This is a genomic window from Shewanella avicenniae (genome assembly GCF_017354945.1).
Lineage (GTDB): Bacteria > Pseudomonadota > Gammaproteobacteria > Enterobacterales > Shewanellaceae > Shewanella > Shewanella avicenniae.
On record NZ_CP071503.1, the window covers coordinates 3,285,230 to 3,342,900 of the forward strand.

The 57,671-nt window shown below is 49.7% G+C and carries 46 protein-coding genes, 1 tRNA gene and 1 pseudogene (1 of these 48 cut by a window edge); 22 read left to right on the plus strand and 26 right to left on the minus strand.

The features are described 5' to 3' along the window. Positions 1-468 precede the first annotated feature (468 nt). Entirely contained in the window at positions 469-834 is a 366-nt protein-coding gene (locus JYB87_RS14550) for a hypothetical protein (protein WP_207354187.1), read from the plus strand. 775 nt (positions 835-1,609) lie between these two features. Here JYB87_RS14550 and dbpA read toward each other — a convergent pair. The 4 genes from dbpA to JYB87_RS14570 all read right to left on the minus strand — a co-directional run bounded on the left by dbpA (position 1,610) and on the right by JYB87_RS14570 (position 5,809). Then, positions 1,610-2,998 (minus strand): ATP-dependent RNA helicase DbpA, encoded by a 1,389-nt coding sequence (gene dbpA, locus JYB87_RS14555; RefSeq protein ID WP_207354188.1) that lies wholly within the window; start codon positions 2,996-2,998, stop codon positions 1,610-1,612. Positions 2,999-3,226: 228 nt separating this feature from the next. Beyond that, complete coding sequence (locus tag JYB87_RS14560) at positions 3,227-3,511, minus strand: hypothetical protein (RefSeq protein ID WP_207354189.1); 285 nt, start codon at positions 3,509-3,511, stop codon at positions 3,227-3,229. A gap of 307 nt (positions 3,512-3,818) precedes the next feature. Then, the gene (gene groL, locus JYB87_RS14565; protein ID WP_207354190.1) at positions 3,819-5,459 is read right to left on the minus strand and encodes a chaperonin GroEL; all 1,641 of its coding nucleotides are present in this window, start codon (positions 5,457-5,459) and stop codon (positions 3,819-3,821) included. Between the two features lie 59 nt (positions 5,460-5,518). Beyond that, complete coding sequence (locus tag JYB87_RS14570) at positions 5,519-5,809, minus strand: co-chaperone GroES (RefSeq protein WP_207354191.1); 291 nt, start codon at positions 5,807-5,809, stop codon at positions 5,519-5,521. A 277-nt stretch (positions 5,810-6,086) separates the two neighbouring features. On the opposite strand from JYB87_RS14570, the gene JYB87_RS14575 reads away from it, so the two are divergent. Beyond that, on the plus strand, positions 6,087-7,481 hold the full coding sequence (locus JYB87_RS14575; protein WP_207354192.1) for an MATE family efflux transporter: 1,395 nt from the start codon (positions 6,087-6,089) through the stop codon (positions 7,479-7,481). A gap of 135 nt (positions 7,482-7,616) precedes the next feature. On the opposite strand, the gene JYB87_RS14580 is transcribed toward JYB87_RS14575, so the two are convergent. Continuing rightward, the gene (locus tag JYB87_RS14580; RefSeq protein ID WP_207354193.1) at positions 7,617-8,213 is read right to left on the minus strand and encodes an FxsA family protein; all 597 of its coding nucleotides are present in this window, start codon (positions 8,211-8,213) and stop codon (positions 7,617-7,619) included. 186 nt (positions 8,214-8,399) lie between these two features. Between JYB87_RS14580 and cutA the strand changes: the two genes are divergently transcribed. From cutA to JYB87_RS14610, 6 genes are all read left to right on the plus strand, one after another. Next, positions 8,400-8,729 (plus strand): divalent-cation tolerance protein CutA, encoded by a 330-nt coding sequence (gene cutA, locus JYB87_RS14585; protein WP_407695818.1) that lies wholly within the window; start codon positions 8,400-8,402, stop codon positions 8,727-8,729. After that, entirely contained in the window at positions 8,729-10,564 is a 1,836-nt protein-coding gene (locus JYB87_RS14590) for a protein-disulfide reductase DsbD (RefSeq protein WP_207356721.1), read from the plus strand. Before cutA ends, JYB87_RS14590 begins: the two co-directional genes overlap by 1 nt. A 136-nt stretch (positions 10,565-10,700) precedes the next feature. Beyond that, on the plus strand, positions 10,701-12,314 hold the full coding sequence (locus JYB87_RS14595; RefSeq protein WP_207354194.1) for a cation:proton antiporter family protein: 1,614 nt from the start codon (positions 10,701-10,703) through the stop codon (positions 12,312-12,314). Between the two features lie 145 nt (positions 12,315-12,459). Continuing rightward, the gene (gene galK, locus JYB87_RS14600; protein WP_207354195.1) at positions 12,460-13,614 is read left to right on the plus strand and encodes a galactokinase; all 1,155 of its coding nucleotides are present in this window, start codon (positions 12,460-12,462) and stop codon (positions 13,612-13,614) included. A gap of 45 nt (positions 13,615-13,659) precedes the next feature. Further along, positions 13,660-14,676, plus strand: coding sequence for an aldose epimerase family protein (locus JYB87_RS14605; protein WP_207354196.1), 1,017 nt, complete (start codon positions 13,660-13,662; stop codon positions 14,674-14,676). After that, positions 14,676-15,071 carry a DUF2391 family protein gene (locus JYB87_RS14610; protein ID WP_207354197.1) on the plus strand — a complete coding sequence of 132 codons (396 nt, stop codon included), beginning with the start codon at positions 14,676-14,678 and terminating at the stop codon, positions 15,069-15,071. The genes JYB87_RS14605 and JYB87_RS14610 overlap by 1 nt, the downstream gene beginning before the upstream one ends. 7 nt (positions 15,072-15,078) lie before the next feature. Here JYB87_RS14610 and JYB87_RS14615 read toward each other — a convergent pair whose 3' ends face one another. From JYB87_RS14615 to fdhD, 3 genes are all read right to left on the minus strand, one after another. Continuing rightward, on the minus strand, positions 15,079-15,522 hold the full coding sequence (locus tag JYB87_RS14615) for a hypothetical protein (protein WP_207354198.1): 444 nt from the start codon (positions 15,520-15,522) through the stop codon (positions 15,079-15,081). A gap of 327 nt (positions 15,523-15,849) precedes the next feature. Next, positions 15,850-16,836 (minus strand): NAD(P)H-quinone oxidoreductase, encoded by a 987-nt coding sequence (locus JYB87_RS14620; RefSeq protein ID WP_207354199.1) that lies wholly within the window; start codon positions 16,834-16,836, stop codon positions 15,850-15,852. A 191-nt stretch (positions 16,837-17,027) separates the two neighbouring features. Continuing rightward, a complete protein-coding gene (gene fdhD / locus JYB87_RS14625; RefSeq protein WP_207354200.1) occupies positions 17,028-17,870 on the minus strand; it encodes a formate dehydrogenase accessory sulfurtransferase FdhD in 843 nt (280 codons plus the stop codon). Between the two features lie 139 nt (positions 17,871-18,009). Here fdhD and JYB87_RS14630 point away from each other — a divergent pair. Continuing rightward, positions 18,010-18,104, plus strand: a tRNA-Sec gene (locus tag JYB87_RS14630). Between the two features lie 69 nt (positions 18,105-18,173). Here JYB87_RS14630 and selB read toward each other — a convergent pair. Together selB and selA are read right to left on the minus strand one after the other, a co-directional pair. Further along, a pseudogene (gene selB / locus JYB87_RS18920) lies at positions 18,174-19,985 on the minus strand (selenocysteine-specific translation elongation factor); the annotation flags it as partial. Then, positions 19,982-21,397 (minus strand): L-seryl-tRNA(Sec) selenium transferase, encoded by a 1,416-nt coding sequence (gene selA, locus JYB87_RS14640; protein WP_207354201.1) that lies wholly within the window; start codon positions 21,395-21,397, stop codon positions 19,982-19,984. The pseudogene selB and the gene selA, both read right to left, overlap by 4 nt. 266 nt (positions 21,398-21,663) lie before the next feature. Here selA and JYB87_RS14645 point away from each other — a divergent pair, with 266 nt between their 5' ends. From JYB87_RS14645 to JYB87_RS14665, 5 genes are all read left to right on the plus strand, one after another. Continuing rightward, positions 21,664-22,686: a glycoside hydrolase family 43 protein gene (locus JYB87_RS14645; protein WP_207354202.1), complete on the plus strand. Its 1,023-nt coding sequence runs from the start codon at positions 21,664-21,666 to the stop codon at positions 22,684-22,686. A gap of 352 nt (positions 22,687-23,038) precedes the next feature. After that, positions 23,039-24,064 carry a helix-turn-helix domain-containing protein gene (locus JYB87_RS14650; RefSeq protein ID WP_207354203.1) on the plus strand — a complete coding sequence of 342 codons (1,026 nt, stop codon included), beginning with the start codon at positions 23,039-23,041 and terminating at the stop codon, positions 24,062-24,064. Between the two features lie 197 nt (positions 24,065-24,261). Further along, on the plus strand, positions 24,262-26,730 hold the full coding sequence (locus tag JYB87_RS14655) for a glycoside hydrolase family 3 C-terminal domain-containing protein (RefSeq protein ID WP_207354204.1): 2,469 nt from the start codon (positions 24,262-24,264) through the stop codon (positions 26,728-26,730). Positions 26,731-26,759: 29 nt separating this feature from the next. After that, positions 26,760-27,914 (plus strand): porin, encoded by a 1,155-nt coding sequence (locus tag JYB87_RS14660; protein ID WP_207354205.1) that lies wholly within the window; start codon positions 26,760-26,762, stop codon positions 27,912-27,914. A gap of 163 nt (positions 27,915-28,077) precedes the next feature. Further along, entirely contained in the window at positions 28,078-29,337 is a 1,260-nt protein-coding gene (locus JYB87_RS14665; RefSeq protein WP_207354206.1) for a sugar MFS transporter, read from the plus strand. A gap of 95 nt (positions 29,338-29,432) precedes the next feature. Here the strand turns inward: JYB87_RS14665 and JYB87_RS14670 are convergent, their stop codons facing one another. Further along, entirely contained in the window at positions 29,433-30,725 is a 1,293-nt protein-coding gene (locus JYB87_RS14670) for an MFS transporter (RefSeq protein WP_207354207.1), read from the minus strand. Positions 30,726-30,824: 99 nt separating this feature from the next. Beyond that, complete coding sequence (locus JYB87_RS14675) at positions 30,825-31,259, minus strand: DUF3859 domain-containing protein (protein WP_207354208.1); 435 nt, start codon at positions 31,257-31,259, stop codon at positions 30,825-30,827. Between the two features lie 210 nt (positions 31,260-31,469). Here JYB87_RS14675 and JYB87_RS14680 point away from each other — a divergent pair, with 210 nt between their 5' ends. Further along, positions 31,470-34,202 carry a M14 family metallopeptidase gene (locus JYB87_RS14680; protein ID WP_207354209.1) on the plus strand — a complete coding sequence of 911 codons (2,733 nt, stop codon included), beginning with the start codon at positions 31,470-31,472 and terminating at the stop codon, positions 34,200-34,202. A gap of 652 nt (positions 34,203-34,854) precedes the next feature. After that, positions 34,855-35,187 carry a ribonuclease E inhibitor RraB gene (locus tag JYB87_RS14685; RefSeq protein WP_207354210.1) on the plus strand — a complete coding sequence of 111 codons (333 nt, stop codon included), beginning with the start codon at positions 34,855-34,857 and terminating at the stop codon, positions 35,185-35,187. Positions 35,188-35,276: 89 nt separating this feature from the next. On the opposite strand, the gene ltrA is transcribed toward JYB87_RS14685, so the two are convergent. Next, a complete protein-coding gene (gene ltrA / locus JYB87_RS14690) occupies positions 35,277-36,626 on the minus strand; it encodes a group II intron reverse transcriptase/maturase (RefSeq protein WP_207354211.1) in 1,350 nt (449 codons plus the stop codon). Positions 36,627-37,236: 610 nt separating this feature from the next. On the opposite strand from ltrA, the gene JYB87_RS14695 reads away from it, so the two are divergent. Continuing rightward, positions 37,237-37,584 carry a ribonuclease E inhibitor RraB gene (locus tag JYB87_RS14695; protein ID WP_207354212.1) on the plus strand — a complete coding sequence of 116 codons (348 nt, stop codon included), beginning with the start codon at positions 37,237-37,239 and terminating at the stop codon, positions 37,582-37,584. Between the two features lie 909 nt (positions 37,585-38,493). Here JYB87_RS14695 and JYB87_RS14700 read toward each other — a convergent pair. Then, entirely contained in the window at positions 38,494-39,468 is a 975-nt protein-coding gene (locus JYB87_RS14700) for an alpha/beta hydrolase (RefSeq protein ID WP_207354213.1), read from the minus strand. Positions 39,469-39,591: 123 nt separating this feature from the next. Between JYB87_RS14700 and JYB87_RS14705 the strand changes: the two genes are divergently transcribed. Beyond that, positions 39,592-40,065, plus strand: a complete 474-nt coding sequence (locus JYB87_RS14705; protein ID WP_207354214.1) for a MerR family transcriptional regulator — start codon at positions 39,592-39,594, stop codon at positions 40,063-40,065. A 633-nt stretch (positions 40,066-40,698) separates the two neighbouring features. Here the strand turns inward: JYB87_RS14705 and JYB87_RS14710 are convergent. Beyond that, the gene (locus tag JYB87_RS14710; protein WP_207354215.1) at positions 40,699-41,133 is read right to left on the minus strand and encodes a DUF3859 domain-containing protein; all 435 of its coding nucleotides are present in this window, start codon (positions 41,131-41,133) and stop codon (positions 40,699-40,701) included. 297 nt (positions 41,134-41,430) lie between these two features. Here JYB87_RS14710 and JYB87_RS14715 point away from each other — a divergent pair, with 297 nt between their 5' ends. Both JYB87_RS14715 and JYB87_RS14720 read left to right on the plus strand, forming a co-directional pair. Continuing rightward, entirely contained in the window at positions 41,431-41,727 is a 297-nt protein-coding gene (locus tag JYB87_RS14715; protein WP_207354216.1) for a hypothetical protein, read from the plus strand. Positions 41,728-41,765: 38 nt separating this feature from the next. Next, a complete protein-coding gene (locus JYB87_RS14720) occupies positions 41,766-42,110 on the plus strand; it encodes a hypothetical protein (protein ID WP_207354217.1) in 345 nt (114 codons plus the stop codon). A gap of 162 nt (positions 42,111-42,272) precedes the next feature. Here the strand turns inward: JYB87_RS14720 and JYB87_RS14725 are convergent, their stop codons facing one another. After that, positions 42,273-42,524, minus strand: a complete 252-nt coding sequence (locus tag JYB87_RS14725; protein WP_207354218.1) for a hypothetical protein — start codon at positions 42,522-42,524, stop codon at positions 42,273-42,275. Between the two features lie 216 nt (positions 42,525-42,740). Between JYB87_RS14725 and JYB87_RS14730 the strand changes: the two genes are divergently transcribed. Continuing rightward, the gene (locus JYB87_RS14730; RefSeq protein ID WP_207354219.1) at positions 42,741-44,729 is read left to right on the plus strand and encodes a peptidase U32 family protein; all 1,989 of its coding nucleotides are present in this window, start codon (positions 42,741-42,743) and stop codon (positions 44,727-44,729) included. A 157-nt stretch (positions 44,730-44,886) separates the two neighbouring features. Then, positions 44,887-46,494: a mechanosensitive ion channel family protein gene (locus JYB87_RS14735; protein ID WP_207354220.1), complete on the plus strand. Its 1,608-nt coding sequence runs from the start codon at positions 44,887-44,889 to the stop codon at positions 46,492-46,494. 88 nt (positions 46,495-46,582) lie between these two features. On the opposite strand, the gene JYB87_RS14740 is transcribed toward JYB87_RS14735, so the two are convergent. From JYB87_RS14740 to JYB87_RS14785, 10 genes are all read right to left on the minus strand, one after another. Further along, on the minus strand, positions 46,583-47,284 hold the full coding sequence (locus tag JYB87_RS14740; RefSeq protein WP_228729880.1) for a response regulator: 702 nt from the start codon (positions 47,282-47,284) through the stop codon (positions 46,583-46,585). Further along, on the minus strand, positions 47,253-48,881 hold the full coding sequence (locus JYB87_RS14745; protein ID WP_228729881.1) for an ATP-binding protein: 1,629 nt from the start codon (positions 48,879-48,881) through the stop codon (positions 47,253-47,255). The genes JYB87_RS14740 and JYB87_RS14745 overlap by 32 nt, the downstream gene beginning before the upstream one ends. A gap of 207 nt (positions 48,882-49,088) precedes the next feature. Beyond that, positions 49,089-49,454: a fumarate reductase subunit FrdD gene (gene frdD / locus JYB87_RS14750; protein ID WP_207354221.1), complete on the minus strand. Its 366-nt coding sequence runs from the start codon at positions 49,452-49,454 to the stop codon at positions 49,089-49,091. A gap of 12 nt (positions 49,455-49,466) precedes the next feature. Further along, on the minus strand, positions 49,467-49,850 hold the full coding sequence (frdC, locus tag JYB87_RS14755) for a fumarate reductase subunit FrdC (protein ID WP_037442673.1): 384 nt from the start codon (positions 49,848-49,850) through the stop codon (positions 49,467-49,469). 12 nt (positions 49,851-49,862) lie between these two features. Further along, positions 49,863-50,588 carry a succinate dehydrogenase/fumarate reductase iron-sulfur subunit gene (locus JYB87_RS14760; protein WP_037442675.1) on the minus strand — a complete coding sequence of 242 codons (726 nt, stop codon included), beginning with the start codon at positions 50,586-50,588 and terminating at the stop codon, positions 49,863-49,865. Further along, on the minus strand, positions 50,588-52,363 hold the full coding sequence (frdA, locus tag JYB87_RS14765) for a fumarate reductase (quinol) flavoprotein subunit (protein WP_207354222.1): 1,776 nt from the start codon (positions 52,361-52,363) through the stop codon (positions 50,588-50,590). Before frdA ends, JYB87_RS14760 begins: the two co-directional genes overlap by 1 nt. Before the next feature lie 597 nt (positions 52,364-52,960). Continuing rightward, positions 52,961-54,616, minus strand: coding sequence for a sigma-54-dependent Fis family transcriptional regulator (locus JYB87_RS14770; RefSeq protein ID WP_207354223.1), 1,656 nt, complete (start codon positions 54,614-54,616; stop codon positions 52,961-52,963). Between the two features lie 198 nt (positions 54,617-54,814). Further along, positions 54,815-55,144, minus strand: a complete 330-nt coding sequence (locus JYB87_RS14775; RefSeq protein ID WP_207354224.1) for a cytochrome c3 family protein — start codon at positions 55,142-55,144, stop codon at positions 54,815-54,817. A gap of 32 nt (positions 55,145-55,176) precedes the next feature. Further along, positions 55,177-56,379, minus strand: a complete 1,203-nt coding sequence (locus JYB87_RS14780; protein WP_207354225.1) for a DcaP family trimeric outer membrane transporter — start codon at positions 56,377-56,379, stop codon at positions 55,177-55,179. 63 nt (positions 56,380-56,442) lie between these two features. Continuing rightward, a protein-coding gene (locus JYB87_RS14785) for a flavocytochrome c (RefSeq protein WP_207354226.1) crosses the window boundary here: on the minus strand, positions 56,443-57,671 show its 3' portion. Its footprint extends 301 nt past the window's final position; 1,229 of the gene's 1,530 nt are visible here — the last part of the coding sequence; its start codon lies beyond the right edge, outside the window — the gene reads right to left on this strand; its stop codon occupies positions 56,443-56,445.

Genomic DNA, 57,671 nt, shown 5'->3' on the forward strand with positions numbered 1-57,671 from the left:
TGCGCAGTCTGCTGCAAAAGCAAAATGTGACATCTCGTAACAACTTAGCTCAAACCAAACCACTAGGTTACACTCAGCACGCCGCACAAAATCGCCCGTTATTGCGCTAATTGGCAAGCAACAGACCCAGCCTCAGCAGCGTTAAACCATCCAGCTGGCGAAAATTCAAACATATTTTGATGTGCCTCAATGTTTTTATCAGCTCACACTCTAAATTAGGTGGTTGTGATGCACACCAAAATTATCGAAATTTTGATATGGCGATCGCACTAAGACGGGGCAATAAAACCGCAGAGATGGCATGTTTCGCATCAGATAGCGACATAAGCATAGGGCTGCATGGGTTTTAACATCGAGGTTTAGCTGATGTTTGCGAATAGATTGACGATGGAGAAGTGGCTTAACCAGTGGAATTGATGCAACGAAGTATTAGCTGAATTTAATCGTGAACTGATTAATGAGGGTTTAATGATGGAAATAGTCTCAGATAAAATGCTTTGGTGGTTTCTACTCACGGTGGCTTTAATCTCTCTCTATTTTTTCTACCTCATCAGAGAACGCTACGTGCAGTTTAAAATGGCGGAAAAGGAAATTTTTCGGCAATTTGAAACGCTGTCAAAAGACGAACTCAATGATTTTGTCGCGGCATTTTTTAGCATTGGCCGCGGTGTCGAACTGCTTTCTTTGATCACCCGTATCGAAGCAAAATGTAGTGATGGCTGCTTACGAATTGGCCACGTCACTTGGGCAATTCGAGAATTAAGAACCCGCAAAGCTAATGAGATCGCAGACAGTGAGATCCCTACTTTTATTGCACTGAACACGGCGAATTAGCAAACCATCTCGGCGTTGAGTGTGCATGAAGTAGCGTGCGGTTCTCTCGCTTCACTTGGACACTCCACGCTGCCGCGAACAAGCAAGCTCTTGTTAGAGTAAATGATGAGCACACAATCACTTCAAGAAGCGAAAGCCCACCTTTCACAGCTTGATTGCTGCTTATTACTCACATACTTTAACCGAGAGAGTCGCCGGATTAATGAATAAAAACTGACGGTTTTAAGGAACTCGGGCAAACTGATACCTCCTTAAACGGAAGTAAGGTTGTCGTAATATGCACATGTGTCCAAACTGCACAGCGATGTTTGAAGCACCAATACTGCAGCGTCCCAAACATGCCTTATGGTATAAATACCAAGATGTTACGCTAGAATGTCCTTCGTGCGGTCAACGGCTGAAAGACACTTGGCGAGGAAAAATGTCTAAAAGTGAGCTGTTACTAGTACTAATAGTTCTGCTCGCTGCGCTGTTAGTTATCCCAGCCCCCTATGCAAACTACGTGATAACGCTAGTTATTTTGTATGCAATATTTAGAGGCGATATTGCCAAGCGCCAAGGTAGAAAAAGCAACACGCCTCGTTATGTAAAATTCGGTGCCAACGAAAGCGTCAAACACAGTGTTAACCAATGACTCGGCCGCAGACATCTGAATTAGCAGTTAATCAATCCACGACGCCAAAGATAAAAAAACGTACATAGCATTCGACATGTTATGTACGTTTTCGGTGAATTCAGTGAATAACGATTAACGCAGTTACTACTGCAATGAAGATTACCGCCCCATCACCCAAGCGCGGAACGACTTACCTTTCAGTTTACCTTTTGACAGCTTCGCCGCAGCCACTTTAGCCAGCTGACGCTTCACCGCCACGTAAGCCCAAATATCGTTGACTTGGATTTTACCCACATCACTGCCGCTAATATCGGTACCCGCAGTCAGAGCCCCGAGAATATCACCGGGACGCAGCTTGTGTTTTTTACCGCCCTCGATACGAATACAGCTCATATTCGCCAGCAGCGGCGCGGTGTTTGCCACTTCTGGCAGGTCGTCAAATTGCAGCGTGCCATAGCGGTCTTCCAGCAATGCCAAACGCATGTCGTCATTTGGCGCGACTAAACTCAGCGCGATACCTTTAGCACCGGCACGGCCAGTACGGCCAATACGGTGTACGTGCGCTTCTTGCTCAAAGGCCAATTGGTAATTGATCACCAAGTCGAGCGCATCTATGTCCAAGCCGCGCGCAGCCACGTCGGTTGCCACCAGCACCGCAGCGCTTTTCAATGCGAATGCCACCAACGCCCGATCGCGCTCACGTTGGTCAAGATCGCCATGCAGTGCAACTGCATCAAAGCCTTTGTCGGCTAAGAAGTCGGCCACATCTTGGGTTTCTTGCTTGGTGTTACAGAACACCACTGCGCTTTCAGGCCGGTGTTTCAACAGCAGTTGATACACCCCTTGGCGGCGACCTTCGATATTGCTTATGCGATAAAAGGTCTGCTGAATATTGGCGTTCACGGCGCTTTCAGCCACTTTGACTTCGACCGGTTGCTGCAAGGTTTCTTTTGCCAGCGCCAAAATTGATTCGGGGAAAGTCGCGCTAAACAGCAGGTTTTGCCGTTTACGCGGCAAGAATGCGCGGATTTGATCTAACGCATCAGCAAAGCCCATCTCCAACATACGGTCGGCTTCATCCAGTACGAACTGATTTAGGTCGTCCAAGAACAGGCGGCGTTGTTCTAGATGTTCCAGCACCCGACCTGGGGTGCCCACAATGATGTGCGCGCCGTGTTCCAACGAGCCTATTTGCGGGCCAATGGGCGTGCCGCCACACAAGGTCAAAATCTTAATGTTGTGAATACCACGGGCAAACTTACGCAGTTCGCTGGCGACTTGGTCAGCCAGTTCGCGAGTGGGGCAAAGCACCAAAGATTGCACCCGGAACAAGCTCACTTGCAACTGCTGCAAAATGCCTAAACCAAAAGCGCAGGTTTTTCCTGAGCCGGTTTTTGCTTGCGCTAACACATCTCGCCCAGCCAAAATCGCCGGCAAACTTTGCGCTTGAATCGGCGTCATCTGGGCAAAACCTAAGTCAGCCATGGTCGCAATAAGAGAAGGGTTTAGCGGCAAGGCGCCAAAGTCAGTAGCATTAGAAGCAGTCAAAGTAGATCCTGAACAAAAAGGGAGCAAAAAAACGGCGCTATTGTAACAGGTTGTTGAGTTAAAGCTTGTGTTATCTCTGCGGGGTAACGGCTTTGCAGTAAATTAGCTGCGCAACAGCGCCTGATGCAAAGCGCAGTCTAGCTGGTGGACTCCAATAATGCGGGTCATGCTAACGCGATAAGTCACATGTAGAGACCTAGCATGGTATAGCGTTAATGCTCGACACCATCAGCGCCGTTGATGGCGATATTTTTCCAGTAACTGAACAGCTTCGCCAAGCAATTTGTCGGCAGGAGTTCCCCAATAGTTGACTAAAAAGACGCTAAAACTCAACCCAGAAATCAGTGAAAACAAGGTGGGAAGTTCATCCGAGATATGGCTGAGCCAATCATGGCCCATCACGGTCACCGCCAACAGCACGCAGCCAATCACAAACGCCTGCCATTGAGACCGTTGTTGTTTGCAGTAGTAGCGCTCGACTTGCGCAACGAACTCTTTGTCTGTCATGTTCATAAAATCCTCCGTGCCGATAGACGCCAACATTCCGTTGTAACCTCTGGCGCAGTAGGTAAACAGTAGTCCATTCCTATAGAGTTATGGACTAGCAAATTGTCGATTTTTAAAGCTGATCACAAGCCGTAGCGATAATGCGCCGTAGTTAACAGCAGGAAATGCTAAAGCGCTCAAAAAGTCACAAACAACATGCTTGGCCTATTTTGTGGAGCTAAAAACACAAAACCCTCGAACCTAAGTCCGAGGGTTTTGTTGAGTCTGGGTGATGAACTAAAGCTAAGCCTTAGTCATCGGCCAGCAAGATGGATTACATCATGCCGCCCATGCCACCCATACCGCCCATGCCACCCATATCTGGGCCAGCTTCATCTTTTGGCAGTTCAGATACCATCGCTTCGGTGGTGATCATCAGGCCAGCGATAGACGCTGCAAATTGCAGTGCGCTACGAGTCACTTTAGTTGGGTCAAGAATACCCATTTCCAGCATGTCGCCGTAGGTATCGTTACCCGCGTTGTAACCGAAGTTGCCTTCACCGTTTTTCACAGTGTTAGCCACAACTGAGGCTTCTTCACCGGCGTTGGTCGCGATTTGGCGCAATGGTGCTTCCATTGCACGCAGTGCGATAACCACACCGTGTTTTTGGTCTTCGTTAGCCACTTCAACATCTTTGATTTTTGAAGCAACGCGGATCAGGGCAACACCACCACCTGCAACCACGCCTTCTTCAACAGCGGCGCGAGTTGCGTGCAGCGCGTCTTCAACGCGGTCTTTTTTCTCTTTCATTTCAACTTCGGTAGCTGCACCGACTTTGATTACCGCAACACCGCCGGCCAGTTTCGCCATACGTTCTTGCAGTTTTTCTTTGTCGTAGTCTGAAGTTGATTCAGCAATTTGTTGTTTGATTTGCTCAACGCGCGCTTTGATTTGGTCTTCTTCACCAACACCGTCAATGATAGTGGTGTTGTCTTTGGTGATGATCACGCGTTTTGCGCTACCCAGATCTTCCAGCGTGGCTTTTTCCAGTTCCAGACCGATCTCTTCAGCGATAACAGTACCGCCAGTCAGGATAGCGATATCTTGCAGCATCGCTTTACGACGGTCGCCGAAACCAGGGGCTTTAACTGCAGCGACTTTCACGATACCGCGCATGTTGTTCACAACCAGCGTTGCCAGCGCTTCGCCTTCAACGTCTTCAGCAACGATCAGCAGTGGACGGCCAGATTTCGCCAGACCTTCAAGGATTGGCAACAGTTCACGGATGCTGTTGATTTTCTTGTCAACCAGCAGGATGAATGGGTTATCCAGTTCAACTGAGCCAGTTTCTGCTTTGTTGATGAAGTAAGGAGACAGGTAACCGCGGTCGAACTGCATACCTTCTACGACGTCCAGTTCGTTTTCCAGCGCTTGGCCTTCTTCAACGGTGATAACGCCTTCTTTGCCTACTTTTTCCATTGCGTTAGCAATGATTTCGCCGATTGATTCATCAGAGTTAGCAGAGATAGTCCCTACTTGAGCAATCGCTTTTGAATCTGAACAGGCTTGAGACAGCGCTTTCAGTTCAGCAACTGCTGCAATAACGGCTTTGTCGATACCGCGTTTCAGGTCCATTGGGTTCATGCCAGCGGCAACCGCTTTCAGACCTTCGTTAACAATGGCTTGTGCCAGAACGGTCGCGGTAGTGGTACCGTCACCTGCTGCATCGTTTGCTTTTGATGCAACTTCTTTCACCATTTGTGCGCCCATGTTTTCGAACTTGTCTTCCAGTTCGATCTCTTTCGCTACTGAAACACCGTCTTTGGTGATCAATGGTGCGCCGAAGCTTTTATCCAAAACTACGTTACGGCCTTTAGGGCCCAGAGTCACTTTAACTGCGTTAGCTAAAACGTTAACACCCGCCAGCATTTTTACGCGTGCGTCGTTACCAAATTTTACTTCTTTAGCTGCCATGTTGATTATCCTTTAAATACGTTTAATTCGTTGGAATGTCGTGATGGTTCAAAAGTGGCTTAGTCTACGATAGCCATCAGATCTGATTCAGACAGGATCAATACTTCTTGACCGTCGATCTTTTCTTTCTTCACGCCGTAACCTTCGTTGAAGATCACTACATCACCAACTTTCACATCCAGTGGCCGCACTTCGCCATTGTCCAAAATCCGGCCATTGCCTACTGCCAATACTTCTGCACGGCTAGATTTTTCGGCCGCGCTGCCAGTCAATACAATGCCGCCCGCTGAAGTGCTTTCCACTTCCAGACGTTTTACAATTACGCGGTCATGTAATGGACGAATATTCATTTATGGATTCTCCTAATGACGTTTTGCCCAATTTCAGGCGAATTTTTAAGTTAAGAAAGGCGATTACATCAATGTCATCGCCAGATGGTTTCCTATATGGGGCCGCTTTTTACACTTCCAAGTGTTTGGGCAAAAAAATTTTCAAAAATTTTTCGGGTCATATCAGTGTTTCCGCAATCAATTTTGTCGCACTTGGCGGATTGCTGGTAAAATCGCGCCGCGACCACAGTGGCCGCTTTCCTTTTTCATTTTCTCTTCTCACGGGGTCATACTGACGATGAGAGACAGACACGGGCTGCTCAGCCAGCCAATTGGTCGTGTACTGCTCAACATGAGCCTGCCCAATATGCTGGGTATCCTAACGGTACTCGGTTTTAATCTGGTCGATACCTTCTTTGTCAGCCGCCTAGGTACCGACGCATTAGCGGCGATCAGTTTTACCTTCCCCATTACCTTAGTGATTATCAGCATCGCTATCGGTATCGGCGCAGGCGTTTCGACCAACTTAGGTCGCTTGATTGGTGGCGGCCATGCGCCGCTTGCTAAAGTATTCCTGCATGACGCGCTGCTGCTGAGCTTTGTGATCACCGTGATGCTGTCGTTGTTGGGCAGCATTCTGTTTGTGCCTTTGTTCAGTTTATTGGGCGCGTCGGAGTCTCTGCTGCCACTGATCCATCAGTACATGCAGCCGTGGTTTATTGGCGTACCGCTATTAGTATTGCAGATGGTGGGCAATCAAGGATTAAAAGCGACTGGGGATACCACCTCGCCCGCCAAAATTCTTTCGCTGGCGGCGCTGATTAACTTACTGCTCGACCCTTTACTGATCTTTGGCATTGGTCCGTTTCCAAGGTTGGAGCTACAAGGCGCGGCGATTGCCACTGTGCTGTCTTGGGTGGTGGCGTTAATGTTGTCAGGTTATCTGATCATCATTAAACGCAAACTGCTGAGTACCGCGAGGTTCTGTGTTGCTCGCTATCGCGCCAATTGGCGCCGTTTGGCTCATATTGCACAACCTGCAGCGATTATGAATCTAATCAATCCATTAGCGAATGCGGTGATTATGGCCTTGCTAGCGCGGATGGATCACACTGCGGTGGCTGCGTTTGGTGCAGGCACTCGGCTGGAGTCGGTGATGCTGATTGTGGCAATGGCTTTGTCATCCAGCGTTGTGCCGTTTGTGGCACAAAATTTAGGTGCTGGGCAGCCAGAGCGCGCCCGCCGTGCGGTATTGCTATCGATTCGGTTTGTGTTGGTGTTTCAAACTCTGCTTTATCTGCCATTGATGTACTTTGCTACGCCGATCGCTGGGCTATTTAGTGATGATCCGCAAGTGCTAACCTGGCTGACCTTTTATATTCAATACTTGCCGCTGGCCTATGGACCACTGGGGATGGTGATCATCGTGGCAACGGCACTGAACGCTTATCATCGGCCGATGGCATCACTGGGGTTCAATCTGGTCAGGCTATTTGTGTTGATGCTGCCGTTGGCAGCCATTGGCGCCTATTGCTGGGGCATTAAAGGTTTGCTGTTGGCGCTACCGCTGACCAATTTGATTGCCGGTATTAGCTGTTACTTTATCGCCTTAAAAGTAAAAGAACCGAAAGATTTAAAACATACCCCAGAAGAAGATGCCATGCTGCAGTCGGAACAGATCATTGGCAAATAAGACCTTTGAAATTGAGGTATGTACGGCTTAAGCAGTACAGAAAAAAGCGGCACATACCCACATATGCGCCGCTTATTTTATCGGAATTGATTGCTGGCAGCGTTCGCTATTGGATCGCCATTCGCGGCTAAGTGATTAACGTTTAGGTGGCTGATCGTGGTCGTCATCAAGGTCGTTTTCGGTACGGTCTTCAGGGCGCTCTTTAGCGTTATCGATAGGGGTACGCAGCCGCGACTCAGGTTTGACTTCTTCGGCCTTATGTTCATATTCACCATCGATAACATCGTCGTCTTGACGCGGGCGCGAGAAATCACTTGGGTTAAACGGCCCTTGCGAAAACGGATTATTGCCCTGGCCGAATCGACTGGTGACTACCTGCAACTGCAAGCGCTTCAACAGCATTTTCGCAATAGGGGCACGGGTAAACGGCGTGAGCATTAGTAAGCCGATCAGGTCAGTCATAAAGCCGGGAATTAACAGCAATACGCCCGCCAACGCCAGCATCATACCTTCGATAATCTCTTGCCCTGGCACTTCGCCATAAGCGAGTTTACGTTGCACGCTCATCAAGGTCACCACACCTTGGCTACGCACCAAGGACACGCCGACAACCGCCGTGAGGACGACCAAGGCCAAGGTATTCCAGCCGCCTAATACTTCGCTCACACGCATCATCAGCGAGACTTCAACCGCAGGCACCAGAAACAACAACACTAAAAATAGAAAAGGCATGAGAGACACTTCATCATCAGGGACTTTTATAAACTTGGGGGCATTGGTCACAAATTTCAAGTATTGGCGTGGCGCTTAAGCTCACTGTTTCAGCAATCGCTTAATGCACTTTTACTGTAAAACACGTAAAGTAGGCAGCCCATCAAGGGAAAATTGTGATGCTAACTCTCGGTTTTCAGGAGTTTTATGGCGGAGTCAAATACTGAGGCAATGATCGTTTTTTGCAGCTTTCCAGACAGTGAAACTGCCTGTGCGATTGCCGATACGTTAGTCAAAGAACAGTTAGCCGCCTGCGTCCAAATCTCCGCGCCGATGACCTCGGTCTATCGCTGGCAAGGTGAGATTTGTCACGAAAGCGAAGTTGCCATGCAACTCAAATGTTCAGCCGCAGTCTATAGCGCATTGGCGCAACGATTGGTTGCATTACATCCCTATGAAGTACCCGAACTGTTAGCGGTCACTGCAACGGCGGGGTTACCTGCGTATTTAGATTGGATCAAAGACAATACAAAATGATGAAACGACTGCTCCCCCTGCTGCTTGGCGTTCTGGTATTGATGACCAGTGCAGTTCAGGCCGAAAACAGCCTTACTAAAGCGTTTCCGTTCCTCAAAAGCGAACCTCAATTGATGCCGGTCGACCAAGCGTTTGCGTTTGAGGCCAAGCAACAAGGCAACATCGTCACGCTCAGTTGGGTAATTGCCGACGGCTACTACATGTACCGCGACAAACTTACAGTGAAAGTCGCCAATGCCGAGTTAGGTGACATGCTGAAGCCAGCGGGTGAAGATCATGTTGATGATTATTTTGGTAACCAGCAGGTATACCGTAGCTATATCGAAATTCCGGTAGCCCTTAAACAAGCCGCCGCCGATGGCAAGCTCAGCGTCACTTTTATGGGTTGTGCCGAAGGTAAACTGTGTTTTCCACCGACCACGCGCGATGTTGCGCTAAACGAAGTTGCCGCCAATGATGGCATTCTCGCCGGTGCAGCAAGCGACACTGCCGAACCAAACGCTGAGCCAGTGGCAGATGCGAATAATTCTGCCGCCAACCAACCGCTTACCGAGCAAGACTCACTGCTCGCCCAGTTAGTGCACGGTGATAACTGGTTGCTGACGTTAATCTCTTTCTTTGTGCTCGGCATTGGCCTAGCGCTGACACCATGCGTATTCCCTATGTATCCGATTCTGTCGGGCATTATTGTTGGCCAAGGCGGTAAAGTATCGACGGCGCGCGCCTTTACCCTGTCGATGATCTATGTGCAGGGCATGGCGATCACCTACTCGATTCTTGGCTTGATTGTGGCAACCGCGGGGATGAAATACCAAGCGGCGCTGCAAAGCCCACCGGTATTGATTGGCATCTCGATTCTGTTTGTGTTGCTCAGTTTGTCGATGTTCGGCATGTATGAGCTGCAACTGCCATCACGCTGGCAGGAAAAGCTCACTGGTATCTCAAATAAGCAGCAAGGCGGCAAGTTAGGTGGCGTGTTTGTCATGGGCGTGTTGTCTGGTTTGGTGGCCTCTCCTTGCACCACCGCGCCGTTATCTGCAGTGCTCGTGTACGTGGCGCAAAGCGGTGACTTGTTGCAAGGCTTTGTGACCCTGTACGTGCTCAGTATGGGCATGGGCTTACCGCTGCTGTTGATTGGCACCTCGGGCGGTAAACTGCTGCCACGCGCAGGAGCTTGGATGAACATCATTAAGCATATCTTCGGTTTCTTGCTGATCATGGTGGCGATCATTATGCTCGGCCGCATCTGGCCGGGGTTAGTATCGGATCTGCTGTGGACCGTGTGGGCCATCTGCTTTGTGGGTTACCTGTTGCATCAAAACAAACTGACCGCGATCAGCTGGAAGCACTCGGCGCGTGAAGTGATTTTACTGTTGGCACTGCTGGGCAGTTTCTCTTACGGCTTACAAGCCGTGATGGGCTATTTAGGCTATTCAGTGTCAAACCATGTGAGCCGCAGCGGCGCACAACATGGCAATTTCAAAACCATCAAAACCTTGGCAGATTTTAAAACTGAACTGGCGGCGGCCAAAGCGGCAGGTAAGCCAGTAATGCTCGACTTATACGCCGATTGGTGTGTGGCCTGTAAAGAGTTTGCCAATATCACCTTTAAAGATGCCGAAGTGCAGCAACGCATGGCGCAGATGGTACTGCTGCAAGCAGATGTCACCGCTATGGATGCACAAGATGAAGAGTTGCTCAACGGCTATGATGTGTTAGGGCTACCCACCCTGCTGTTTGTCGATGCCGAAGGCAATTTGCGCGATGATTTGCGAGTCACTGGCTTTATGGGCGCTGATGAGTTTGCGCCGCATCTGGATCATCTACTGCAGTAATTAAATCGCCAATATTGCCGCCCAATATGCAGCAAATTTGCCCGATTAACGGCTCCCTTAGCGGAGCCGTTTTTATTTACGCACCATAATCGCTTATGATGAATCTATTCAAGGACATTCAGCACATCGCGCACTTATGGAACCCGCAATTCTTATCATTACCCTCGCCTGTGGTTTGGCGGTCAATACCATCAATCTGCCGCCACTCATTGGTTATCTCGCGGCAGGATTTGTGCTGTATGTCTTTGGCGTACAAGCCGATAGCTTACCGCTGTTGCATTCGTTAGCCGATCTTGGGGTAACCCTGCTGCTGTTTGCCATCGGCTTAAAACTGGATGTGCGCAGCCTGTTTAAGGCTGAGGTTTGGGCGGGTTCGAGCTTGCACCTGATATTTTCCATCATCATCTTTATGCCGTTGCTGATGCTGCTCGGCGCGATTGGGGTTGCTCGGGTCGCCGATTTAGATTGGCAACAACTGGCGTTAATCGCCTTTGCGCTCAGTTTCTCTTCCACCGTATTTGCGGTAAAAGTGCTGGAAGACAAAGGCGATATGCAGTCGCTGTATGGCCGCGTTGCGATTGGCATTCTGATTATGCAGGATATCTTCGCGGTGCTGTTTTTAACCGTATCGAAGGGTAATTTCCCGTCGCCTTGGGCGCTGGCACTGCTTGGCTTGCCACTATTGCGGCCGCTGCTGTATCGCTTATTTGATCGCGTCGGTCACGGTGAACTATTGGTGTTGTTTGGGCTATTAATGGCACTGGTTGGCGGCGCCTGGTTATTTGAATCAGTGGGAATGAAGCCCGACCTTGGCGCCCTGATTGCTGGCATGCTGCTGGCGGGACATAAAAAAGCCTCGGAACTGGCCAAATCGCTGTTCTACTTTAAGGAGCTGTTCTTGGTGGCCTTCTTCCTCACTATAGGTTTGAACGGGTTACCATCGTTGGAAGACATCGGCATGGCCGGCATTTTATTGCTGTTACTGCCGCTTAAAGTGGTGATGTTTATCTGGCTGCTCACCCGCTTTAGATTGCGTTCGCGCACTGCGATTATGGGCGCGTTTAACTTAGGTAACTACAGTGAATTTGGCTTGATTGTCGCCGCTGTGGCCACCCAAAAAGGCTGGCTACCGGCACACTGGCTGTTGATTATTGCTGTCGCCCTCAGTGCCAGCTTTCTGATTGCGGCGCCACTCAACAACATGGTGGCGCATATCTACGGCCGCTTTAGTGGCCATCTGAGCCGCTTGGAAAAATCGCCATTACATCCTGAAGATCGGCAGATTTCGCTGGGTAACCCGCGTTTTCTCATTCTAGGAATGGGGCGCATTGGTAGCGGTGCGTACGACGAGCTAAGAGCCCGCTTTGGCGACGTGATTCTGGGGATTGAGCACAAGCAGGAGTTGGTGGAATATCATCGTGAACATGGCCGCAATGTGGTGCAAGGCGATGCCGCCGATACCGACTTTTGGGACAAACTGGAACGCGCCCCCGCGCTTGAATTGGTACTGCTGGCAATGCCGTATCACGCCGGTAATATCTTTGCGGTAGAGCAACTGCGTAAGCGCGATTATCAAGGCAATATCAGCGCCATTATTCAGTACAGTGAAGATGCTAATTCGTTGAAACAATTAGGGGTCAATGCCGTGTACAACCTCTATGAAGCCGCCGGTGCTGGTTTTGTTGACCATGTGATGAATCAACTCACGCCAGTAGCAAACAACGAGCAAGCAGCGGAGTGCAATTCGTAATAAAATCAACGCGCAGTCTAGGCTGCGCAATCGAATGAATTGCCATTCAAAATCCTGCTAACTCTTCACGCTTTAGTCGTGGTATAACGTCAGCAACCATGTGATTTGCCGTCGCTTGAATTGAGTTAGCAGGATCCGCCCATTTATGTCCAATCCAGCACCTAGTGCCACCAAACTTTTCGTCAAAACCTTTGGAACCAAACCCGATATGCTGTTTAGTGCGCCAGCGCGGGTCAACCTAATCGGCGAACATACCGATTATAACGACGGTTTCGTGCTGCCAGTTGCCATCAACTTCCACACAGTTATCGCGGTGAAAGTCCGCAAAGATAATCAATTCCGCGCCGTTTCGGATGCCTTTAACGATATTCGTCACTGGCAGTTTGGTGAAGAAGGCACCATGAATGCCGAAGATGGTTGGATAAACTACCTCAAAGGTTTTTGTGCGGCGGTACATTCGACCGGTTTACCCGCAAAAGGATTGGATTTAGCAGTGGTGGGCAATGTGCCCGCTAACGCAGGCTTGGCAGCATCAGCCTCCTTAGAAATCGCCTTCGGTACTGCGATCAACGACACCAGCCAGTTGCATCTATCGCCGTTAGCAGTGGCACAGTTAGCCCAGCGGGCGGAAAACCACTATGTCGGTTATGGCTGTGGCATCATGGACCATATGACCTGCGCCATGGCCGAAGAAGATTGCGCACTGCTGATTGATTGTGCCGATCTGGAAACGCAACCGGTCAAAATTCCCGATGAATTTAGCTTGATGCTGATTAACTCTGGGCTGCCATCGGTGCTGCACAGTGATGAGTTTAATCAGCGCCGTCAACAGTGTGAGCAAGTAGCACAGCACTTTGGTGTGGATAGTTTGCGCGATCTCAGCCTCAAGCAATTAATCAGCGCCGAAGCGCAGCTCGATCCGGTTGCCTACCGCCGAGCTCACCATGTGGTGACCGAAAACGAACGTACTCAGCAAGCTGCTCGCGCCTTGGCGCGTGGCAATATCGCCAAGTTGTCACAGCTGATGGCCGAAAGTCATGCCTCGCTGCGGGATGATTTCGAGATCAGCACACCTGAAATTGATATGCTGGTCGAACTGGTGCACAACACCGTCGGCAACCAAGGTGCGGTGCGCCTTGCAGGTAAAGGGTTTGGTGGCTGTGTGGTTGCCCTGGTTGAACATGCGCTAACCGACGACGTGATCGCCACCGTGGAGCAACAATATCAGGCAAAAACCGGACTGGAAGCGAGTATCTATCTCTGTAGTCCATGTGCGGGAGCCAGCAGAATCGAGAAGTAAGCGGTGTAAGGAGTTATCACCGCGCCAATAGCAAAAGGAGGCACGATGGTACGATGTACCGTATTAGATCCGTGGCTAGACCCTCGTGGCGGCCAAGTTGAACGTGTACGAGTTGATAACGGCACACTGGCCATTGAGGTCCTGAGTTTAGGCGCCATTATTCGCTGTCTGTGGGTACCTGATCGCAACGGCGATCGCGCCAACGTGGTACTCGGTTGTGATTCGGTAGCTGACTACTTAACCCAGCAAGCGTGGATCGGCAGCGTGGCGGGACGCTATGCCAACCGTATCAAAAATGGCCAAATCCACTATGACGGCCAAACTTATCAACTCGATACCAATCTTGATGGCCACTGTTTACATGGCGGCAGTGAAGGCTTTCATCGTCGCCATTGGGATATTGGCATACTGCCAGATGGCGTCAGGCTGAGCTTAGTCAGCGCAGATGGCGATATGGGCTTTCCCGGTAACTGTGTGGTGCAACTCGATTATCGCTTGGTGGGTCATAACCTGTTCGTTGAATTCACCGCCTCCAGCGACAAAGCCTGCCCGATCAGCCTCACCCAACACAGCTATTTCAATCTCGATAAAAGCGACACTATTAACCAGCATTGGTTGCAGGTGAGTGCCCCTAACCTACTCAAACCGGACGCAGATAAACTGCCGCTTGAGCTGATTTCGTTAACTGACAGCCCTTTCGACTTACGCGGCCCCAAGAAAATCGAACCGTTATTGCAGCAACATCCAGACGGTATTGATCACTGTTATGTATTGGATTGCGCTGCCAACGGCTTACAAAAAGCCGCGCAATTGATGGCACCAAAATCCGGCAGACGCCTCACCCTGCATACCAACCAACCGGGATTGCAGGTCTACACAGGCAACTATATTGAAGGGATTATTGGTCGTAAACAACAGCCATTACGAGCTCATCAAGCCCTGTGTCTAGAGCCGCAAATGTTGCCTGATGCGCCCAATCAACCGCAGCTTGGCGATCCGTGGATAACACCGGGTAAGTTGTATCACCATATCAGCCGCTACGAATTTGATACCATTAACTGATGAACATTCATTTCAACAGTGAAGATGCAGGCCAGATCGTGATTGGTGCCTTTGCGTTATCGGTACCGATCGCCTTTTCGGAAGAGTCTTGGCATTTGGCGCAAACCCTGCCATTAAGCAACATGCTACTGGTGGTGGGTTTGAGTTTGGGCTTTATTGCGTTGTTTGCCTATCAGAGTGTGTTTCAAGCGGACGTTGAGCGCAGAGTTGGGGTGTTTTGCTTGCGGGTTGCCATTGCCTATCTACTGACGCTGGTAGTGGTCAGCATCGTATTGATTGCGCTGGATAAATGGCCAATGTGGCATCAGCCGATTTTAGCACTAAAGCGGACACTTCTGATTGCCATGCCCGCTTCTATGGGTGCGATTATCGTGGATAGCTTCGATAAAGAGTAATCAGCGATTAATCTTCGTAATCGTCGTTATCCCATTCATCATCGTCGCCACCATCATCATAATCATCGCCGCCACCTGGCAGATCGGTATCAGCGTCATCATCATCCATCTGCACCACTGGCTTCGCCTTACGGCTGCTGGCAGGTGCGGTGTCTTTGATGTTTGCCAGATTGATGCGTGATTGCTGCTTCGCCATAAAGGCTGAACGAGCGGCTTTCCAGTCACCACCAAATTCACTTTCCGCGGCTTTTTGCTGATCGTCAGTCAACTCATAGAGATTCGGTTGAACAATCGCTTCTACATATTCAACGATCGCTTTACGCTGAGTGTTGTAGAGAAAAACGCGGCCAGAGGAAGCCTCGGGTAACTGTTTATCATAGATGACGACAACATTGCCGCGCGCGGTTCTCAGCTCGCCATACCAAAGTTGTTTTTTTGCAGAGTTATACATATATGCCAATACCCTTAAATCAACACATATACCAAATTGTGAGCAATTAACGCGCGTTCCCAACAAGTGTTCACTCGTGCAACAGCGCTGATATTCCGAGCGCAAACAAGCCATTAGCTTGGTTAATAACTGGTCACGGAACTCGGCAAAACTGAAGCGATAACCGTCGAATAATCTCGATGAATTTAGTCCTCAGTTTCAGATTGCGAATTTAGCCTAAAAATTCTGGAACGCAAACGAATTTATTCGAGTTAACGCTAATAACTGATATTAATGCCGCATTTTTACAAAGAAGCTGCAAACAAATGACGATTTTCAGTCCACTTTTCAGTTTGCTAGGCGCAACACCACCTTGCCATGATGTTGCCCAGCCTCCAGTAACTGATGGGCCGTGGCCGCTTCAGCCAATGGCAACACCGCATGCAGGTGCGGTTTTAACAAGCCTTGATTGAGCAGTGGCCAAACCTGTTGCGCTAACTGTTCCGCAATAGCCGCTTTTTGCTGCACGCTCTGCGGTCTTAAGGTTGAACCGCTCCAAACGATGCGTTTCATCATCAGCATAAACACATCAACCTCAGCCATGCGTGCCTGCCGCGCCGCAATCGACACCATACGGCCATCCATACTTAGCAACTTTAGATGACGATTGATGTAATCACCACCCACCATATCCAGCACCAACTGCACCCCTTGGTCTTGAGTAAAGGTTTTAGCCGCCTCGACAAAATCATCACTGCGATAATCAACCACCAGATCTGCCCCCAATTGCTGGCAGAAAGGGATTTTGCTGGTGCTACAGGTGGTGATCACCCGTGCACCAAAGGCTTTTGCCAGCATGATGGCGGTGGAGCCAATGCCACCGCCTCCACCCTGAATGAGCACAGTTTCGCCAGCCGTCAGGCCACCACGCATAAACATGTTATGCCACACAGTAAAAAAGGTTTCCGGCAGGGCCGCAGCCTCGGTCATTTGCCAGCCTTGCGGTACGGGTAAACAGTGGCTCGCCCACGTCAGCACGTATTCGCTGTAGCCACCACCGGGGACTAAGGCACACACGTTATCGCCCACTTGCCAGCGAGTTTCGCCTTCGGCAACCGCGGCGATTTCACCTGCCACCTCCAACCCAAGAATGGGTGACGCATCTGGCGGTGGCGGATAACTGCCTTGGCGCTGAAAGAGATCAGGGCCATTCACCCCCGCCGCAGCGACTTTAATCAATACTTGCCCTGCGCTCGGCACTGCGACTTCGCCGCTACCGAGCTTCATCACTTCGGGTGCACCGGGCTGTTCAAATATAATCTGTTGGCAACGCATTGACGCTCCTTGTGAAGAGTTGATTGGGGTTCATCTTACTCAAGTGTTGCCGCGTGACAACTGCCAAGACGCGCTTGTGGTGCCACAGCTGCAATGGGCTATTCGCGCGAGCCAAGAACCAAACCGATGAACGCAACAGGCAAACAAAAGGCGCCGCAGCGCCTTAACTGAGTCAATTGCCGCAAACGGCCTTAACTGGCTTTGCTTTTTAACGCCACTGGCTGGGCGTTGCTTAACAAGCGATGCGGATGAGAATAGATGGTTGCCCGCCCCTGGCGGCAGAAGCCCACCAGCGTGATATTGCTCTTTTCAGCGATATCAGCCGCGAGCGCGGTGACGGCGGAAATGGCAAACATAATCTCCACCCCTGCACTGGCCGCTTTTTGCACCATTTCAAAGCTGGCGCGACTGGTGAGCAACACGGCGGCGGGCTTTTCTGCGTTTCGTTGTGAAAATGCGCCGATTAATTTATCCAGCGCAATATGACGGCCAATATCTTCATAGGTATGAATCACTTCGCCGTTTTTATTAATTCCGATGGCCGCATGAGTTGCCCCAGTTAATTCAAAATTCTGCTGACGATCTTTTATTTCCGCTAAAATTTTCGGCAGTAATTCCAAATTAAACATCACGCTATCATCCACCCGTTTTATCGGTTTTACCGCCTCTTCGAGTTGCGATACACCGCAAAGCCCGCAGCCAGTTCGTCCAGCCATACTGCGGCGTTGCTCTTTGAGTACCATAAAACAACGCTGAGTAATTTCGATGTGGACGATAATGCCATTCTCCACATACTCTAAATCTACACCTTTGATTTCATTTATGTTTGATACGATCCTTTCCGAAATTGTAAAACCGATAGCAAAGGCTTCGATATCCTGAGGCGACGCCAACATCACCGTATGGGAAATACCGTTGTAAACAAGGGCAATACGGACTTCATTGGCAAGGTTATCGGTTAACTGTGAAATAGCACCTTGCTCAACGAGGGTGACGCTTTTGGCGATAATAATATCGTTAGATAATTCAAACATAAGCACCCTCTAAACTTCTCAAAATATCACCACAACTGAAATCAACATAAAATTGGCACTAATTCACAGATACATAATAAGCTAATTAATTACATTGCTTAATCTAGCGTGATTTTCTACTATCGCTGCGTCGTTCGATGGAAGAACGTCGTCTCCGGTGAGGCGTCCGGATTTCAAATCCGGGTGGGGCTGCCAGCAGTCCTGGGTAGGTTCGACTCCTATGTTCTTCCGCCACTCCTCTGTCATTGAAAACAGCTCGCCATCACGCAACTCGCGGCTATTAGCGCGATATTTGCGCCGTGTAAAACCAGTTCGATCGAGATACTCCAACAGCTGAATACTCACCTTACGGCCTAAGCCCACCATCTCTTTGAATTCAGCGGTTTCCAGCAACGGTTGCGTTGCAAAATGCTGACGCAATTTATCCGCCACCTGCAGTAAATACTGGCTTAGCACATAGCGGTCTTTTACCACAGCGGTGATAAATCCCTGCTGAACCAATTGCAGACACAATGGCCGAATGTCATCCGCGGCAACGACTAATTGCTCGGCCATTTCGGTGACCCACAGCGGGCCGGGATTGGCTATCATCAAGGGTTGCAACTGTTGCCAGAAAGCCTCCGCCGCGGCTGACAGCTGCTGCTTGTGCGTGGCCAATAACACCAATGACCCACGGCGCATCACTTTTTGCTGGGCGACGAGATCGCTGATGAGCGCATTGGCGATTGTGTCTGGCAAGTTGCAATGCGCCATGCGTAATAAACGCTGTACACCGCACCCCGGCTGATCAGGATGCTGTTGATGAAAACTGGCCAAGGTTTCAAGCAGCAGTTGTTGCTGCGCTTGAGCTAAAGCCGGCGCGATAAAAGCAGTGCCAATCGGGAGCAGCGCTAACGTCTGAGTGAGCTCTGCTACGCCTTTCGCGCTTAATTGCCAACGCCATGCCAGCTGTTGCTGCGACATAGGTCGCTGCTGCATCAATAGCGCTATCGCGGCCTGACTACTGCTGCAGTTGGCCAAAGCTGTGAGCAATTGCAATCGAGATTCGACTCGTTTTTTACGCGCTGGCGCTTCCAATGCAATTACCCGCGCACCGCCTAAGGTGTGTTTGGCACTGGCATGACGAATAACGATGGTATCGTTCTGCGCCAACAACAATGGCTGCTGCAACGTCAGCTCTGCCAGCCACTCGCCAGTGGCACTCTGCTCACTTAACAGCGAAACCCGCGCTAAGGTGTGTTCAGCACCATGATGGCAATGCACGCTCTGCCAATGCTTTAGCGGTTCAAAGCAAGATAACACCACCACCGGGCGTTCACATGGCACCGGCGGTTCAATACTGCTCAGCCAATCGCCGCGCTGCGGCATGCGGTGATTGTCGGTGCCCGAAAGGTTTAACGCCACCCGACAACCAGCATGCGACTCTTGTACTGCTTGCCCTTGGCTATGTAAGCCGCGCACCCGCAGTAAACCTTGCTGCGCCGAGCTATACAGCATATCGCCCAGCTGGATTTCACCGCTGATGACAGTACCGGTGACCACACAACCGGCACCTTTGACCGAAAACGCCCGATCCAATGCCATACGGAATGCCTTACGGCGATGATCGCTGCTATCGTCAGGCAACTGACTCAGATGTGTTTTTAACGCCGCGATGCCAGCGCCGCTAATCGCCGATACCGGAAACACCGCAGCGGGCTTGAGCCGATACTCCGCCAACAGCGCTTCACCTTGCTGCCGCACTTCAGCCACACGCGCCGCATCAACCATATCGATTTTGGTCAGCGCTAAGGTCAAACTCTGCAACGGCAACAAAGAGAGGATTTCAAGGTGCTCGCGAGTCTGCGGCATCACGCCGTCATCGCAGGCCAACACCAGCAGCGCATGGCGCGCATGACTCACGCCCACCAGCATGTTATTGATAAATTTTTCGTGGCCCGGCACATCAATAAATGCCAAACGCTCAGCACCGTCGCGATCCATAAAGGCGTAGCCAAGATCAATGGTCATGCCACGGCGTTTTTCTTCCGGCAGCCGGTCAGCATCGATGCCCGTTAACGCCTGAAGCAATGAAGTTTTGCCATGATCAACATGGCCAGCCGTCACCACAATCATAAACTCGCCCCTAACTCCGCAAGGGCTTGCAGTAGCAGCTCAAAATCATCAGCGCCACGCAAATCGAGTAACAACTGATCATTGGCAATCCGGCCAATCACCGGCTGAGTGTGTGCCTTAAAATGTTGTTCCAGTTGCTGCAACGTACCCGCTTTAGGGCTAAACGCTAGGGCGACAGAATCAAGATGAGTATCAGGTTGCGAGCCGCTGCCCACTTGGGTTTGGCATTTTATCGCCGTCAGCGAAAACTGCTCGGTATACGCGGGCGCCAACTGGGCAATGAAACGAGCAGCTTGCTGTTCAAGCTCGGCCTGAGTGCGGGCAAACTTCGCCATAATTGGCAGTGCTGCGTCTAAGGTTTCTGGATTCAGGTAATGCAGTAAAGTAGCTTCGAGTGCGGCGAGGATCAGCTTGTCGCAACGCAACGCCCGTTTCAGCGGATGCGATTGCAGCTTATTGATCAGCGCTTGTTTGCCAACAATTAAGCCCGACTGCGGCCCACCGAGCAGCTTGTCGCCAGAAAAACTGACCAAATCAACGCCATCCGCCAGCATCTGTTGCGGCATGGGCTCTTGCTTTAAACCAAAACGGCGCAGATCGGTCAGCGCACCGCTGCCGAGATCGGAAATCAATGGAATACCGCGCTCGCGGCACAGTTGACCTAAGGTGGCTTCATCAACAGCGGCGGTAAACCCTTGAATATGATAGTTACTGGTGTGCACCTTCATGATGGCGCCGGTATTGTCATTGATGGCGTTCTCATAGTCGCGCAGATGGGTTCGATTGGTGGCGCCCACTTCCACCAAGGTACAGCCCGCTTGGCGCATGATGTCGGGGATTCGAAATGCCCCGCCAATTTCCACCAACTCACCGCGAGACACAATCACCTCTTTACCCGCACAAACCGAGGCCAACATCAGCAATACTGCGGCAGCATTATTATTCACCACACAACAGGCTTCCGCGCCTGTGAGCCGATGGATCAACTTGCTCACCGCATTGTCGCGATGACCACGTTTACCGGCTTCCAACTCAAATTCCAACGGCGTGGGATAACGCATCACTTGGGTAACCGCGGCGATAGCGGCTTCAGACTGCTGCGAACGGCCAAGATTGGTATGTAGCAGAGTGCCGGTAAGATTGTGGACCGGGCGCAAACTGAGCTGATGTTGCTGCTGCAGCTGTAACGCCAGATGATTGAACATTGTGTCGTGCGAATTGAGCCAAACAGGTAAACGCCCCTCAGCCGCAATGTTGCTGCGAGCCTGTTGCAGCAATTGATTAATGGCATTTTTTAACTCAGTTTTACCATAGTGTTGCTTCAATGCTTGTGCGGCGTCGGCCAGCAGCAGGCTATCCATTGACGGCAAGGCACGATAGAGATTTTCGGGTGAGTCAAATACTTGGGTCATCTTCTGCACACTGTTTAACGAAAAATGGGAGCGCCTTAGCTCTCCCCCAACATGACGTCTATTGCATGGAGCCGTCAGCTTTATTGGCCAACAATAAAGGATTCACAGGGGTTGTGCTATCACTTGCACACTAAGTTGTGCGGCAAGCCCGAGCCACGCCACCCTGCGCGAGTTAACAACTCTTGGCCGAACGACTTATGTTTAATAGTATTACAATAGTAATATTTATATGCTAACTACTTCAGTGGCCCATAAAGAGGATTAAGATGCCGACCCTTAGCCCGCGATTTTCACTCGCCTTGGCGCTCGTTCCCGCGCTTTTATTGACCCCACTGGCGCATGCCAATGACAACCTGAATATTGATAACCCTATTGTCACCCAGCAGGCTGATCCGTTTATCTATCGCGATCCCGATACAGGTTGCTATGACTTTATCGCAACATCGCCTAAGTTTGATCAGCTAGAGATCCGCCAAGCTTGCCAACTGAACGATCTGAAAATCGCCGAGCCGAAAGTGGTGTGGCGCAAAAACGATAGCGGCCCAATGAGCGACACCATATGGGCGCCAGAGCTGCACCGCATTGATGGCGTATGGTACATCTATGTGGCCGCAGGCATTGCCAACAAGCCGGGCAATATTCGTATGTATGTACTGTCGAACCCCAGCAAAGACCCAACGCAGGGAAAATGGAAAGAGGAAGGCCGTATTCAAACGCCGTGGGACAGTTTCTCGCTCGATGCCACTACCTTTGAGCATAAAGGCAAACGCTATCTATTATGGGCACAGCAAGATAAAGCCCGCAGCTACAACTCAGCGTTGTGGATTGCCGAAATGGACACGCCCACCAGCATCACCGGCCCAGTGGTTAAGTTGACTGAACCTGAATTAGATTGGGAAATACAAGGTTATAAAGTGAATGAAGGACCTGCCGTGATAGAACGTCATGGCCGTGTGTTTGTGACCTATTCCGCCAGCGCCACCGATGAACGCTATGCCATGGGCTTGTTGTGGGCCGATGCTGACAGCGATCTCCTCAACAGCAGCAGTTGGCAAAAGAGCCCCAAACCTGTGTTTACCACCAACGCAGAGGTTGGTCGCTATGGCCCTGGCCACAACAGCTTTGTACTGGCTGAAGATGGCAAAACTGATTTGATGATTTACCACAGCCGCAACTATCAACAACTGCGCGGTAATCCATTGACCGACCCTAACCGCCACGCTCGAGCGCGCGCCCTTTATTGGGATGCCAATGGTTTTCCAGTGTTTCATCAAGAGCAAGGTGACTAAGCCGAAGCTGCTGGCGTTAAACTGATTCAAGAGCCCCCGTGTTGGGGCTTTTTGCTTTCTATCTCGCGGCAACTCATACAATCTAACATTCTGTATTTTATTAATAAAACTGCCTCAACATATTGCAGTCTGCGGCTGCATTCTTGCCAGTTTAGCGTGCAGTCAATTGCAAATCAGATGTTCAAACGGCCGTAATCAATTTATCATTCGGTTTCACTGAATTAGGTAAGCGCGGGCGGATTGCTGTCGATACAGCGTGGTTCATGCGCTAACAGTCCGTTCAACAGGCCGAGCGACGAGGAAGACCTCATTGGCACCGCAGACCACTGTATAAGCGAGCATTCCGGCTACTATGTGTTCACAAACCATGTTTCCACAATATTCAAAGTCAGTCGTCAAATACCATATCAACAAGCTGTTTGAGATGGGCTACAGTCGCAGCCAGATTGGCCAATACTGCAACATGAACATCGACCGCTTACTGACCGATGACGGCTACTTTCAGAGTAAAATCCCCGACTTATACAAGATCATCAAACTGCTGCATGAAAGCGACTACCACAAGCAGCATGAAATTCTCGATATGCTGGAGATGGCCAATAAACCATCTTTATTCAGTGCCTATTTACTCAATAGTAAAAACGCCGTCGATTTATTAAAAAAGTTATGCCAATTCACCGATGCCACTTATCAAGGCACTGAAGTTGAATTTATTGATACCGAAAACTATGTGGAACTCAAAATAACCCAACATCCACTCGAAGCCAGTTTTAGTACCACTCAAGGCTTTTTATTTTTTGTTTGCATCAAAATTGAAACTTTATTACAAAAAAACGATGTTATTGCCGAAGTGGGCAGTAATTCAGAAACCTTGCCTGATATTGGCCGGTTTAGCCAGTATGTGAAAACCCAATTACGTTTTAATCAGGCCTATTCCTATATTCGTCTCGATAAAGAAACCGCCTTGCAGTCAGTATTGACCTACAATCCAAGAATCACCGAATACCTTGAGAATGAGTTCCTTGCAGAATTTCCAAAACTAAATAGAAATCATGATATTAAAGAATTAATTATTGAGGATATGCTGCAAGCCATTCAAGCAGGGAACCTGCATCGTATCTTTAATATCGACTATGTTTGTAGCCGCTACGGCCTAAGCCGCACCACCTTATATCGCCGTTTACAAGATGCTGAGACCAGCTTCAGTGAAATAACCCAAGAACTACGTCAATCCGAATCTAAAAAATTACTTATTTCGTCATTTTTGTCATTAAATGAGATTAGCGAACGTTTGGGGTATGCTAATTTGTCGGCATTTAACCGCGCCTTTAAACGTTGGTATGGTGTTTCTCCGGCGACATATCGAAAATCCCATTAAATATATGCTGAAACAAAATGTACTGAATCCAGAATCTAAAAGATAAATCCCTGTAATACGCTTGCCATTAATATTGCGCCACTGAAAAACATAATAACTATGTTCAGGAGATCAGTGATGCACAAACATGTTCAGCAATTAATTGGGGAATTTATTGCTGTCGCCAAAAGTCCGTTACCTGCGGAGGTTTGGCAACAATGAAATCCTTTAAAAGAACCAAATTAAGCCAACTTATTCAGCTCGCGCCATTTATGGTGCTGCTTTCAGCCTGCGGTGGCGGTGACAACACCCCAGCAAGCAACAACTCATCCACAACACCTATCGTCAGCAATGTGATTGCGCCGGGTATGGCGGTTTCTGATGCAGAAGCTGACCGTCGTGCTAAGTCACTACTGAACCAACTGACACTTGACCAAAAAATCAGTTTGGTACACGGCCACGGCTCGCCAGTGGGTCAGCTCGGTTATATCGGCCTGAACTACCCTGCAGTACCGGGCGCGATGGACAAAGCCGTCGGCTTTATTCCCGGTGTGGCGGCCCTCGGTATTCCTGATAACAACATGGTAGACGGTTCTAGCGGTGTGACCGCGGAAGGTCTACAAGCCACCTCTTTGCCTGCAACCGTGGGTATGGCGGCAACTTGGTCGCCAGATTTGCTGTATCAATACGGTAAACGCATTGGTGCAGAAGCGCGGGTGCTCGGCTTTACCACCGTACTGGGTGGTGGCATTAACTTGATCCGCGATCCAAGAACTGGCCGTGGTTTTGAGTACATGGGTGAAGATCCAATTCTTGCCGGTGAACTGGCCGCAGAGCGGACCATCGGCGTGCAAGAAAACAAAATGCAATCAACCATTAAGCATTTTGCCTTCAACAACATGGAAACCAACCGCATGGTGCAAAACTCGATTATCGATGAGCAAACCATGCGTGAAACAGAGTTATTAGGCTTTGAAATTGCCATTACCAAAGGTCATCCGTCTTACATCATGTGCGCCTTCAACCAAGTGAACGGCGAATACTCCTGTGAGAACGATTACCTGCTGAACCAAGTGCTGAAAACCGAATGGGGTTTCAAAGGCATGGTGATGTCAGATTGGGGCGCCCAATCGAGCACAGTCAAAGCCGCGTTGAATGGTTTAGATGAAGAGCAACCCGGCCAAGAAGCCCAAGATACTGATATTCCGCAGTTCATGGCCTTGTACATGGGAGGCCCTTGGTTTATCGATAATTTGGCAACAGCGGTAAAAGCCGATGAAGTGCCAATGAGCCGTTTGGATGACATGGTCTACCGCAAACTGCGCAGCTTGATTGCCGTAGGTTTGATGGATGCACCACCACAAACACCAAGCGCGATCAATGAATCTGCCGGTAACGCCGATGCCAAACGTTTTGCTGATGCCAGTATGGTGCTGATGAAAAACGATGCCCCTGCCCACGTAGCAGAAAGCACACCTGTGCTGCCACTGGATAAAAACAGTGTGCAATCAATCGTTGTGGTCGGCGGCTATGCTGACAGCGGTGTGTTGTCAGGCGGTGGTTCAGGTGGTGCAGCACCGCTGATCGAAAACCAGATCGATAAGTGTGGTCAGTTGCCAATTTCACCGTACCCAACCTGTCCAAACTATATTGGCGATACGCCACTGGATTCGCTGAAGCACGAATATCCAAACGCAGTTATCAGCTATTTTGATGGCAATGACGCCACTGCAGCCGCAGCCGCGGCTGCAGATGCTGACGCCACCATCATTTTTGCCGCTGCTTGGTTCAACGAAGGGGTAGATAACCCGGATATGAAACTGGCGTCACCAGAAAATAATGATTCTGGCGTGTATACCTATGACCAAGACCAACTGATCAGCACTGTTGCTGCCCGAGCTAAACGTTCCATCGTGGTGCTGGAAACCGGCCAAGCTGTGCTGATGCCATGGGTAGATGAAGTCGATGCAATTCTCAACGCTTGGTATCCAGGCGTAAAAGGCGCGGAAACCATCGCCGATATTATCTCGGGTGATGTAAACCCTTCTGGAAAGTTGCCTATTACTTTCCCGAAATCAGAGCAAGACATCGTGATGCCGTCATTGCCAACCAACCTTGGCGCCTTCTTGGGCGCAGGTGCAATGATTAAGAGTCTTGAAAACACCGTCCGCAATATCGTGACCGGTATCTTAGGCCCTGGCGTGTATGACGCCCTGCGCCAAGTACCTTACACCGAGCAACTCGCGTGGAACGGTTACAAGTGGATGGACAAAAACAACATCGAACCTTTGTTCGCCTTCGGTCATGGTTTGTCTTACTCCACCTTCGTTTATAGCCAAGGTGAAGCAAAAGCACTGCCCAATGGTGATGTTCAAGTGACCTTGCAAATCGACAACAACAGCAACCGCGCCGGTACTGAAATCGCGCAGGTGTATGTGTCTTTACCAGCAGATGTACCGGGCAACGAACAGCCACCAAAACGCCTTGCTGGCTGGTCACGAGTTGATTTTGAAGCACAAGAGTTGAAAACGGTCACCGTTGATATCCCACGCAAATACTTCAGTACATGGGATAGCGTCAATGACAAGTGGATTGTGACGCCGGGCGCGTACACCTTCACCGTTTCTGACAGTGCAGCGGTTGATAAATCAAGCAACACCTTGGTCACCGAATTAAACATCCAATAAGAACGACGAATTAAAAATAGGAATTGAACATGAAAACTTTTTATACACTGATTGCAGCTGCTGTTACCTGTTCTCTGGCTCAAACTGCTGCTGCAGTTGAATTCAGCTACGAAGGCATTACCTTTTCGCCATACGCTCGCGTTGTGGGTGGCATTAGCTACGTCAACAATGGTTATGAAGCTGGCGAATCAGGCAGCAAGTTTGAAGTGGCATCCAACCAATGGGGTACTTCATATATTGGTTCTGCAGTCACCGTCGACATCGATGAAGATTTCAAAGCCATCGCTAACATTGAAACCGGCTTTGGCACGCTGAACGGTGAAACTAACAATGAAGATTCGCTGTTTAACCGCCAAGCCAACGTCGGTGTATGGCACAAAGACTTCGGTCAATTGAGCTTTGGTACCCACTTGGCACTAAGCCAAGACATCATCGACATGGACCCAATGAGCTTCCAATCAATGGGAATCAACACCTTAGTGAACGGTGTAAACGATGTGTTTGCTGAAAACTCAGTTATTTACCGCAGTCCAACACTGTACGGTTTTGAATTGGGTCTGATGAAGAAGTTTGGCGGTGAAGTTTCTGACTCAGATCGTCACAGCGGTTCTGCGGCCTCTTTGAGCTATGAATACGAAGACTTCAAAATTCGCGCAATCTACCAAGAAATGACCGACGAATTTGGCCGTTACACTGGCGGCGAATACTATGGTCTGGGCACCCAAGGTCAATGGCTGTACGCCAAATCAAGCACAGTGGCTGCGTCTTACCAATTGAACAATGCCAAGCTGATGGCAGGCTATCAACAAGTGAAAGCCCCTGATGCTGGTCACCTTTTGAGCTATGTGTTCGATGACAAAGCAGAAATGATGTGGGCCGGTGTGAACTACGCTTTCAGCAAAAAATTGGTGGGTAACGCAGGTTACTATCACTTGAATCAATCCTTCAGTGACAAGACCTCAAACCTGTACACTGTTGGCGTTAACTACTTAGTAAACAATCACATCACCTTCTACGCAACTGTGGGTTATGTGGACAACAATGAAGTAGATGCCACCCTGGTAAGCGATGTTGGTGCCAACAACCACGCGCTGTCGTACACAGAAGTTGCCTGCAACAGCAGTGGTAATTGTAACGGTGTAAGCCAAAGCGGTATTTACACCGGTGTGGTTCTTAAGCTCTAATACTCCCTGAAAGGAGGCTAATTTAGCCTCCTTTTATTTATGCTGTTTTTTTGTTTTATCGTACATGCCAGTAGCAGCGCCCATTGCGGACGGGCATATTCCTTGGGGAACACCTTTGCTGGCAGTAATAACTAACTAAACAAGAAATATAAATGAGGAATCTATGAGTACGACTCCTACGCCGGCAGCCTCTTCTGGCACCAATGACGGCAAAAACTACCAATTTGCGTTAACTAGCCTGACGTTTCTGTTCTTCATCTGGGGTTTTATCACCTGTCTGAACGACATTTTGTTGCCACATCTTAAGCAGATTTTTGAACTGAGTTATGTGCAAGCATCATTAGTCCAATTCTGTTTCTTTGGTGCGTACTTTATTGTCTCTATTCCTGCGGGCAATCTGGTACAACGCTTAGGTTATCAACGCGGTATCGTCGTGGGCTTAACCATTGCGGCGTTCGGCTGTGCGATGTTTTATCCAGCAGCGGCACTGCGCACTTACCCACTGTTTCTTGCAGCCTTGTTCGTGTTGGCCTCTGGCATCACCTTGCTGCAAGTTGCCGCGAACCCATTTGTAACCGCTTTGGGTAAACCAGAAACGGCATCAAGCCGTTTGACCATGACCCAAGCGTTTAACGCGTTTGGTACCACTGTTGCACCGCAATTTGGCGCACTGTTGATCTTGGGTGCTGTAACTGCTGCAGTGGGGACTGAAGAGTACAAAATCCAAGAAGCACAATCCGTACAAATGCCATACCTATTGCTGGCAACGGTACTGATCATCATGGCGGCCGTGTTTGCCTGGTTGCGCTTGCCAAACGTGCAAGATGACACTGAAGCCGAAGCTGAAGCTGGCGCAAAAGAAGATTCAATATTGAGCCATCGCCATCTGGTGTTGGGTGCGCTGGGCATTTTCTTGTATGTTGGCGGCGAAGTATCAATCGGTAGTTACTTGGTGAGCTTTATGGGTCAGCCAGATATTGCTGGTTTGGCTGAACACGATGCGGGTCGCTACCTGAGCTACTACTGGGGTGGTGCAATGGTCGGCCGATTTATCGGCGCTCTGGCAATGCAAAAAATTGCGGCGGGTAAAGCACTGGCATTTAACGCCATCTTCACCGTACTGCTGATTATATTGGCGATTGTTAGCCATGGTAGCTTGGCGATGTGGGCACTGTTGGCCGTTGGTCTGTTCAACTCAATCATGTTCCCAACCATCTTCAGCTTGGCGTTGGCACACTTAGGCCGTTTGACCAGTAAAGGCAGTGGTGTACTGTGTGCGGCGATTGTGGGCGGTGCATTGGTGCCAGTACTGCAAGGTTTTATTGCAGATATGGTGAGCTTGCAGCTGAGCTTCGTAGTGCCATTAGTATGTTATCTCTACATTGGCTACTACGGCGTTAAAGGCCACAAAGTAAAACACTAATCACGCACGCGTGAGCTGAAATGGGGCGCCCCTCGCGTAAAGCAGTGGCGCCCCATTTTTATTGGCGCACTTGGTTTGAGAAATAAATCACCGCATTAATGCACTGCTGATAAACGTGCGACATTGACCAGCGTGAGCGAATACAAGATACACGCAACGCCAAGCAACAGAAAATACAGCGAATAACCATCATCGGCCATCCACTGACTACCGAGCAAAATCAGGCTAGGGGCAACGAAATGGATCAATACTGAACCCGCCTGCTGCGCCACATTGCCCCACGCGATATCGCGGCCAAAATGCTGCTTAGATGGCAAACTGCGATTGAGCAACGCCAACCCTTGGGCATGACAAATCCCCAATGCCAGTTGAGCGAGCAAGGAGCTCGCAATACTGAACCCTAAGCTGCTTGCGCTGGCCTGCCCGAGCTGACTGAGCGCAAAGGCCAATGCCCCCCAAATCAACCAACGGATCGCGTTGCCACTGCGACGGCTGAAGTAAACACTGGCAGCGCCCGATGCCAAGGTGATAAACACCCCCAACGCTAACAGGCCATTGAGCTGCAATACCTGCTGCTGATCTAAGTTAAATCGCGCCAGATAATAGAGGCTCATCAAAGATTGCCCTGAGGTACATAGCGCCAGCAAAAAGCGCCCGAGCAACACCCAGTAATATTGGCGATAGGCGTGCTGCACCACGATTGGGTGTGGTTCCGCATTTGATTGAGTATCTGGCTCAACGCCCGATGCAGCATCGGGTTCAAGGGCACGCACCGCATCAGGCGTTGGCGAATGCTCAGCACCCACATCGCGTAGTCCGAACAGGGCAAACGCGACACACGCCCACTGCACTCCGGCCAACATCAGCAAACGCTGCGTTAACGGCAGCTCTTTTAAGCCCGCAAGCATCAACAGGCTCACCAGCATAATCACCAGCGGGATGGCTGCGCCCAGCAGCCCTGAGACTTTATGCAGCGCCAAACGTTGTAGGCGCACCGGTAATACAGCGCCAAAGCCGGTGCCCGCCAGCGCATAGCCAAGGCTTAACAACAACCACGCGCCATAAAGCATCACTTGGGTATTGGCGAGCGCAAAGGCGAACAGCCCAAGGCCGCCCACCGCGCTGCCCAATAAAATCGCTGGTCGCGGTAACTGCTGATTGGCACGCAGGTAATCAACCAATTTACCAAGAAAAGGATACGCCACCAGCAATGACAAGCTGACCAACGCCGAGCCATAGGAAAACGCCGCTAACGCATGGTCAGCCCCGAGTTGGTTCATCAGATGAAACTGACCCAAGCCGAAATGCAAAATCACCGGCACACTCAGCGTGGCGCCTTGGCCCAGCAATAGGCTGATCAGCAACAGAGCGATGTGTCTATTACGCATAAGCTGAACTCGGTGATATTAACAAATGAACGGAAAGGGTAAGCGCTGCGCATTCTAGCCTAACAACTCAACAACCAACATGCTAATCGCTAAAAATGATTAAAAACCGCGACGTTTCCAGAAGGCGGCAATCTGCCCCTCTTCATCATTGTGGTGCACTTTAAAGCTTTGTTCCGCCACCACCTTGCCGCGAATTTCCAAGGTCATGCGCCAACGCCCAACTTTATTATTCACCGGCGCCCAAATGGTATCGCCAAGGAAAAACTTCCAATCGTTGGATTCCACATAGACTTCACCATCAAACGGCGCCATCACTTCGCCATCGTCATTGGGAATATCGGGGTGATAGATGCAGTAACGCAGCAATTGATTTTTTGCCTTACGGATGCGGGCTACAAAGCCAAACTCAATGTCGACTTCCGCAGGAATATGCACCGTTGCTTGCAGAAATTTCGGCAACTCTTCGCTCTGTTCATCCCATTTACTGAAAATACCGGATTGTAAAATGGTGACTTCAGGTTTGAGTTTCGACACGCGCGGGCTCCCCTTTTGATAACACACAGGCAAAAATTTTGGCCGCGGATTGTAACACGCGCCGCATCATTCACCGAATGGCCTCGTGGCTAACGCTTTATTCAGTCAAGCCGCTGATTTCAGTAATACTCAGTCACAATTATTGAATAGTCATCGATAAAGTCGATTGATAGCCTAAGGGTTCCAAAATCGACAAATTGTTTAACAAAAATGTATATAAAAAAAACACTCATCGCCTCCTCAATTATTGCGCTGCTGACCCTGCCAGCGCTTAGCGTGCAAGCGGCACCTAGCGCAACGGATGCCAGCCCACAACAGATGTGGCCCGGCGCCCAATATGCAGCCAACATTCCAACGGTAGAACAAGTGCTTGGCTACAGCACGGGTGAACGTATCACCAGCCACAGTGACATGCTGCGTTACTTTGAAGCACTTGCTAAAGCCGCGCCCGACCGCATCAAGCTATTTCATTACGGTAAAAGCTGGGAAGGTCGCGATCTGATCTATGTGGCGATCGCCAAAGCTGACACCTTGGCGCAGTTGGATCAATTCAGCGACGAGATGCAAGCGCTGGCTGATCCACGAAAAACCAGCAAAGCTGAAGCACAAAAGCTGATTGCCAAACTGCCATCATCGGTATGGCTTGAGCACAGCGTACACGGCAACGAAATCAGCAGCACCGATGCGGCCATGATGACCGCTTATCACCTGCTGGCGAGCCAGAATGACCCGGTGGTCGATAAAATTAACGCCAACACCGTAGTGTTTATCGACCCGCTGCAAAACCCAGATGGCCGCATGCGCTTTATCAACTTCTACTATCAAACCGTAGGCATGCAACATAGCGACGACCGCCTGAGCGTAGAACATAACGAGCCTTGGCCGCGTGGTCGCAGTAACCACTATCTGTTTGATATGAACCGTGACTGGTTGGCGATCACCCAGCCAGAAACTGCCGGTCGCATCAAAACCCTGCTGAAATACAAACCGACTATCGTGGTTGATCTACACGAAATGGATGGCGACTCAAGCTACTTCTTTGTACCTGCTGCAGATCCATTTAACCCGCACATGAGCAAAACGCAGATCGCCAACAACACCCTGGTTGGCAAAAACAACGCCAAATACTTTGATCAGTTTGGTTTTGATTACTTCACCCGCGAAGTGTTTGATGGTTTCTACCCAGGTTACGGCGACAGCTGGCCCACCTTCTATGGCGCATCAGCGGCCACTTATGAAGTCGGCTCAGCTCGCGGTGAGAAATTCCGCAAAGCCAACGGCGATCTGCTGACCTTTGCCGACACAGTGCAAAAACACTTTGTGGCCGCCATTGCAACAGCGGAAACCGCAGCCGATAACCGCCAGAAACTGCTGACTGATTTCTATCAATATCAAGTGGATGCCATCAAAGCCGGTGAAAATGATAAAGAACGTAGCTTTATCCTCCCTGGCAGTGACGACCTAGCGGGTAGCCACAAATTGGCCACCTTGATGGCGCAACATGGCGTTGAAGTCAGCCAAGCTGACAAACCATTTAGCGCCTGTGGCAAAGACTATCCCGCTGGCGCCTATGTGATTGACAGCGCCCAACCGCGTGGCCGTTTCGTCAAAACCATCTTTACCCAGCAAGTGGATATGGATAAACCGTTTTTGACAGAGCAAGAACGCCGCCGCGCCCGCAAACTGCATGACGAAATCTACGACGTGACCGCATGGTCATTGCCGTTGATGTACAACGTCGACAGCTACAGCTGTGATGATGCAGTGAAGGTCGCCAGCCATCCGGTCACCGCCGATGCGCCATTGCCGGGCAAGGTGATCAATCCAGACGCAAAAGTCGCTTACTTAGTGCCTTGGGGTGATATGGCCGCCGGCCGCTTCCTCACCGCCGCTCTGCGTGATGGCATCCGCGTTAAAAGCGCTGACAAAGCCTTTACCACCGGCGACAACCACAACTACCCAGCGGGTTCGCTGATTGTGGAAGTCAAAGCCAATGACAGCGACATTGCCGCCAAAGTGCAGCAGATTGCCGCCCAAACTGGTGCGCAAGTGACTGGTGTGGATTCAAGCTGGGTGGTTAAAGGCCCAAGCTTTGGCAGTGAAAACACCGTCATGATGAGCGCGCCCAATGTGGCTATGGCGTGGGACTTCCCCACCAGTTCATTAAACGCTGGTAACACTCGTTATGTGATTGAACAAGAGTTCAACTGGCCAGTAACCGCGATTCGCTCAGCACAGCTTGCCAGTGCAGATTTAAGTCACTACCAAGTGCTGATCCTGCCATCGGGCGATTACAGCCAAGCGCTGAGTGAACAAGGCGCAGCTAACCTGAAACAATGGGTGAAGCAAGGCGGCGTGTTGATCACCTTGGATGACGCCACGCGTTTTGCCAGCACCCCTGCAGCAGGTCTGATTGATGTGCAACAAGAGTTAGCCTACAAAGTAGAAGCGAAAGACGGTAAGCCCGCACCAGAACCTAAAAAAGATGAAAAAGCCGCCGACAATCGTGCCGATGGCAGCCTGATCAAATCTCGTGATGAGCTGATCAGCCGCATCGAAAACGATAAAGAGCTGCCTGATCATGTCTCAGGCGTGTTAGCCAATGTGGAAGTTGACCAAGAGCATTGGTTAACCGCTGGGGTTAAGCCTGAAGTGGTGTCACTGGTACAAGGCAACGACATCTTTACCCCAATTAAACTGGCCTCGGGTAAAAACGTGGCATGGTTTGCCGATGAAAAACATCTGCTGGCCAGCGGTTATTTGTGGCAGCAAAACCAACAGCAGTTGGCGTACAAACCGTTCTTGATTTACCAACCAACCGGCAAAGGTATGGTGATTGGTTACACCCAAGACCCCACCGCCCGTGGTTATATGGATGGTTTGAATGTGATGTTGATGAATACTATCTTCCGAGCAGCAGCTCACGCGACGCCATTGCGGTAAGGTAAGTAGTGCGATTGCGCATCGCACTTTGAGTAAAGCAAAAGCCCTCGGTTGAGGGCTTTTTTGTTGCGCTTTCAGCGCAGATGATGGCGACCGTCTTGGCGGTTAGCTTCCGCTGGCAAGATTTATCACTTCGTGATTGCAAGCTAACGCTTGCGAAAGTCGTGGAACTACTCGTTCCACACCAGAGGATAAGGGGGCTAGACGGCTTCGCCCCCTTATCAATCCCCCTGCCGCCCCACGGCGCAAAACGCTACGGCGCTTCTGGTTTGCCATCTGCGCAAATCGCTCTGATTCGTCATCCATGACTCACCATCGCTTCTCGGTATCCATACCTCGATTGCTTGATGCCTGCCCAACGCACCTACGCTGCGCCGAAGGGGAATTGGTGTTGTCTGATACGCTGCAGGTGCAGGCTGACTGTTTGTGTCTGATTCGCTTAATGTCGCTTTTTATGCAGCGGAGCTGTTGAATTGTCGCTTTTCATTCAGTCAACCAGCTCGAAAGTGGGATAATTATCTATTGTGTTCAATAAGATATGAGCATAGATTAAGCAATAATATCTGATAAAAAGCGACATTGTGCTGTGTGAAATTACGACATCATGTCGTCTAATATACTGTTATGAATCACCTAGATTCGAGAGAGCACTATGTATCCTGATGACGTGAATGGAGATGTCTTCAGAAGATTAGAAGAAGATAATTTTGATTTCTCTATTGAGCACCCAGTAGATTTTTATGCTATCTACGCAACCGAGGAAGAGGCTGATCTTGTAGCAAGGCAATATGCAACTGACTGGAAGCGTGGGCAACAGTTCAAAAATATAGAAACTAGGCCAAGCGAAAAAGGTGGTATGGAACTTGAGCTAGTCCCTATTATGATGGTTACTTACGAAAATATAGTGGCTTTCGAGAAAGCTCTCGCCGAACGTACAGCTAAAGTAAATGGCTACCTGGATGGTTGGGGTGTCTGGAATGGCTAAATTCATAATCGGGTAGCCGGAGGTATCTAGCCTCCAGCCCCCACACCACCCTGCATGCGGCTCCGCACAGGGCGGTTCATCTAGAACACCTAACCTGTTATTTGGCTAGGATAATGAACAGAACTCCATCCATCTCTTAGTGAATACAATCCTGCGTTCGTCAGATATTCGTTACTCAGCGCTTGCTGTATGCCTGGCGTTTTCGAGCTACGCCAAGGGCCTTTACTTGTGAGCCCACAAGCAACGGCTGCTTGGATCCTGACACCTCGTTTCAGTAGGTTTTGCACCTTAGTCCGTGGTTTTCGCCACTGACGCCAGAAGCACATACGCACTCGGCGACGGATCCAGTGGTCTAAATCGACGCACCCTTGATAAGCGTTGGCTATGCCAAAGTAATTGATCCAACCTTGCATATATTGCCGCAGTTTAAACAGTTGATAGCTCATACTGACTCCCCAATTGCGGTTCGTCAGTCGTCGTATCTTTTGTTTGAAAACATGCAACGTGTTGGCATGCCATTGGATCTTTCCTCGGTTAAAGGTGAAACCAAGGAATTTGCTTTGGCCTACCTTAACCACTTGGCTTTTATGCTCGTTAACGATCAGTTTTAGCTTCGTACCAAGATAATGAGTAATACTCTTGAGAACACGTTCTCCCGCCCGTTGAGACTTCACCAAGATGATAAAGTCATCAGCGTAGCGGGCGAAGTGATGTCCTCGACTTTCCAGTTCTTTATCCAAACTATCCAGCATGATATTTGATAGTAATGGTGAGAGTGGGCCGCCCTGAGGTACACCTTCGAAGCTTGCTTCAAATTGGTCGTTGACCATGACGCCCGCTCGTAGGTATTTGCCAATAAGCGCCAGCAGACGCTTATCCTGCACCTTACTCCTTAACTGAGTCATCAACAGATCGTGGTTGACGCGGTCAAAGAACTTGGACAGATCAACATCAACGGCAAATTTGCGTTTCTGTTTGATGATATCCCTGACTTGTAGTACCGCCTGTTGGGCGTTTCTGTTCGGCCTAAAGCCGAAGCTATTCACTGAAAAGTGAGGGTCAAACAACGGCGTGAGTATTTGAGCGATTGCTTGTTGTATCACACGATCAATCACGGTAGGGATCCCCAATTTGCGTTTACCGCCATCGGATTTATCGATCTCTACACGCCTGACCGCTGAGGGTTGATATTCTCCTCGCTCAAGCTGAGATTTACACTGTTGCCAGCCGCCTTGTTGCATCCAGCGCGGGAAGGATTCGATGGTCATGCCATCAATGCCCGCCGCGCCATTATTGGCTTTCACTTGTCGCCAAGCTCGGTGTAGATTCTCAGGTTCGAGTAGTTGCTGAAATAGATTGCTGCTGAAGGCTGGTTGCTGGCTAATACGCTGTTGATAGTAATCGTCTGTCGACGTAGTGGGTATCGACAAGTTTGGCAAGACTCCTCCTTCTTCTAAATGTTCAGGCCTTCACCATATCCCATCCATTACGATAGGCGTTGGGCTACTATGCCGTCTGCTGACTTCTGCTTAATCACATGCCGAGTTGCCCCGTCATGCGCTATCGGTTTTCATCTAATTCGCTCTTTCCAGTCGATGAAATTGAAAAGCCAAGACACTTGTAGACCAGAGCCTTACTGGTTAATGACCGATCGCATGCTAAGCAGATCTCCCCAGATAAGGACATGAACTTTCTTTGCACTGCTGCATCATTTACGGTGGCCGTTAGATCACGTGGTTTCGTCGTCTTGTGCCAACTCACCTTCAGCCTACGCCTCATATGATGTTCTTGTTCATCAGCTCGCAAATTTGCTAGCGGCTTCCTTCAGACCGCCCCTCACGGGTAAGCCCTTGCCATTCGCTAGTAGTTAACGTTTAATAACAGCATGTTATCGAACGGTGACCTTCCTACAGAGGACTTTCACCTCATTAGTTCATGCCCATGCTGGGCGTACACAAACAAAGGCAGCATCGCCCACGCAAAAAACGCGTGGGCTGGACTCGCTAACGCTCGCCGCTGCTTTGGGCGTTATGTGTCAAAGGAGAATCGATGAGTAGTGTAGTAGAGGCCCTTCTTGATAATGCATATCAAGACTCACAGCTATTAGAAGGAAATGCTCAGAAAGGAGATGTTTTCTCTATTTCGCGAGATGTCGATTTTCTTCTATATGCTAATGATCAAGCTAAAGGGGAGCTTGTTACAAGTTTCATCAATGATAATTGCTACGGTGAAGCTAGCTACTCTGAGCATGATGGTCATCACTGTATAAAAGTGGTTATCCATATGCCTACCACCCAGAATGTCCTTAACTCGGTTTCTGGTTTAATGACTTGTATTGCGGCAATCTACGATCTTGAATATGACGGTTGGAGCTGTGCTCTTCAAAGAAACACATAACAAGTTGCTCAAGCATCGTTCCGGCCAAAAGACGGCCTCCATGGACTCGCTAGCGCTCGCCGCTTAGCAAGGCGTTAACCCATAATTTTTATCGAACTTCATCCGATACCACCGTCGTATCAACACGCTTTGTCCAAAAAAATTGCCAAAACTAACAAGCAACGCCGATTCCCCTTTTAGCGCGGCACTGGCGCGTTGTGCAGCTATTGAGCAATCGAGGTATTCACCAAAACAACCAACTAAGCGTGTTTTAGAAAGCTAATAACAGCACAGGTCTTACAGGAGTACGCCAAGAATTCCCAGCACATGCGGACTTGTGGCCGTCGCCAGCATGGATGCTGGCGTCGAGCTTCCACGGATGGATTCACAGCGTGCCACAAGGATGCGTGTGCATAAGCCCGCTGCAGGCGATTTAGCGCATAAATAATGCAGGCAACAGCTACTGGACAGATGAAAGTCGTAACTTTCAAGCGGCATAAATCCCCTTCGGCGCCGCGTTGGTGCGTTGGGCAGGCATCAAGCAATCGGGCATTCGCCAAAACGATTAACCAAACGTGCTTTAGAAAGCGGAGAACAGCACTGTATTTACAGGAGTACGCCGAGAATTCCCGGCACAGATGAACCAGTGACCGTCCGAGCCATGGATGGCGAGGCCGAGCGTATAGGGACATATTCACAGCGTGTCACTGGATCGTCTGTGCATAAGCCCGCCGCAGGCGATTTAGCGCATAAATCATGCAGGCAACAGCCTGCTGGACAGATAAAAGTAGTAACTTTCAAGCAGCACAAATACCGCATCGACACGCTATAAGTACGCGTATAGCGCGAAACAAAAAGCCCTCTGTTAAGGGCTTTTGCTTAGGTGTTTTGCTTCAAGCATGCAGCATCACTGCAAGCTGAGGCAAAGCGTTATTTCAGATACTCAGTGAAGAATGCTTCCAGTTTGGCAAATGGAATAATGTTCTTATCGTCATACAGATCAGTATGCACCGCATCTGGAATGATCAGCAGCTCTTTGTTGTCACCGGTCAGTTTGGTAAAGGCCTCTTTACTGAAGTAACAAGAGTGCGCTTTTTCACCGTGAATCATCAGCACCGCGTTGCGGATTTCATCGCTGTACTGCAGCAGTGGCATATTGGCAAACGACAGTGGTGAAGTCACATTCCAACCTTTGTTGGAGTTTAACGAACGTTGGTGATAGCCACGGTCGGTTTTGTAGTAGTCAAAGTAATCTTTGACGAAGAATGGCACATCGTCTGGCAGCTCATCCGGCACACCACCAGCCAAGGCATAGGTGCCATTTTTATAATCTTCAATGCGCTGCGCATTCAGCTTTTTGCGCATTTCATAGCGATCATCGGCGCTCATTGAATCAAAATAGCCGTTGGCTGTAACGCGCGACATATCGTACATAGTTGATGTAACAGTCGCTTTAATGCGTGGGTCCATCGCGGCTGCGTTCAGCGCCATGCCACCCCAACCGCAGATACCGATGACGCCGATTTTATCCGCATCAACATTATCTAAAGTGGAAAGAAAATCGACGGCGGCAGAAAAGTCTTCGGTGTTAATGTCTGGCGACGCTACATATCGTGGCAGGCCACCGCTTTCGCCGGTGTAAGACGGGTCAAACGCGATGGTCAAAAAGCCTTTTTCCGCCATGGTTTGCGCATACAAGCCTGATGATTGCTCTTTTACCGCACCAAAGGGGCCAGAGACGGCGATAGCGGCTAATTTGCCAGAGGCTTCTTTGGGTTCGTACAAGTCAGCAGCAAGCGTAATACCATAGCGGTTGTGAAAAGTGATTTTGCGGTGTTTCACGTTCTCGCTCAGTGGAAACGTCTTATCCCACTCTTGGGTTAATTCCAATGCTTGATTATCCACGTTCAGGTTTCTCCGTTTCTAAAATGTCTTGGTAGCTTGTTCTTTCTTAAGCAGCTGCGTAATAATCTACCCCCTAAAGTCGACTTTAGGTCAAGCGTAAATTTACATTGGGGAAATTCAGTCATGTATTCCATTGGTGAAGTGTCAAACATGTTTCAACTGACGGTGCCGACACTGCGGTACTACGATCAGCAAGGCTTGTTTCCCAATCTCAAACGCAGCGAATCCGGCGTGCGTTCGTTTTGCCAAAACGATCTTGAAAGCATTCGCGTTATCGAATACCTGAAAAAAGCGGGTATGTCTTTGAAAGACATTCGCACCTTTATCGACTGGTGCCATGAGGGAGATGACACGCTGATTGAACGGCGCAATATGTTTGTTGATAAATTAGCTGTGGTTCAGGCCGAGATAGCCGAACTCAACCGTGTGCAAGACTTACTCAAATTTAAAGCCTGGTATTACACCCAAGCGGTGGCAGAAAACACTGAAGCGCGCATGAAGCATATTCAACCGCAAGATATGCCAGAAGAGATTAGAAAGGCGTATGAAAACTCACATGCTGAGTTGGAGTGCCCACAAGCTCACGTTAAAAATTAACGGCTGATGCTTTAGCGCAATAAAGCATATCGCTATTGCATGAAACCTGAGACATTCAGACTACGCCAATTTCCCCTTCGGCGCGGCGTGGGAGCGTTGGGCAAGCATCAAGCAATCGAGGCATTAGCCAAAACGACCAACCAAACGTGCTTTAGAGAGCTAACAACACCAATGTTCTTACAGAAGTACGCCGAGAATTCCCAGCACAGATGAACCAGTGACAATATAAAAAGGACAGCCACCAATTTAGCTTCACTTAACACACTGAAATTGCAGACAACACCGATTCCCCCTTCGGCGCGGCGAAGGGGCGTTGGGCAGGCATCAAGCAATCGAGATATTCGCCGTTCCCGCACATCCATGTGCTCCACGGCATTAGTACATCCTGTACGTCGATACCTCGAAGCAGCGCCGAGCGATGGACCGCGAATCAGAGCGATTTGCGCAGATGACAAACCAGAAGCACCGTAGCGTTTCGCGCCGTGGGGCAGCAAGGGAATCGACAAGGGGGCTAGGCTGAACAGCCCCCTTGTCTCGTAGTGTGAGCGCGAAAGCTCACGACTTTGCCAAGCGTAGCTTGAAATGGCTGCAAGCCATTCGACCTAAACCAAGCGCAACAACAAGTTGCGCAACCTAAAACCCTCTTCGTTTCCAAAAGTTACCGATCTGTTCTTCTTCATCACGGTAGTGCACTTTAAAACTTTGCTCGGCGACGACTTGGCCGCGAATTTCTAGCGTCATGCGCCAGCGGCCGACTTTATTGGCGAGTGGTGCCCAAATGGTATCGCCGAGAAAGAACTTCCAATCGTTGGATTCAATAAACACTTCACCATCAAAGGGAGCCAACACCTCACCGTCGTCATTGGTGATATCTGGATGGTAGATGCAGTAGCGCATCAACTGATTTTTGGCTTTGCGAATACGGGCAACAAAACCAAACTCAATATCTAACTCGGCGGGGATGTGCACGGTGGCTTGCAGGAATTTGGGCAGCTCTTTGCTGTCTTCATCCCACTGACTAAAAATGCCGGATTGTAATATGGTCACGTCAGGTTTGAGTTTTGACACTGGCGTTGCTCTCTGTGGCTGCGGTTGGTGACAGGTGGCTAGCAATTTACGGCGAATTTAGCCATAAAATCGGCGGCGAAGTGTAGCATGCCACCGGAGAAACTGCAGGATGCCGCGCGCGGGTTAGGCGATAAAGAGCTTAGCCGCAGGCACAGTTAACATCGCGTGGGTGATTAACGCACCATTCAAGTCACAGAATCTCCTCACCAGTAGTGCAGTGACAGTGCGTTTCGCTTATTGTGTGGTAAGTGCAATAATGGCACACGATAAATTGTGCAATGGATAAGGGAATATCACATGCAATTCACCAGCAACCGTCAATTCGCCCAACGAATACCACTGGGCAGTGCGATGTTCATTACCTGCTTAATACTGGGCGGCTGTACCACCGTCTATCCCTCGGGCTGTAGTGGCCCCGCCTGTGCGGCGGTGGCAGTGCCGTTGGCGATCGGGACCGCTGCTTATAAAGCCAGTGTCACACGCGATCGAGCAGCAGACGGTTGCAGTAAACTGACAGGTAACAAGCAGCAACAATGCTATGCGCAGGCTGACGCGCTGAGCGAATCCATCAATAGCCACCGCACACAGCAATAATCGGTGGTGGCAGCAACAGCATTTTTAAGGAAATAACAATGTCTTATCCATTATCAGCAGGCAGCTGTCGGCTTAGCCGCAGTATAATCTTACGCGGCTTAGGATTAAGCCTCATCGGCATGCTCAGTGGTTGTATCCAAAGCCAAGCGCGGCCATGCCACAATGCCGATTGCCTCTACTCAGTGGCAGAATATGCGGTAAACAAAGCTGTCGCCGAAGAGGTTTATAGCCCAGAGATCAACAAAGCCATATATGGCCCCAAAGCTCCGACAACCAGCGCGCTTCCAGATGGCTGTGCCAGCCTCAGCAGCGAGAAGAAGCAGCAAGAATGCTTCAAACAAGCCAAGGAGCTGGCGGAGGCGATGCAGCCGAAAAAGCAGTAACGCTTGAGAGCCACCATCAAATAAATCAAACTGTTAGCTCATCCGCTACGATGTGTGGTCGTTATTTACTGGCTAATTACACGCTGCGGCCTGCCGCGTTGGCAATAGCAGCAGCGCAAACCAATCAGCGTAATTTGTTTCATCAGGGCTATTTCATAAGTGCTATTTCATCAGGGCCTTGCCACCGACCATTTTGTAGGCCGGTGTGCCGCGAATTAAACTCTCACGGGCAAACACTTGGCCGCACTCTGGACAGGTACAGGGCGTGTTGGTGTGGTCTTCCACAATCCGCTCAATAAAGCATTTCACTAACGCGCCTTTGCCGCCCTTGCGGTATTTGTACAGCGGCGCTTTGCACTTAGCGCAGTAGATATCAACGGTTTGCGTCTGGCCTTTCTTATTCGGTTTAGCCATTCAGCGTTTTCATCCAATTCACTCTGCCGCAAATGGTAAGTGGTTTGCCAACAAGATGCGACTCTTGCCCGCTGGCAGCAGCTTAATAGATGACCAATAACTGAGCAGTTATCGATTTGGCGGCTCAGCGCTTGGCACGAACGTGTGGTGGATCGCCTTCCTTTCATGCAACACGCGCTAAAATTAGCGGTCGTTTAAGTAGTTTTGGTTTGCCTTGTGACCAGTCAGTTTGAGTTGTTAGCCCCAGGCGGCGATCTTGCCTCCATTCATGCCGCCATTGCCGCTGGTGCCGATGCCATTTATTGCGGTTTGGGCCGCTTTAATGCGCGTAATCGCGCTGAAAATCTTAGCTTGGAGCAGCTCAAAGCTGTGCTGCCGCTGGCACATCAGCACCACTGCAAAATCTTTGTCACCCTCAATATCATGCTACTGGAAAGCGAGCTCAATGCGGTGGTAAAGCTGCTCAACCAACTGATGCGGATAGAGATCGATGGAGTCATCATTCAAGACCTCGGCCTCGCCTACCTGCTGAAACAGTATTACCCCATGCTGGACTTGCATGCGTCCACACAGCTAAATAGCCACAACCGCGGCCAGATCTTGCTGCTGAAACAACTGGGTTGCAGCCGGGTCAATCTTTCACGCGAGCTGAGTATCGACGAGATTAAGCCCTTGGCGCAGTTTGGCTGGCAGCATGATGTGAAAATGGAAGTGTTTGTCCACGGCTCCTACTGCATCGGTTTTTCTGGCTTGTGTTATATGAGTTCGCTGCGCAATGGCGCGTCGGGCAACCGTGGCCGTTGCAGTCAGCCATGTCGCGACACCTACCAAACCACTGCAGTCGGGGTAAAACATCCACTGAATATGAAAGATAACTGCGCCTATTTGGAGCTGCCCAAATTGGTCGATGCAGGAGTCTATTCGCTTAAGGTGGAAGGCCGGATTAAGAAACCGCATTACGTCTATACCGTGGTGCAGCAGTGGCGTAAACAGCTTGATAGCTATGAGCAAACGGGCGAGCTACTGACCGATACCACACCGCTGTACACAGTGTTTAACCGCGATTTTTCTACCGGCTATTTAAACGCAGACATTCAGCGCGGCATGTTTATCGATAATCCGCGCAATCACGCCGCTGAGCACTTTGCTAACTTAGCCGCGGTGAACGATGAAGCAGAAAAGCAACGCATTAAAGTGCGTGTCTATGATGAAAATACCGCGATTATGGCCAAGGTCGATGCCGCAGTAAGCGAACTCTTAGCCGAGCCCGTCACTCCGCCAACCCCACGTAAAATTGCGGATGTGCATCTACATAAACTCATGGATCATCCGTGCGATACTGCGCCGAGTTTGTCGGTGCTGCTGTCCAATAAAGACGATCTGGCGCTGCTGCAAAATCCTGCGCTGGCTAATGTGCATTTTTACTGGCAAGTACCCGCATCGCTGGCGCGAGATTTCGACGCCACGCTCAGCCTGTTGCAGCAATATTCGCAGCTGCGGCCGTGGTTTCCGGCGGTATTGATTGATGACAACTATGATGCCGCCATCAAGTTGCTGGAAATTCTGCGCCCTGAGTTATTGGTCACTAACAACAGTGGTGTGGGCTACGCCGCGCAGCAATTACAGCTGCACTGGCTGGCGGGCCCGCAGCTAAATACCAGTAACTCCTATGCCCTCGCCTGCTTGCAGCAGGAGTTTGCCGCCAGCGGCGCGTTTATCTCCAATGAAATTGCGGGGTTTCAACTGAAACATATTAAGCGCCCGGCCAATTTCCGCTTAGCCTACATGCTGTACCAACCGCTGGCGCTGCTCACTAGCCGCCAGTGCTTGTTCCAACAAACTTTGGGCTGTCGCAAACAGAAAATTAATAAGGGTTGCCTGCCACGCTGCAGCAAAACGACCGACTTGGTCAATGAAAATGGTGAACAGTACCGCATCGCCAAATTAGCCGGACAACACAATGCTATTTACAGCGCCGAGCATTATTTGAATCTGGCGTTATTAGAAGAACATGCGGATATGTTCACTGAACTATTTATCGACTTAAGCGATGTGGAGACCGCCACTCGCTGCACGCTGACCAAAGCGGCATTGATTGCACAGTTTGCCGCGCTGCTAAATCACCAGCAGCGTGAAGTAGCAATTGAGCAACTTAGCCACGCCCTATCGCCCACCACCCAAGGCCAATATCATAGCGGGCTGTAACTAAAGGTGTTTATCATGCGGTGGTTGCGCTACATTATCGGCAACCGCCACCTTTAACGGTTTTCAGTGGTCAATCGAGCCGCCACCCGAACCGCAATCGTGGCAGATTGCCCAAGGCCTTATGCATTATTGGCCTGCAACCGAGAACGGAACTCCCATGTACAAATCACTTCTATTGGCGCTGACGCTCTGTTTTAGCAGCGCACTGTTTGCGGCTGAAGCACCGGCTACAGATACCAGCAGCGCCGAATTAGCCCAACTGCAACGGGCGATGATGCAGAGCATTGCTCAAATCCAAATCAGCAAAGGCGAACTGAAAGCGGTCACTGAATACCGCATCAAGGCGCAGGCACAAGCGCTGCGCAATAAGCTGAAGGAGCAGCTAGATGCCAACACCCTGCCTGCGGAACAACTGTTGCCGCTGGTACAGCAGCAACATCTACGTTTGCAGGAGTTTGTGCATTATCTCGATAAAGAAGTCGCCCATACAGCGGGTGAGCTTGGCGGCGACAATGACCCTGCGTTGATGCTGCAGTTGTCGCGCCGTAGCGTGGAAAAAGCCGAGATCTTTCGGGGACAATTGGAGCTGCTGAACTGGGAAGATAAGCTCAATGCCAACACAGAATCACCACGCCAAACCTTGCAACAGCAGATCCAGCAGCAAGCCAATGAACTGCAAAGTTTAGTGGCCTATAACCAGCAGCAGATAGCCGAACTGGTGGACGATATCAATGGCGCAGGTAAAGATGCCAGCAGCGAGCAACGGGCGCAGCTGAGTATTCTCAAAGAGCGTTTAGGCAACAACAGCACGGCATTGAGTACAGATATCACCCTGCTGGATGCGCTCGGTACCGATACCATTGCGTTAAAGCAGAGCCTATTTTCAGTCTCTGGCGACATCACACAAGACGTGTTTAACGTCAGCTTTATTTCGCAGCTGTTGCAAAACTGGCTCGCTGTAGCAGAAAGCGGCATCGTCGATAACGGCCCGAACCTGATGTTTAAGCTGTTTATCTTCCTGGTGATTTTGTTCTGTGCCCAGTTGCTCGCCAAACTGGCTGAGCGGATAGTGCGTAAAGCGGTAAGCAACTCTAAGCTCAATTTCAGCATGCTGCTGCAAGACTTCTTTACCGGACTTTCGGGCAAGGTGGTGATGACCATCGGCCTGCTGATCGCCCTGTCGCAACTTGGCTTTGAGCTGGGGCCATTGCTGGCTGGTTTCGGTATCGCGGGTGTGATTATCGGTTTTGCGCTGCAAGATACCTTGTCGAACTTCGCCTCGGGGATGATGATTTTGATCTATCGCCCGTACGATGTGGGCGACCTGATAAACGCTGCTGGGGTGACTGGACGCGTGAGCCATATGAGCTTAGTGTCTACCACTATTAAGACCTTGGATAACCAACGTTTAATCGTGCCGAATAATAAGATTTGGGGCGATACCATCAACAACATTACCGCCGAGCATCATCGCCGAGTGGATATGACCTTTGGCATTGGTTATAGCGACGATATTGAAAAGGCTGAGCGCGTGCTGCAAGAGATTGTCAGCAACCATCCGAAAGTGCTGCAAGACCCAGAACCAAGGGTAAAACTGCATCTGCTCAACGACTCATCGGTCGACTTTATCGTACGCCCGTGGGTGGCACCCGATGATTATTGGGATGTGTATTGGGATATTACTCGCGCAGTGAAAATGCGCTTTGATGAAGAGAACATCACTATTCCGTTCCCGCAGCGCGATGTGCATTTGCATCGCAAATAAGTATTTGTTTTAGAATATAAAAAATCCCTCGCGATTGACGAGGGATTTTTATTAATCAGCGCAAATGACGCTTTACTTAAACAAGTGCTTAGTCGAGTAAGCTGATATCGGTCAACTGGTACAAACGACGCGGACGACCACCGGTCTTGTAGTTCAACACCATTTTGACCACGCCTTCTGCCTCCAGATATTCCAGATAACGGCGTACGGTGATGCGGCTGACGTTCATGCGTTCGCTCATATCATCCACCGAGAAATCGGTCAGCTGTTCCTCTTTGAGGATCATCTTCAGCGATTCCAGCGTAGTGGCATCAATCCCTTTTGGCGTTTTACGCACTGGGGCATTGGTGCTGCGCTTGCCTAAAATCAGGTCAATCGCGCCTTGGTCTACCGTGTCGTGGCAGGCCAGTTTTTGACGATACAGTTTGTAGTCATCCAACGCTTGGCGCACCCGCGACATGCGTACGGGTTTCACCAAATAATCGCTGATCCCCAGCTGCACCGCATGTTCTACGGTGTTCGCATCACGCTCGGCGGTGGTCATAATGAAATAACAGTTCGCCCCATCGCGACGCAGTTTTTGAATAACGTCTAGGCCACTTCCATCTGGCAGGGTGATGTCCACAAACACCAACTGTGGTTTATACAGTTCAAACTGCATCAATGCGTCAGCATAAGTTTCGCTGACCGCGACCACTTCGAAGTCGGTGTGCTGGTTAATGGTTGATTCAAGAGCGTAGCTCGCTCTCGGATCATCCTCAATAATCATGGTAGTGACTTTCTTCTTCATAGCGCTTGATTTCGCCTTTATCAAGGTAGATGGAGAACAGGGTAGTATTGTCCTCGGTGCGTTCCCAGTCGATACTGCCGTTCAACTGACTCACCAGTTCATTGACCAGATACAAACCGACCCCAGTTTGTTCCTGTTCGTCTTTACTGCTGACACCAAATTCAAGAATGTTGTCGGCGATTTCCGGAGCAATGCCGGCGCCGCTGTCCTGTACTTCAAGGATAACATGCTGGCTGCGGTCGCTCACATAGATCTGCACCATAGGCGCAGCGTTATGCTTGTTGTTACACGCAGCAAGAATGCCGTTATCAATAAGGTTAGCTAAAATTGTGGCCAATTTTTCAGAAACTGGCTTGCTGTAGTCTTTGAGAATATTGTCTTCATCGAGCAGGTACTTGACCCCCAACTCGGCGGCCTTGTTGTATTTGGCCAGCAGCAGCGAGGCCACAGTACTGTTCTGAATTGAACGGACGATGTTGCCAATGATCCGTTGATGGCCTTTACTCTCACGGTCGATAAACTCAATCGCATCATCGTAATGCTGCAGCTGCAACATACCGCTCAACACATTGAGTTTATTGGAATATTCATGGGTTTTACTGCGCAGTAATTCGGCGTAATTTTTGTAATAAATCAGCTCTTTTTTCAGCTCATTCAGTTCCATATCCGACAGGAAAATAATCACAAAGCCGTGATGTTCCTGCCCACTTTGCAGCGGGTAGATACACACTCGATAATCGAGTTTGCCGAGCTTAATGGTGCCGGTAAATTCATGGCCAGTACCCGCTTTTACGATCTGACTCAGCGAGTTAGAAAAACGCGACAGCGGCTGATTGAGGAAATCCTTCTTGCCCATGCTGCCCATTGCCATGATTTTAGTGGCAATGTCGTTTATGGCGGTGATATTCAGCGTGTTATCGACCGACAGAATCGGGTCACGAATCGCATTAAAGATGCGGTCATGTTCAATCAACATGTTGACCACAAGCTCAGGCTCAAGGTCTTTCATGGTGCGATTCAGCTTCGACATCAAGGTCACAATCAGCATGATCGCCATCAGCAGCACCATAATCACCACGATTAACAGGTTGGAGTGCTGCTTAATAAACAAGTGCGCCACTTCTTCGTTAAGAATGCCGACACACACCGCGCCAACCACTTTGCCATCGACAATCACTGGCGCAAAACTGCGGATCGCTTTACCGAGCGAACCAACGGCGTAGTTGCTGTGCTTAACGCCACTTTCTAAGACGGGAATTAAGTCTTCACCGACAAATTTTTGCCCCACTTTATCGGGGTCTGGGTGACTTAAACGAATGGCGTACTGGTTCACCACCACAATAAAGGTGACTTCGGTATTGGCGCGTAAGCTTTCGATATAAGGACGGATATTGACGCCGGAATGCTGATTGGCTTCTTGCACGGCGTTAATGACGACGGGGTCAAGTGCCACAATGCTGGCCATTTCCAAACTACGTTGTTTCAGGCTGTCGTCGTGGGTGGTTTTAAGCAGGTGGAACACAGTGAAGGACATAAGCGTCAGCATCCATGCGGTTGCTAACAAAATACTGGTGATGAAGTGCCGCTTTAATTTCATTGGTCGTTTTTTATTAAACGACAGCATATCTGAAATTTTCGCTAGAACAGCTGAATTAATCATCAATGTATGAGCCTTACACCCTTAAATTTTTGAGCGCCAAGCATAGCATAGGCATGAATTAACTATAGCTAACGTAACTAAATAGGGGCGTTTTTTGGCCTGCTCACTCACAAGCAGATAGCCGCCAAACACCCCATCAGGGACTTAGAATAGGTCAAGCACCCATATTGCGGCTAATACAGTCACCACAAAGGCAACGAAATAGCACAGGTACTTACCGACAGCGCCGACGTGGAATTTCAGGTCATGCAGACCGTGGTGTACACGGTGCATGGCGTGCCACATTGGCAGTGACAGTGACAACACTGTGAAGATCGCGCCAATTGGGCTATCCACAAAGGCCAGCAACTTGTCGTAGTTCAGGTCAACCAGACCTAAACCGTGCAATGGCAGCAACAGGCCCATCAGCAATACAGTGATTGGGGTAACGATAGCGAACCACACACCACCGGCACCAAACAGGCTCCACCAGATAGGCTCATCAGAACGTTTTGGAGAATAGTTAAGCATGATGAACTCCTATTAAACCAGCAACATAACAGCGGTAGAAAACGCCAGAACCACAGCCCATTGCACCGCCACAACGATGCCTTTAGACACAGGCTTTGCCCCAACTTTGATTGGCATAACTTGCGGCATCATGCTGAAGAAGGTCTTCGCGTGATACAGCGCGCCAGCCAGCGCCAGCAGGTTTACCACCAGCACGATTGGGCTGGCAGAGAAAGCTACCCAGCTTTCCCATGCCGCTTTGCCATCGGTCAGTGAGTACAAACCCACCAACAGGTTCAAAGTGAACAAAATCAATGGAATGATGGTCAACTCACGCACCATGTAGAAACTGAAACGGCTTGTCTCAGCCCACCAAGTGCGGTGAATCGGACGGACATAAGGTTTACGGTTTTGCATCTTATGTGTCTCCTAAGGTTTCAACATGGCAATCAGGAAGTCTTTGGTAGATTCCACTTTGCTTTGGTTAACAGCGGCGGCTGGGTCAACGTGTTTTGGACAAACTTCTGAGCAATAACCTACAAAGGTACAACCCCAAGCGCCGTTATCACCGTTGATAAGCTTCATACGCTCTTTCTTACCATGGTCACGGTTATCCAAGTTGTAACGGTGTGCCAAGGTCAGTGCTGCTGGGCCGATGAACTCTGGGTTCAAACCAAACTGAGGACACGCTGCGTAACACAGGCCGCAGTTGATACAACCAGCGAACTGCTTGTATTTCGCCATCTGCGCTGGGGTTTGCAGGTTAGTGCCGTCTTCAGGCTTACGATCGTTACCTATGATGTAAGGCTTGATCGCTTCCAAACGTTCTAAGAATGGGGTTTTATCAACCACCAAGTCTTTTTCGATAGCGAAGTTATCCAGCGGCTCCAGTGTCATACCTTCTGGGTAATCACGCAGGAAGGTTTTACAAGCCAGCTTAGGTACTTTGTTTACCATCACACCGCAAGAACCACAGATCGCCATGCGGCAAGACCAACGGTAAGACAATGATTTGTCTAAGTTATCTTTGATATACGCCAATGCATCTTGTACCGAGGTAGTGTCATTGGCTGGCACTTTGAACGCTTCTAAATACGGCTCGTCATCTTTGGCTGGGTCGTAACGAAGGACGTTAACAGTTTGCAACTTATCCATTACGCGTTCTCCTGTTGTTTGGCAGCATCACCGTAGAGACGTGCTTTAGGTTGAGATTTAGTGATTTTCACATCGCCATATTTGATGGCTGGTGCGCAGTCGCCTTGGTAAATCGCCAGCGAGTGCTTCAGGTAATCTTTGTCGTTACGCTCGGTGCAACCTTCGTCCAGACGTTGGTGTGCGCCGCGAGACTCTTTACGGTTTATGGCAGAGTGCGCCATCGCTTCTGCCACATCCAAACCAAATCCCAGTTCAATCGCGTACAGCAAGTCAGTGTTGAACACTTTGCTCTTGTCTGTTATTTCGATGTTTTTGTAACGGGCACGCAGTTCAGCCAGTTTATCTACGGTCGCTTGCATGCCAGCTTCGTCACGGTAGATACCACAGCCTTCTTCCATGCTCATGCACATTTCAGTGCGGATGGTAGACCAGTTTTCGGTGCCTTTTTGCGCCAGCAGTGCGTCAATACGGGCTTCAACGGCTTGGGTTTGCTCTTCAAATGCCGCGCCGTTCCAACCTTTAAACTCAGCGGCACGTTGCACTGCGGTTTCACCCGCTAGGCGGCCAAATACCACCAGCTCAGCCAGTGAGTTAGAACCCAGACGGTTAGCACCGTGCAGACCAACAGATGAACATTCACCGACCGCGAACAGACCTTTAATACAGGTTTCAGTGTTTTGGTCAGTTTCCAGACCGCCCATGGTGTAGTGCGCAGTTGGACGAATCGGGATTGGCTCTTTTACTGGGTCAACGTTGACGTACGCTTTGGCCAATTCACAAATGAATGGCAGACGTTCGTGCAGATAGTCAGCACCCAGATGACGCAAGTCCAAGTGCACCACATCACCCAGTGGATGTTTGATGGTGTTGCCTTTGCGTTGCTCGTGCCAGAAGGCTTGTGAAACTTTGTCACGAGGACCGAGTTCCATATATTTGTTTTGTGGCTGGCCAACTGGCGTTTCAGGGCCGAGGCCATAGTCTTGCAGGTAACGGTAACCGTTTTTGTTGACCATGATACCGCCTTCACCGCGGCAGCCTTCAGTCATCAAAATACCTGTGCCAGGCAGACCTGTTGGGTGATATTGCACAAATTCCATATCACGCAGTGGTACACCGTGACGATAAGCGATCGCCATGCCGTCACCGGTTACGATGCCGCCGTTGGTGTTGAAGTGATATACTCGACCCGCACCGCCGGTGGCCAGAATCACTGATTTGGCTTTGAAGCACACCAGCTCGCCTTCAGCCATAGAAACTGCGATAGCACCTTGTACTTCGCCTTCAACTACGACCAAGTCCAGCAGGAAGTATTCATCGTAACGCACAATGCTTTGATACTTCATTGAGGTTTGGAACAGGGTGTGCAGCATATGGAAGCCGGTTTTGTCGGCCGCGAACCAAGTACGTTCGATTTTCATACCGCCGAAACGGCGCACGTTCACTTCGCCGTTTTCTTTGCGGCTCCATGGACAACCCCACAGCTCCATTTGGATCATTTCGCGAGTGGAGTTTTTAACGAAGTATTCAACTACGTCCTGCTCACACAACCAGTCACCGCCGGCTACTGTGTCGTTGAAGTGGTTGTCGAGGCTGTCCTCTTCTTTAACCACTGCCGCGGAGCCACCTTCGGCTGCAACAGTGTGAGAACGCATTGGGTAAACTTTGGAAATCAGTGCGATGTTCAGTGTTGGGTTCGCTTCGGCGGCAGCAATCGCTGCACGTAATCCGGCACCACCCGCGCCAATGACCGCTATATCTGTGGTTATCGTTTTCACAATCAACCCTCCAGCAGGATGTAAAATTCGGTGTTCCAGCGAGCCTTGTGGCTCGTATTCCTAATTGCTCACGAGTGATTCAGGTGGAGTTCATTTTTTTGCCTGAACACTCTCAGAATCCGGTTGAAAACCCCGTTAACAAACCTCATAGTCGTTTGAGGTGTTGCATTTGTGTCTGTGTCCGCATGCACAAATGCTGGGGTATTTCTTAGGTGAGTTAGCAGGCTATTTAAGCGAGTGCTACTCCCCTCCTTCAGCTTTCGAGGCGAGTATAACAACAGCGTAAAAATGGAAAGTTGGGGCGGGTTACATTGAAACTAAGTCGTACTTTTGTAACTTATAAGCGCTTTAATAATATTAATTTAATTGTTTTAAATCAGAATATTACAAAAAATTTCTAACAGTTTTGATAAACAAAAGCCTTAACCTTAGCGTATCGCACACGGTGGCGATTCATGCCGCCAAATTTGAGTTGTGATCTAGCTCTCATCCACTCGACTTACAAAATGCAGCGGGTTATCCAGCTTGTTCAAAAATACAAAAAGCGACCTTTCGGTCGCTTTGAAATGTCAGTAATGATGCAGGGCAATGCTCACTTTAATGGTCGTGACCATGTTCCTCATCACTTTGGCCATACTCTTTTAACTTGCGGTACAAGGTGGCCACACTCATGCCCAAGCGATCCGCGACAAGGCTCTTATTGTTGTTGAGCTTTTCCACCACACTCAGGATGTAGTCGCGTTCCACATCATGCAGCGCGCGAATACCATCAGCAGCAGTCGACGTCGCGGTTACTTCGCGGATTTCCCGCGGCAAATCATCCGGCTGGATCTGCGCCTCAGTGCCCAACACAGTGGCGCGTTCAATGGCATTCACTAGCTCTCGCACATTGCCCGGCCAATGATAGTTCAGCAGCAGATCGGCGGCGCGATGGTTAAAGCCGGTAAAGCTCTTACCCAATAGTTCATTAAAGCGATTTAGAAAGAAGCGACACAGCGGCAAAATATCTTCGCGGCGATCGCGCAGTGGCGGAACCACCAGCTCGATCACTTTCAAGCGATAGTAGAGATCTTGGCGGAATTCACCATCCTCTACGGCCTTTTCTAAGTTCTTGTTGGTGGCGGAAATGACCCGAATATCCACTTTTACTGTGGTATTGTCGCCCACTTTACGCAGCTCGCGCTCCTGCAGTACCCGCAACAGTTTGACTTGCATCGACGGCGACAGCTCGCCCACTTCATCTAAAAACAGGGTGCCACCATCAGCGCTTTCAATCAGCCCGGTTTTGGTGGAGTCAGCACCGGTAAACGCGCCTTTGCTGTGGCCGAACAGTTCATTTTCCAACAGAGTTTCGGTCAAGGCACCACAGTTAATGGCAATAAAGGGTTTATCACTGCGCGGTGATTGGTCGTGGATATATCGCACCAACTTCTCTTTACCCACACCACTTTCGCCGGTAACCAACACCGACGTAGGCACTTTGGCAACGTTTTCAGCCATATCCAGCAGACGCCGCATGGCATAGCTGGTTGACACTGGATAGCCTTCATCATCAGTGCTGGCGCGTAGGCTATCCTTGATTTTGGCTTGCAAACTATGCGGCAAACATTCATCCCAGCGCAGAATATTGCCTAATTGCGCGGCCACCGATTCGTTGCTGATGTTGTCGTAGAACGGCAACAAGGGTTTGATCTCATCATCCCATTCTTCAACGTAGTTGCCCCACAGATGGCAGAAACGATCACCTCTGGCTTGGCATTCACCTTCCATAAAATAGACGGTGCGCCCTTCAACATTGGACACATAACCGCTCGCAAAGCCGATATGTTCCCAACACACAACCTCGTCACTTTCCCCATGAAAACGCAGGTGCTGCTCCGCTTCGTAGAGCCCAACAAAATAGCTTTCTACCAATGGCTTTTGTTCGATACCGTCTCGACGTTGGCTACTCAGCACCTCGCCATAACCGTACATCGAACAAAGTAACGGCCCGAGTTTGCCTTTTTTGGCTTCAGCCCATGCTTCCGGCATTTGCCGTTTGATACGTTCGGCCAGCAACCAACCTTTAGCAAAGCCAGTGCGGATCACAATCGATTTGGTGATTTCAGGCCCCAGCGTTTGGCAAAGTTCCATGCGCTGCAGTCCGTGGGAAAGTAGATCGGTGAGATAAATTCGCTGCCCAAGAAAACTCATGGCACCACCGCGTGGCTTAAAGGACAGCAACTCTCTTAAGTCCAGCTCAGATGTATGCACCTCATATTCCTTACAACCACTTTTGTTATTGGTTAGCTTAACAAAAGTGCGCTTTCCTAGCTGTGATAGCTTTCAACTAAAAACACCGCAGGCGGCGAAATTGCTGCCTACGGTGTCGAAATAAAAGAATATTCTCGACAAAAACACTGGGGGAATTGTCGAGAATATTAAGCCCACATTGATGGACGCAATCAGGCTCTAGGGAACTTTGAAGTCGAACTCATGACAGTTGTTACAATAGTTCTCTGATTGCTCATGTTCATGGTGGCAATTCTCACATTCAAGCTGTGGCCCGTAATGTGGCGAATCATGCTTATCCGGTGCGCCATGATAATCCGTTTTCTTCTCTGGGGTTTGATGGCAAGTGAGACACTGGTCCATCTCCACATAATCAAACGGTTTGGTGGTATGGCAACTGTCACATTTCAACCCAGCTTCCTTATGGTGGGGTTTCATTGTGTTAGCCATTCCGTTAGCACACAGAAGCACCATGGCGACACCGAATAAACTACTGGTCAATTTCGTCATAATGTCCGACCTCCAAGACTGTTTAACTCAAATTAGAAATCGTATTTAACGTAAGCTTGGTAACGAGTCATTTGACCTTCACGGCCATCTTGAATAGTCAGTCTGCCGTTAGTGATACCTACTGCGTATTGCAGATCTTTGGTCATGTTGTAATAGATGTAGCTGTGCAGACCCAGAGTGTGCTTGGTAGCGCCGCCACCTAAAGTACCGTCTTTGTAGTCTTCGTCGTCTTGACGAGCATAACCAGCACCTACAGTGACCAGCAGTTTGTCAGTGGCTTTGAATTGCACGCCACCGTTAATGCTTTCATATTTGAATGTTGCTACGTCACCGTCAGCATCCAAACCAGCACCAGTGTTGAAGCCTAAGCCTGCGTAACGACCGATACCATCACCATACATAGCGTTCATAACTACTTTATGACCAGCACCGAAATTCATGCTTGCACCAGCTGCCAGACCGTAACCGAAAGCTGATTGGCCATCGATTTCGAAACGACGCAGTACTGCGCGAGGAGAGAAGGTGAAGGTTTTGTTGGCGTAGAAGTATTTCACGATCATGTCAGGTACTTTGTCCTGAGTGTCTGCACCGCAGTTCGCGTATACAGTAGGACCAGCTGCGCACAGACCGATAGTTGGGTTTTCCAAGCTCACAGAGATGTTGTGTCCTGGACGGAAATCGTGTTGGTATTTAACTTGAGCTTGACGAACGAATGGTGAGCCTGGGTCAGCAGAGAAGTCCATAGTTGGCATGCTGCTGGCGAAGTCCATGAAGTTAGTCCATGTTTGACCCGCTAAGTAAGTATCGCTACCGTCTTTCAACTGCACGAACGCGTGACGGATACGGAAACCGTGGCTGTTAGACCAAGTTGGGCCGTCTGAGTTGATGTCAGCAAAGAAGTCGCCTTCGATTTTGCTGGTCAGAGTACCGTATTCGGTTTCTTTAGAAGTGGTTACAAACAAACGGCTTTCACGCGCAGTGAAGTCCAAGTCATCTGAGTCAGCATAACGAGTGCCATCTACTGGGATTGAGTAGTGGCAGAACAGGTCACCGTTGTATGGTGCAGTGTGGATACCGCTAGTATCGTAGTTCATCATCATCTTAACATAGCCACCAACGGTAACTTTGGTGCCGTCAACTTCAAAGTCGAACGCATTAGCGTTAGCAGCAGCAAACATCATTGGCAGTGCACAGCAAGCAGCAAGCGCAGTTAATTTTGTGTTTAGAGTTTTCATATATCATTCCCCCAGTAACGAATTCGGATAACCCAACCCCATGTTGGGCTATCCCGTTGGTTGTTAGGCTTTAGCAGCCATTTGGCCGGCAATGCGACCGAACACAATGCAGTCAGGAACCGCGACAGTACCTAAGCGACATGCGCCATGAGTACCACCAGCGCTTTCACCAGCTGCGAATAATCCTGGAATTGGTTTGCCAGTTTCGATATCCACTACGCGAGCTTGGGTATCGATTTGCACGCCACCCATGGTGTGGTGTGCTTTAGGCCAGAAGCGCACTGCGTAGTAAGGTGCGACGCTCATTGGCTTTTGACCCATTTGGAAAGGTTTATCGAACTCAGGGTCTTTACCGGCTGTCACGTAGCTGTTGTAGCGGTCAACCTGAGCTTGCATTTTGTCGTATGGAATTTTGTAGAACGCGGCCAGTTCTTTCAGAGTGTCGAATTTATGTACCACTTCGCGTTCCAGCAGTTTGCCCATCACGTGTTTGGCTGGTTGCATACCCACTTCGTCACAGAAGCAGATACCTGGTTTACCAATCTTGATGATGGCGTCAGCACGCACTTTACGGTCAGCCAGTTCGTTAACGAAACGTTCACCTGTCGCAGGGTCAACCATGATGCCGTGAGTGTAAGAAGCGTAAGCAGCGAAGATAGGTGCCAGACCGAAGCCTTTCTCTTCAGGTGATGCCCATGGGCCTAATTGGATCCAAGACAACTGCACAGGGTTAGCGCCGATACGGATCATCTCTTTCAAACATTCAGCAGTAGCACCAGAGTGGTTGGTGGTTGCCAGCTCTTTGGTCAAACGAGGATCTTGAGTTGAGCGGTATGCAACGTCAGCAGAGAAACCACCGTTGGCCATCACCAAACCTTTGGTTGCTTGGTAGAACTTCACTTTGTCAGAGCTTTCTTTGCCTTCGGTGTAGCGTGGAATCACTTCAAGACCCACTACGCGACCACCATCAACGATCAGGCGTTTTACGTAGACTTTCTTCTCAATCGCCACACCTAACTCTTCGCACTTGGCGATCATCGGTTGCACGATGCCTGAACCAGATTGGTTGTAGGTGGTGTGAGTACGTGGGATAGAGTGACCACCGAATTGAGCGATGGTGTCTTTGAATTGCACGCCGAGGTAATCACGGCACCATTCGTAGGCTTCGTTACTCTTGTCAACCACCATCTCAGCTTGTTGTGGATAGTTCAGACCAAGACCGGCTTTGTACATATCCGCCAGCATCGCTTCTTTGGTATCTTTGATACCGAGTTTTTTCTGCAGGTCGCTGC

Coding starts and splice junctions, on each gene's coding strand:
- JYB87_RS14615 (WP_207354198.1), bottom strand. CDS start 15,522: ATGTATAACTCTGCAAAAAAACAACTTTGGTATGGCGAGCTGAGAACC.
- JYB87_RS14775 (WP_207354224.1), bottom strand. CDS start 55,144: ATGACGAAATTGACCAGTAGTTTATTCGGTGTCGCCATGGTGCTTCTG.
- JYB87_RS14760 (WP_037442675.1), bottom strand. CDS start 50,588: ATGGATAAGTTGCAAACTGTTAACGTCCTTCGTTACGACCCAGCCAAA.
- JYB87_RS14605 (WP_207354196.1), top strand. CDS start 13,660: ATGGTACGATGTACCGTATTAGATCCGTGGCTAGACCCTCGTGGCGGC.
- JYB87_RS14575 (WP_207354192.1), top strand. CDS start 6,087: ATGAGAGACAGACACGGGCTGCTCAGCCAGCCAATTGGTCGTGTACTG.
- JYB87_RS14680 (WP_207354209.1), top strand. CDS start 31,470: ATGTATATAAAAAAAACACTCATCGCCTCCTCAATTATTGCGCTGCTG.
- JYB87_RS14705 (WP_207354214.1), top strand. CDS start 39,592: ATGTATTCCATTGGTGAAGTGTCAAACATGTTTCAACTGACGGTGCCG.
- JYB87_RS14560 (WP_207354189.1), bottom strand. CDS start 3,511: ATGAACATGACAGACAAAGAGTTCGTTGCGCAAGTCGAGCGCTACTAC.
- JYB87_RS14645 (WP_207354202.1), top strand. CDS start 21,664: ATGCCGACCCTTAGCCCGCGATTTTCACTCGCCTTGGCGCTCGTTCCC.
- JYB87_RS14580 (WP_207354193.1), bottom strand. CDS start 8,213: ATGCCTTTTCTATTTTTAGTGTTGTTGTTTCTGGTGCCTGCGGTTGAA.
- JYB87_RS14655 (WP_207354204.1), top strand. CDS start 24,262: ATGAAATCCTTTAAAAGAACCAAATTAAGCCAACTTATTCAGCTCGCG.
- frdD (WP_207354221.1), bottom strand. CDS start 49,454: ATGCTTAACTATTCTCCAAAACGTTCTGATGAGCCTATCTGGTGGAGC.
- JYB87_RS14570 (WP_207354191.1), bottom strand. CDS start 5,809: ATGAATATTCGTCCATTACATGACCGCGTAATTGTAAAACGTCTGGAA.
- cutA (WP_407695818.1), top strand. CDS start 8,400: ATGGCGGAGTCAAATACTGAGGCAATGATCGTTTTTTGCAGCTTTCCA.
- JYB87_RS14665 (WP_207354206.1), top strand. CDS start 28,078: ATGAGTACGACTCCTACGCCGGCAGCCTCTTCTGGCACCAATGACGGC.
- JYB87_RS14650 (WP_207354203.1), top strand. CDS start 23,039: ATGTGTTCACAAACCATGTTTCCACAATATTCAAAGTCAGTCGTCAAA.
- selA (WP_207354201.1), bottom strand. CDS start 21,397: ATGACCCAAGTATTTGACTCACCCGAAAATCTCTATCGTGCCTTGCCG.
- JYB87_RS14740 (WP_228729880.1), bottom strand. CDS start 47,284: ATGAAGAAGAAAGTCACTACCATGATTATTGAGGATGATCCGAGAGCG.
- JYB87_RS14745 (WP_228729881.1), bottom strand. CDS start 48,881: ATGAAATTAAAGCGGCACTTCATCACCAGTATTTTGTTAGCAACCGCA.
- galK (WP_207354195.1), top strand. CDS start 12,460: ATGTCCAATCCAGCACCTAGTGCCACCAAACTTTTCGTCAAAACCTTT.
- JYB87_RS14715 (WP_207354216.1), top strand. CDS start 41,431: ATGCAATTCACCAGCAACCGTCAATTCGCCCAACGAATACCACTGGGC.
- JYB87_RS14660 (WP_207354205.1), top strand. CDS start 26,760: ATGAAAACTTTTTATACACTGATTGCAGCTGCTGTTACCTGTTCTCTG.
- frdC (WP_037442673.1), bottom strand. CDS start 49,850: ATGCAAAACCGTAAACCTTATGTCCGTCCGATTCACCGCACTTGGTGG.
- JYB87_RS14735 (WP_207354220.1), top strand. CDS start 44,887: ATGTACAAATCACTTCTATTGGCGCTGACGCTCTGTTTTAGCAGCGCA.
- JYB87_RS14695 (WP_207354212.1), top strand. CDS start 37,237: ATGAGTAGTGTAGTAGAGGCCCTTCTTGATAATGCATATCAAGACTCA.
- fdhD (WP_207354200.1), bottom strand. CDS start 17,870: ATGTTTGAATTATCTAACGATATTATTATCGCCAAAAGCGTCACCCTC.
- JYB87_RS14590 (WP_207356721.1), top strand. CDS start 8,729: ATGAAACGACTGCTCCCCCTGCTGCTTGGCGTTCTGGTATTGATGACC.
- JYB87_RS14780 (WP_207354225.1), bottom strand. CDS start 56,379: ATGAAAACTCTAAACACAAAATTAACTGCGCTTGCTGCTTGCTGTGCA.
- groL (WP_207354190.1), bottom strand. CDS start 5,459: ATGGCAGCTAAAGAAGTAAAATTTGGTAACGACGCACGCGTAAAAATG.
- JYB87_RS14550 (WP_207354187.1), top strand. CDS start 469: ATGATGGAAATAGTCTCAGATAAAATGCTTTGGTGGTTTCTACTCACG.
- JYB87_RS14685 (WP_207354210.1), top strand. CDS start 34,855: ATGTATCCTGATGACGTGAATGGAGATGTCTTCAGAAGATTAGAAGAA.
- JYB87_RS14595 (WP_207354194.1), top strand. CDS start 10,701: ATGGAACCCGCAATTCTTATCATTACCCTCGCCTGTGGTTTGGCGGTC.
- JYB87_RS14725 (WP_207354218.1), bottom strand. CDS start 42,524: ATGGCTAAACCGAATAAGAAAGGCCAGACGCAAACCGTTGATATCTAC.
- JYB87_RS14610 (WP_207354197.1), top strand. CDS start 14,676: ATGAACATTCATTTCAACAGTGAAGATGCAGGCCAGATCGTGATTGGT.
- JYB87_RS14720 (WP_207354217.1), top strand. CDS start 41,766: ATGTCTTATCCATTATCAGCAGGCAGCTGTCGGCTTAGCCGCAGTATA.
- JYB87_RS14670 (WP_207354207.1), bottom strand. CDS start 30,725: ATGCGTAATAGACACATCGCTCTGTTGCTGATCAGCCTATTGCTGGGC.
- JYB87_RS14620 (WP_207354199.1), bottom strand. CDS start 16,836: ATGCGTTGCCAACAGATTATATTTGAACAGCCCGGTGCACCCGAAGTG.